The sequence below is a fragment of the Pseudomonas sp. TE6288 genome, from assembly GCF_054062095.1.
Window position 1 is genome coordinate 1 of sequence record NZ_JBSSEW010000031.1, and the last position, 48,034, is coordinate 48,034.

The 48,034-nt window shown below is 63.7% G+C and carries 46 protein-coding genes and 1 pseudogene; 26 read left to right on the forward strand and 21 right to left on the reverse strand.

The annotated features are described in order from the left end of the window. Positions 1-204 (forward strand): hypothetical protein (locus tag ACVWY1_RS24310; protein WP_457378854.1); only part of this gene is annotated, 204 nt, incomplete at its 5' end. A 56-nt stretch (positions 205-260) separates the two neighbouring features. On the opposite strand, the gene ACVWY1_RS24315 is transcribed toward ACVWY1_RS24310, so the two are convergent. Further along, the gene (locus ACVWY1_RS24315; protein WP_457378855.1) at positions 261-1,481 is read right to left on the reverse strand and encodes a CaiB/BaiF CoA transferase family protein; all 1,221 of its coding nucleotides are present in this window, start codon (positions 1,479-1,481) and stop codon (positions 261-263) included. 15 nt (positions 1,482-1,496) lie between these two features. Then, positions 1,497-2,678, reverse strand: a complete 1,182-nt coding sequence (locus ACVWY1_RS24320) for an acyl-CoA dehydrogenase (RefSeq protein ID WP_023630017.1) — start codon at positions 2,676-2,678, stop codon at positions 1,497-1,499. 163 nt (positions 2,679-2,841) lie between these two features. Between ACVWY1_RS24320 and ACVWY1_RS24325 the strand changes: the two genes are divergently transcribed. From ACVWY1_RS24325 to ACVWY1_RS24345, 5 genes are all read left to right on the forward strand, one after another. Continuing rightward, a complete protein-coding gene (locus tag ACVWY1_RS24325; protein WP_457378856.1) occupies positions 2,842-3,741 on the forward strand; it encodes a LysR family transcriptional regulator in 900 nt (299 codons plus the stop codon). A gap of 438 nt (positions 3,742-4,179) precedes the next feature. Then, a complete protein-coding gene (locus ACVWY1_RS24330; RefSeq protein WP_277502443.1) occupies positions 4,180-5,301 on the forward strand; it encodes a Re/Si-specific NAD(P)(+) transhydrogenase subunit alpha in 1,122 nt (373 codons plus the stop codon). An 11-nt stretch (positions 5,302-5,312) separates the two neighbouring features. Continuing rightward, positions 5,313-5,627: an NAD(P) transhydrogenase subunit alpha gene (locus ACVWY1_RS24335; RefSeq protein WP_139674901.1), complete on the forward strand. Its 315-nt coding sequence runs from the start codon at positions 5,313-5,315 to the stop codon at positions 5,625-5,627. A gap of 2 nt (positions 5,628-5,629) precedes the next feature. Continuing rightward, positions 5,630-7,066 carry an NAD(P)(+) transhydrogenase (Re/Si-specific) subunit beta gene (locus ACVWY1_RS24340; RefSeq protein WP_023631271.1) on the forward strand — a complete coding sequence of 479 codons (1,437 nt, stop codon included), beginning with the start codon at positions 5,630-5,632 and terminating at the stop codon, positions 7,064-7,066. A 190-nt stretch (positions 7,067-7,256) separates the two neighbouring features. After that, entirely contained in the window at positions 7,257-8,750 is a 1,494-nt protein-coding gene (locus tag ACVWY1_RS24345) for an acetyl-CoA hydrolase/transferase family protein (protein WP_110696747.1), read from the forward strand. A gap of 101 nt (positions 8,751-8,851) precedes the next feature. Here the strand turns inward: ACVWY1_RS24345 and ACVWY1_RS24350 are convergent, their stop codons facing one another. Beyond that, positions 8,852-10,519, reverse strand: a complete 1,668-nt coding sequence (locus ACVWY1_RS24350) for a putative bifunctional diguanylate cyclase/phosphodiesterase (RefSeq protein WP_457378857.1) — start codon at positions 10,517-10,519, stop codon at positions 8,852-8,854. Between the two features lie 256 nt (positions 10,520-10,775). Here ACVWY1_RS24350 and rep point away from each other — a divergent pair, with 256 nt between their 5' ends. Together rep and xpt are read left to right on the forward strand one after the other, a co-directional pair. Then, entirely contained in the window at positions 10,776-12,785 is a 2,010-nt protein-coding gene (gene rep / locus ACVWY1_RS24355) for a DNA helicase Rep (protein ID WP_277502441.1), read from the forward strand. A gap of 65 nt (positions 12,786-12,850) precedes the next feature. Then, positions 12,851-13,423 (forward strand): xanthine phosphoribosyltransferase, encoded by a 573-nt coding sequence (xpt, locus tag ACVWY1_RS24360; protein ID WP_028689919.1) that lies wholly within the window; start codon positions 12,851-12,853, stop codon positions 13,421-13,423. A 125-nt stretch (positions 13,424-13,548) separates the two neighbouring features. Here the strand turns inward: xpt and ACVWY1_RS24365 are convergent, their stop codons facing one another. The 5 genes from ACVWY1_RS24365 to dadA form a co-directional block, all read right to left on the reverse strand. Continuing rightward, entirely contained in the window at positions 13,549-15,405 is a 1,857-nt protein-coding gene (locus tag ACVWY1_RS24365; RefSeq protein WP_457378858.1) for an acetyl-CoA hydrolase/transferase C-terminal domain-containing protein, read from the reverse strand. A gap of 145 nt (positions 15,406-15,550) precedes the next feature. Then, positions 15,551-15,955 carry a c-type cytochrome gene (locus ACVWY1_RS24370; protein ID WP_038707641.1) on the reverse strand — a complete coding sequence of 135 codons (405 nt, stop codon included), beginning with the start codon at positions 15,953-15,955 and terminating at the stop codon, positions 15,551-15,553. A gap of 154 nt (positions 15,956-16,109) precedes the next feature. Further along, a complete protein-coding gene (locus ACVWY1_RS24375; RefSeq protein ID WP_023629132.1) occupies positions 16,110-16,658 on the reverse strand; it encodes a cupin domain-containing protein in 549 nt (182 codons plus the stop codon). A gap of 108 nt (positions 16,659-16,766) precedes the next feature. Further along, positions 16,767-17,840 carry an alanine racemase gene (gene alr / locus ACVWY1_RS24380; protein ID WP_110696753.1) on the reverse strand — a complete coding sequence of 358 codons (1,074 nt, stop codon included), beginning with the start codon at positions 17,838-17,840 and terminating at the stop codon, positions 16,767-16,769. Positions 17,841-18,045: 205 nt separating this feature from the next. Next, complete coding sequence (dadA, locus tag ACVWY1_RS24385) at positions 18,046-19,347, reverse strand: D-amino acid dehydrogenase (RefSeq protein ID WP_139674893.1); 1,302 nt, start codon at positions 19,345-19,347, stop codon at positions 18,046-18,048. A gap of 156 nt (positions 19,348-19,503) precedes the next feature. On the opposite strand from dadA, the gene dadR reads away from it, so the two are divergent. Continuing rightward, entirely contained in the window at positions 19,504-19,992 is a 489-nt protein-coding gene (gene dadR / locus ACVWY1_RS24390) for a transcriptional regulator DadR (protein WP_003258963.1), read from the forward strand. Between the two features lie 4 nt (positions 19,993-19,996). On the opposite strand, the gene ACVWY1_RS24395 is transcribed toward dadR, so the two are convergent. After that, positions 19,997-20,350, reverse strand: coding sequence for a YkgJ family cysteine cluster protein (locus ACVWY1_RS24395; RefSeq protein ID WP_102684793.1), 354 nt, complete (start codon positions 20,348-20,350; stop codon positions 19,997-19,999). Positions 20,351-20,494: 144 nt separating this feature from the next. Here ACVWY1_RS24395 and ACVWY1_RS24400 point away from each other — a divergent pair, with 144 nt between their 5' ends. Beyond that, positions 20,495-21,787, forward strand: a complete 1,293-nt coding sequence (locus tag ACVWY1_RS24400) for an NAD(P)/FAD-dependent oxidoreductase (protein WP_277502438.1) — start codon at positions 20,495-20,497, stop codon at positions 21,785-21,787. Here ACVWY1_RS24400 and ACVWY1_RS24405 read toward each other — a convergent pair. Next, the gene (locus ACVWY1_RS24405) at positions 21,784-22,014 is read right to left on the reverse strand and encodes a DUF1127 domain-containing protein (RefSeq protein WP_046857575.1); all 231 of its coding nucleotides are present in this window, start codon (positions 22,012-22,014) and stop codon (positions 21,784-21,786) included. The genes ACVWY1_RS24400 and ACVWY1_RS24405 overlap by 4 nt on opposite strands. A 176-nt stretch (positions 22,015-22,190) precedes the next feature. Between ACVWY1_RS24405 and ACVWY1_RS24410 the strand changes: the two genes are divergently transcribed. Together ACVWY1_RS24410 and ACVWY1_RS24415 are read left to right on the forward strand one after the other, a co-directional pair. After that, a complete protein-coding gene (locus ACVWY1_RS24410; protein WP_457378859.1) occupies positions 22,191-23,621 on the forward strand; it encodes an aminotransferase-like domain-containing protein in 1,431 nt (476 codons plus the stop codon). Positions 23,622-23,681: 60 nt separating this feature from the next. Next, the gene (locus ACVWY1_RS24415; RefSeq protein WP_457378860.1) at positions 23,682-25,226 is read left to right on the forward strand and encodes a phospholipase D family protein; all 1,545 of its coding nucleotides are present in this window, start codon (positions 23,682-23,684) and stop codon (positions 25,224-25,226) included. 34 nt (positions 25,227-25,260) lie between these two features. Here the strand turns inward: ACVWY1_RS24415 and ACVWY1_RS24420 are convergent, their stop codons facing one another. Then, entirely contained in the window at positions 25,261-26,400 is a 1,140-nt protein-coding gene (locus ACVWY1_RS24420; protein WP_102684797.1) for an MFS transporter, read from the reverse strand. Between the two features lie 133 nt (positions 26,401-26,533). Next, positions 26,534-28,027 carry an aldehyde dehydrogenase gene (locus ACVWY1_RS24425; protein ID WP_110696765.1) on the reverse strand — a complete coding sequence of 498 codons (1,494 nt, stop codon included), beginning with the start codon at positions 28,025-28,027 and terminating at the stop codon, positions 26,534-26,536. A 195-nt stretch (positions 28,028-28,222) separates the two neighbouring features. Between ACVWY1_RS24425 and ACVWY1_RS24430 the strand changes: the two genes are divergently transcribed. Further along, positions 28,223-28,582, forward strand: coding sequence for a cupin domain-containing protein (locus ACVWY1_RS24430; RefSeq protein WP_046857580.1), 360 nt, complete (start codon positions 28,223-28,225; stop codon positions 28,580-28,582). A gap of 105 nt (positions 28,583-28,687) precedes the next feature. Here ACVWY1_RS24430 and rpmG read toward each other — a convergent pair whose 3' ends face one another. Beyond that, positions 28,688-28,843 (reverse strand): 50S ribosomal protein L33, encoded by a 156-nt coding sequence (gene rpmG, locus ACVWY1_RS24435; RefSeq protein WP_003253507.1) that lies wholly within the window; start codon positions 28,841-28,843, stop codon positions 28,688-28,690. Positions 28,844-28,854: 11 nt separating this feature from the next. Then, entirely contained in the window at positions 28,855-29,091 is a 237-nt protein-coding gene (rpmB, locus tag ACVWY1_RS24440) for a 50S ribosomal protein L28 (RefSeq protein ID WP_023629974.1), read from the reverse strand. Positions 29,092-29,463: 372 nt separating this feature from the next. Here rpmB and ACVWY1_RS24445 point away from each other — a divergent pair, with 372 nt between their 5' ends. Further along, complete coding sequence (locus tag ACVWY1_RS24445) at positions 29,464-31,053, forward strand: ABC transporter substrate-binding protein (RefSeq protein ID WP_102684799.1); 1,590 nt, start codon at positions 29,464-29,466, stop codon at positions 31,051-31,053. Positions 31,054-31,108: 55 nt separating this feature from the next. Here ACVWY1_RS24445 and radC read toward each other — a convergent pair whose 3' ends face one another. Then, positions 31,109-31,789: a RadC family protein gene (gene radC, locus ACVWY1_RS24450; RefSeq protein WP_102684800.1), complete on the reverse strand. Its 681-nt coding sequence runs from the start codon at positions 31,787-31,789 to the stop codon at positions 31,109-31,111. A 127-nt stretch (positions 31,790-31,916) separates the two neighbouring features. Between radC and coaBC the strand changes: the two genes are divergently transcribed. From coaBC to ACVWY1_RS24490, 8 genes and pseudogenes are all read left to right on the forward strand, one after another. Next, the gene (gene coaBC, locus ACVWY1_RS24455; RefSeq protein ID WP_102684801.1) at positions 31,917-33,128 is read left to right on the forward strand and encodes a bifunctional phosphopantothenoylcysteine decarboxylase/phosphopantothenate--cysteine ligase CoaBC; all 1,212 of its coding nucleotides are present in this window, start codon (positions 31,917-31,919) and stop codon (positions 33,126-33,128) included. Positions 33,129-33,133: 5 nt separating this feature from the next. Beyond that, positions 33,134-33,589 carry a dUTP diphosphatase gene (gene dut / locus ACVWY1_RS24460; protein ID WP_102684802.1) on the forward strand — a complete coding sequence of 152 codons (456 nt, stop codon included), beginning with the start codon at positions 33,134-33,136 and terminating at the stop codon, positions 33,587-33,589. Between the two features lie 135 nt (positions 33,590-33,724). Next, positions 33,725-35,098 (forward strand): annotated as a pseudogene (locus tag ACVWY1_RS24465) (phosphomannomutase/phosphoglucomutase); the annotation flags it as partial. 30 nt (positions 35,099-35,128) lie between these two features. Then, complete coding sequence (gene argB / locus ACVWY1_RS24470; protein ID WP_023629901.1) at positions 35,129-36,034, forward strand: acetylglutamate kinase; 906 nt, start codon at positions 35,129-35,131, stop codon at positions 36,032-36,034. Positions 36,035-36,240: 206 nt separating this feature from the next. Next, complete coding sequence (locus ACVWY1_RS24475; RefSeq protein WP_102684804.1) at positions 36,241-36,921, forward strand: CsgG/HfaB family protein; 681 nt, start codon at positions 36,241-36,243, stop codon at positions 36,919-36,921. Positions 36,922-36,951: 30 nt separating this feature from the next. Continuing rightward, positions 36,952-37,320 (forward strand): DUF4810 domain-containing protein, encoded by a 369-nt coding sequence (locus ACVWY1_RS24480; protein WP_277502434.1) that lies wholly within the window; start codon positions 36,952-36,954, stop codon positions 37,318-37,320. Next, positions 37,317-37,976 carry a DUF799 domain-containing protein gene (locus ACVWY1_RS24485; protein ID WP_028689941.1) on the forward strand — a complete coding sequence of 220 codons (660 nt, stop codon included), beginning with the start codon at positions 37,317-37,319 and terminating at the stop codon, positions 37,974-37,976. Before ACVWY1_RS24480 ends, ACVWY1_RS24485 begins: the two co-directional genes overlap by 4 nt. Before the next feature lie 137 nt (positions 37,977-38,113). Next, the gene (locus ACVWY1_RS24490; RefSeq protein ID WP_139674874.1) at positions 38,114-38,320 is read left to right on the forward strand and encodes a hypothetical protein; all 207 of its coding nucleotides are present in this window, start codon (positions 38,114-38,116) and stop codon (positions 38,318-38,320) included. A gap of 57 nt (positions 38,321-38,377) precedes the next feature. Here the strand turns inward: ACVWY1_RS24490 and pyrE are convergent, their stop codons facing one another. Further along, a complete protein-coding gene (gene pyrE / locus ACVWY1_RS24495; protein WP_102684575.1) occupies positions 38,378-39,019 on the reverse strand; it encodes an orotate phosphoribosyltransferase in 642 nt (213 codons plus the stop codon). An 80-nt stretch (positions 39,020-39,099) separates the two neighbouring features. Between pyrE and ACVWY1_RS24500 the strand changes: the two genes are divergently transcribed. Then, entirely contained in the window at positions 39,100-39,879 is a 780-nt protein-coding gene (locus ACVWY1_RS24500; protein ID WP_023629898.1) for an exodeoxyribonuclease III, read from the forward strand. 47 nt (positions 39,880-39,926) lie between these two features. On the opposite strand, the gene ACVWY1_RS24505 is transcribed toward ACVWY1_RS24500, so the two are convergent. Both ACVWY1_RS24505 and rph read right to left on the reverse strand, forming a co-directional pair. Then, complete coding sequence (locus tag ACVWY1_RS24505; protein ID WP_139674867.1) at positions 39,927-40,295, reverse strand: DUF4870 domain-containing protein; 369 nt, start codon at positions 40,293-40,295, stop codon at positions 39,927-39,929. 24 nt (positions 40,296-40,319) lie between these two features. Beyond that, positions 40,320-41,042 (reverse strand): ribonuclease PH, encoded by a 723-nt coding sequence (gene rph, locus ACVWY1_RS24510; protein ID WP_046857587.1) that lies wholly within the window; start codon positions 41,040-41,042, stop codon positions 40,320-40,322. A gap of 225 nt (positions 41,043-41,267) precedes the next feature. Between rph and ACVWY1_RS24515 the strand changes: the two genes are divergently transcribed. Further along, on the forward strand, positions 41,268-42,131 hold the full coding sequence (locus ACVWY1_RS24515) for a YicC/YloC family endoribonuclease (protein ID WP_102684577.1): 864 nt from the start codon (positions 41,268-41,270) through the stop codon (positions 42,129-42,131). A gap of 13 nt (positions 42,132-42,144) precedes the next feature. Beyond that, positions 42,145-42,801 (forward strand): guanylate kinase, encoded by a 657-nt coding sequence (gene gmk, locus ACVWY1_RS24520; RefSeq protein ID WP_139674862.1) that lies wholly within the window; start codon positions 42,145-42,147, stop codon positions 42,799-42,801. Positions 42,802-42,932: 131 nt separating this feature from the next. On the opposite strand, the gene ACVWY1_RS24525 is transcribed toward gmk, so the two are convergent. From ACVWY1_RS24525 to ACVWY1_RS24535, 3 genes are all read right to left on the reverse strand, one after another. Beyond that, on the reverse strand, positions 42,933-44,474 hold the full coding sequence (locus ACVWY1_RS24525; protein WP_023631275.1) for an APC family permease: 1,542 nt from the start codon (positions 44,472-44,474) through the stop codon (positions 42,933-42,935). Between the two features lie 112 nt (positions 44,475-44,586). Beyond that, positions 44,587-45,360, reverse strand: a complete 774-nt coding sequence (locus ACVWY1_RS24530) for a gamma-glutamyl-gamma-aminobutyrate hydrolase family protein (protein WP_102684580.1) — start codon at positions 45,358-45,360, stop codon at positions 44,587-44,589. A 4-nt stretch (positions 45,361-45,364) separates the two neighbouring features. Then, positions 45,365-46,747, reverse strand: coding sequence for a glutamine synthetase family protein (locus tag ACVWY1_RS24535; protein WP_102684581.1), 1,383 nt, complete (start codon positions 46,745-46,747; stop codon positions 45,365-45,367). Positions 46,748-46,954: 207 nt separating this feature from the next. Here ACVWY1_RS24535 and ACVWY1_RS24540 point away from each other — a divergent pair, with 207 nt between their 5' ends. Further along, positions 46,955-47,830 carry a LysR family transcriptional regulator gene (locus tag ACVWY1_RS24540; RefSeq protein WP_102684582.1) on the forward strand — a complete coding sequence of 292 codons (876 nt, stop codon included), beginning with the start codon at positions 46,955-46,957 and terminating at the stop codon, positions 47,828-47,830. The last annotated feature ends 204 nt before the right edge of the window (positions 47,831-48,034 follow it).

The window sequence follows — 48,034 nt, forward strand, 5'->3', positions numbered from 1 at the left end:
ATCATACAGCGTTACAACCTGCTGTCAACTGCCTTTTTCACCGCTGCCGATCAGATGACCGAAGCACTTCCGGAACCTTTCCAAACAATCAACTCATTGATATTCAAGGAGTTTTTCGTTCCGATGTCGCTGGAAGTGGGGCGCATTATAAGGGGATCTGAAACCCCGTCAACCGTTTATTTCATAAAACCTTCAGATTGTTGAAAAGCAAAGCGGGGCGGCCTGCCGGCCGCCCCGCTTCTTTCTATCTATAGCGCGTGTTACAGCACACCTGCGCCCCGAAGCCCCTGCACCGCTTCCCCACTCAGCCCCAGCACATCCATCAGCACCGCCTCGGTGTGCTCCCCCAGCAATGGAGGCGCATGGCGATACTCCACCGGCGTCTCCGACAACCGGATCGGGCTGGCCACCTGCGGCACGCTGCCCGCCAGCGGATGTGGAACATTCACCGCCAGCCCACGCGCCAATACCTGTGGGTCCTGGAACATCTGCGCCAGGTCATTGATCGGCCCGCATGGCACACCCGCCTTCTCCAGCTCTGTGACCCATTCAGCCGTGGTCTTGAACACCGTCGCCTGACGAATCAACGGAATCAGCTCGGCCCGGTTGGCTACCCGTTGCTTGTTGGTGGCAAAGCGCGGGTCATCCGCCCAATGAGCCTGCCCCGCTACTTCAGCGAACTTGCGGAACTGACCATCGTTACCCACTGTAAGGATGAAATTGCCATCCGCCGTCGGGAAGTCCTGGTAGGGCACGATATTGGGGTGCGCATTGCCCAACCGCCGTGGCGGGTTGCCAGTGGTGAGGTAGTTCATCGCCTGATTGGCCAGGCAGGCCACCTGCACATCCAGCAACGCCATATCGATATGCTGGCCTGTCCCCGCCTGATCACGATGCGCCAAGGCCGCAAGAATCGCCACGGTGGAATACAGCCCGGTCAGGATGTCAGTGAGTGCCACCCCCACCTTCATCGGCCCCGCGCCCTCCTCTCCCTCCGGGCGCCCGGTCAGGCTCATCAGGCCGCCCAGCCCCTGGATCATGAAGTCATAGCCAGCACGCTTGGCATATGGCCCGGTCTGGCCGAAGCCGGTGATCGAGCAATAGATAAGCTTCGGGTTGATGGCCTTCAGACTTTGGTAATCCAACCCGTAGGCTGCCAGCCCGCCCACCTTGAAGTTCTCGATGACGATATCCGACTTCGCCGCCAGCTCGCGCACCAGGCGCTGGCCTTCGGGCTGAGTGAAGTCGATGGTCACCGAGCGCTTGTTACGGTTGGCCGATAAGTAGTAGGCCGCCTCGCTGGTATTCTCGCCCTGGGCATCGCGCAGGAAAGGCGGCCCCCAGGAGCGGGTGTCGTCACCTGCGCCGGGGCGCTCCACCTTGATTACATCCGCCCCAAGGTCGGCAAGGATCTGGCCGGACCAGGGGCCGGCCAATACCCGGGAAAGATCCAGCACCCGCAGATGGGAAAGCGCGCCCATGGCCTGGCTCCTCTATTAATAGAACGCCTGGATGCCAGTCTGTGCGCGCCCAAGGATCAGCGCATGCACGTCGTGAGTGCCTTCATAGGTGTTGACCACCTCGAGGTTGACCAGGTGGCGGGCGACGCCGAACTCGTCGGAAATGCCATTGCCACCCAACATGTCCCGCGCCAGGCGAGCAATGTCCAGGGCCTTGCCGCAAGAGTTGCGCTTCATGATTGAGGTGATCTCGACCGCCGCGGTCCCTTCGTCCTTCATCCGGCCCAGGCGCAGACAGCCTTGCAGAGCCAGGGTAATCTCGGTTTGCATGTCAGCCAGCTTCTTCTGGATCAACTGGTTGGCAGCCAGCGGGCGGCCAAACTGCTGACGATCCAGGGTGTATTGGCGAGCGGTGTGCCAGCAGGCCTCGGCGGCACCCAGCGCACCCCAGGAGATGCCGTAGCGGGCCGAGTTCAGGCAGGTGAACGGGCCTTTGAGGCCGCGCACATCGGGGAAGATGTTCTCTTCCGGCACAAACACGTTGTCCATGACGATCTCGCCGGTGATCGAAGCACGCAGGCCGACTTTGCCATGGATTGCCGGAGCACTGAGGCCGTCCCAGCCTTTCTCCAGCACGAAGCCACGGATATCGCCGGCATCGTCCTTGGCCCAGACCACGAACACATCGGCGATCGGGCTGTTGGTGATCCACATCTTGCTGCCGCTCAGACGATAACCACCGTCGACCTTGCGGGCGCGGGTGATCATCGAGCCCGGGTCGGAACCATGGTTGGGCTCGGTCAGGCCGAAGCAGCCGATCCATTCGCCACTGGCCAGCTTCGGCAGGTACTTCTGCTTCTGTGCCTCGGTACCGAACTCATTGATCGGCACCATGACCAGCGACGACTGCACGCTCATCATCGAGCGGTAGCCGGAGTCGATACGCTCCACCTCGCGGGCGATCAGGCCGTAGCAGACGTAGTTCAGGCCACTGCCGCCGTACTGCTCGGGAATGGTCGCGCCAAGCAGGCCGACTTCACCCATCTCACGGAAAATCGCCGGATCCGTCTGTTCATGACGGAACGCCTCCAGCACACGGGGCGCCAGCTTGTCCTGGGCGAACTGATAGGCGCTGTCACGGACCATGCGCTCTTCTTCAGTGAGCTGCTGATCCAGCAGCAGCGGGTCGATCCAGTTGAAGCTTGCCTTGCCAGCCATGTGCGGATTCCTCGAAAGATGGGAACGAATTGTTGTGCTGGATTGATCCTAGGCCTGTTTGGCGTGAGGGACAAACGAGGATTGCGCACCGTTTAGTGATATTTTCTCACTTCGTAATCATCCAAATGCCCTGCTCAACGCCTGACATGTGAGGTTCACGTACATGCGCCGAAAGATTCCCAGCACCACCGCCCTGGTCTGCTTCGAGGCGGCCGCACGTCACGAGAGCTTCACCAAGGCCGCCCAGGAACTGGCCCTGACCCAGGGCGCCGTCTGTCGGCAGATCGGCAGCCTGGAGGCCTTCCTCAATGTCGAGCTGTTCCGTCGCTCGCGCCGGGGCGTGAAACTGACCGAAGCCGGGCTCTCCTACAGTCGCCAGGTAACCGCACAGCTGGATGCGGTGGAGCGCGACACGCTTTCGGTGATGCGCCAGCAAGGCGCCAATGTGATCGAACTGGCGGTAGTGCCGACCTTCGGCACCCAGTGGCTGCTGCCGCGGCTGAAAGACTTCCAGCAGCGTCACCCGGAGGTCACGGTCAACCTGACCAACCGCACCCGCCCCTTCCTGTTCGCCGACACGCCCTTCGATGCCGCCATCTACTTCGGCGACGCCGACTGGTCGGGCACCCAATCCCACCGACTGATGGGCGAGAACCCCGTGCCGGTGTGCAGCCCTTCCCTGCTGGAAGAGCAAGCCAGCCTCGACGCCCAGCGCATTGCCGACTTGCCACTGCTGCAGCAGACCACCCGCCCTTATGCCTGGCGACAATGGTTCGACGGCTTGGGGATGAGCGTCGAACGCGACATGACCGGCCCGCGCTACGAGCTGTTTTCGATGCTCGCCCAGGCCGCCATGCATGACATGGGCATTGCGCTGATTCCACCGTTCCTGATCCAGCGCGAGCTGCAGGAGGGCCGACTGGTGGTCGCTAACAGGCATGCCCTGACCAGTGACAAGGCCTACCATCTGATGATCCCCGAGCGGAAGGTCGAGTCCGCCTCGCTACGAGCGTTCCGCGACTGGCTGGTGGCGCAGGCGCAACGATACACCGCCACGGAATAGGGTGAAGCGGGCAAAGCTGACCCCGTAGTCAATTATTTTTAACACCTACAGATATATGGATTTGTCGCAAATTCGTAATCTGTTCCGTTCACCCTGAAAAACATAGCAACCCTAGTTACTGCGCGGGTTTGCAGCTGATTTTGCGACATTCAGCAAACTGAGAACGAAAATAGCGGATTTTTTTTCAAATTTTCTCCTAAGCTCCGCATAGCGCGTGCTTGACGGGTTTAGGGCAAATCGTTGCGACATACGGTCACAGGGTGACTTGTAGTTTTGACTTCGTTTCGCTTCAGAACCGGTTGAAGGCCCTCGGGTTCGTCTGCAAAATGCCTCCCCCGCCCCGGATCCGGCGGGGTCGTGCTCTACGACCACCCAGCCGCACCACCCGAAGTGCGCTGGTTCCTATAAAGACAAAAGGTCACCGCAGGAGACAAAGTCGTGCACATTGGTGTTCCTCTCGAGACGCAGACGGGTGAGACAAGGGTCGCCGCGACCCCGGAAACCATCAAGAAACTGGTTGGCCAGGGCCATCAGGTCACCGTGCAACGGGGGGCAGGACTAAAGGCCAGCATTCCGGACAGTGCCTATGAGGCCGTTGGCGCCAACTTGGGCGAAGCCGCCGACGCCTTCGGCGCGCAACTGGTGCTCAAGGTGGTCGCGCCCAGTGACCAGGAGTTGGCGCTGATCAACAGCGGCAGCCTGCTGGCAGGCATGCTCAACCCGTTCAACAACGAACTGATCGCCAAGATGGCCGAGCGCGGCATCACCGCCTTCGCCCTGGAAGCCGCACCGCGCACCTCACGCGCGCAGAGCCTCGACGTGCTGTCGTCCCAGGCCAACATCGCCGGCTACAAGGCCGTGCTGCTGGCCGCCCACCACTACCCACGCTTCATGCCCATGCTGATGACCGCCGCCGGCACCGTAAAGGCCGCCCGCGTGCTGATCCTCGGTGCCGGCGTGGCCGGCCTGCAGGCCATCGCCACGGCCAAGCGCCTGGGCGCGGTGATCGAGGCGTCCGACGTGCGTCCGGCGGTAAAGGAGCAGATCGAGTCACTTGGCGCCAAGTTCATCGACGTGCCCTACGAGACCGACGAGGAACGCGAGTGCGCCGAAGGCGTGGGCGGCTACGCCCGGCCAATGCCGGCCAGCTGGATGCAGCGCCAGGCCCAGGCCGTGCACGAGCGAGCCAAGCAGGCGGACATCGTCATCACCACCGCGCTGATTCCCGGACGCAAAGCGCCGACCCTGCTCAGCGCCGAGACCGTGGCGCAGATGAAACCCGGTTCGGTGGTCATCGACCTGGCCGCAGCCCAAGGCGGCAACTGTCCGCTGACCGTGGCCGACCAGGTGGTGATGGAGAACGGCGTGACCCTCGTCGGCCCGACCAACCTGCCGGCCCAGGTCGGTGCCGACGCCTCGGCGCTGTACGCGCGCAACCTGCTCGACTTCATGAAGCTGCTGTTCGACAAGGACGGCAACCTGGTCATCAACCTCGAAGACGACATCGTCGCCGCGTGCCTGATGTGCCGCGACGGCCAGGTCGTGCGCAAGAACGGCTGAGGAGCACGACAATGGAAGACATGCTGATTTCCCACGGCATCTACAACCTGATCATCTTCGTGCTGGCCATCTACGTGGGCTACCACGTGGTGTGGAACGTCACCCCGGCCCTGCACACACCGCTGATGGCAGTCACCAACGCCATTTCCGCGATCGTCATCGTCGGCGCCATGCTGGCCGCAGCGCTGACCGTGACCCCGGCCGGCAAGATCATGGGCACCCTGGCCGTGGCGCTGGCCGCGGTCAACGTGTTCGGTGGCTTCCTGGTCACCCGCCGCATGCTGGAAATGTTCAAGAAGAAAACCAAGAACGAGGCGCAGAAGTAAGCATGAGCATGAATCTGGTAACGCTTCTGTACCTGGTCGCCTCGGTCTGCTTCATCCAGGCGCTCAAGGGCCTCTCGCACCCGACCACTTCGCGGCGCGGCAACCTGTTCGGCATGATCGGCATGGGCATCGCGATCCTCACCACGGTGGGCCTCATCTATAAGCTTGGGGCTGAGCTTGCGACAGCGGGTATCGGCTACGTGATCGTCGGCCTGCTGGTCGGTGGTACCGCGGGTTCGATCATGGCCAAGCGCGTGGAGATGACCAAGATGCCCGAGCTGGTCGCGTTCATGCACAGCATGATCGGCCTGGCCGCGGTATTCATTGCCATCGCCGCCGTGCTCGAACCACAGTCGCTGGGCATCGTCGCCGCCATCAGCGACCCGATCCCCACCGGCAACCGCCTCGAGCTGTTCCTTGGCGCGGCCATCGGCGCCGTCACCTTCTCAGGTTCCGTGATCGCCTTCGGCAAGCTGTCGGGCAAGTACAAGTTCCGCTTGTTCCAGGGCGCACCGGTACAGTTCGCCGGCCAGCACAAGTTGAACCTGATCCTGGGCCTGGCGACCATCGCCCTGGGGCTGCTGTTCACCTTCACCGGCCACTACAGCGCCTTCACCCTGATGCTGGCCCTGGCCTTCGTCATGGGCGTGCTGATCATCATCCCGATCGGCGGCGCCGACATGCCGGTGGTAGTGTCGATGCTCAACAGCTATTCGGGCTGGGCAGCAGCCGGTATCGGCTTCTCGCTGAACAACTCGATGCTGATCATCGCCGGCTCCCTGGTCGGTTCCAGCGGCGCGATCCTCTCGTACATCATGTGCAAGGCGATGAACCGTTCGTTCTTCAATGTGATCCTCGGTGGCTTCGGTGCCGACGTCGATGCCGGTGCCGCGACGGGTTCGAAAGAGCAACGCCCGGTGAAATCCGGTTCGGCCGACGACGCCACGTTCCTGCTGAGCAACGCCGACAGCGTGATCATCGTCCCGGGCTATGGCCTGGCGGTGGCCCGCGCCCAGCACGCGCTCAAGGAGCTGACCGAGAAGCTGACCCACAACGGCGTGACCGTGAAGTACGCGATCCACCCGGTGGCGGGACGCATGCCCGGGCACATGAACGTGCTGCTGGCCGAGGCCGAGGTCCCGTACGACCAGGTTTTCGAGATGGAAGACATCAACGCCGAGTTCGGCCAGGCCGACGTGGTGCTGGTGCTGGGCGCCAACGATGTGGTCAACCCGGCGGCGAAGAATGATCCGAAGTCGCCGATCGCCGGCATGCCGATCCTCGAGGCCTTCAAGGCCAAGACCATCATCGTCAACAAGCGCTCCATGGCCAGCGGCTATGCCGGCCTGGACAACGAATTGTTCTACCTGGACAAGACCATGATGGTGTTCGGTGACGCGAAGAAGGTCATCGAGGACATGGTCAAGGCTGTGGAGTAGGTCCAACGAGCATCGCGACCGCTTGTACAAGACAAACCCCGGGAAGCCATTTCCGGGTTTGTCGCATTTGCCTGATCCAGATCAACGGCTCTATTTCCGGGCCGCTCATACGACCATGGTCGCGGGACGGCACCGGGCGAAATCTCTAGACTGCGCTTCCAGTAGCTTCAGTAGCCTGAGATAACAATCCATGTACCGTGATCGTATCCGCTTGTCCTCCCTGCACAGCAAGGTAATGAGTGCGGCTGACGCCGCTGGCCTGATCGAGGACGGCATGACCGTCGGCATGAGCGGCTTCACCCGCGCCGGCGAAGCCAAGGCCGTGCCCCACGCACTGGCCGAGCGCGCCAAGCAGTCGCCGCTGAAGATCAGCCTGATGACCGGCGCCAGCCTGGGCAACGACCTGGACAAGCAACTGACCGAAGCCGGCGTACTCGCCCGGCGGATGCCGTTCCAGGTCGACAGCACCCTGCGCAAGGCCATCAACGACGGCAAGGTGATGTTCATCGATCAGCACCTGTCGGAAACCGTCGAGCAGTTGCGCAACAAGCAACTGACCCTGCCGGACATCGCGGTCATCGAAGCGGTGGCGATCACCGAGCAAGGCCATATCGTGCCGACCACCTCGGTGGGCAACTCGGCCAGCTTCGCGATCTTCGCCAAGCAGGTCATCGTCGAGATCAACCTGTCGCACAACGCCAACCTTGAAGGCCTGCACGACATCTACATCCCGACCTACCGTCCGACCCGCACGCCGATCCCGCTGGTGAAGGTAGACGACCGCATCGGCAGCACCGCGATCCCGATCGACCCGGCGAAGATCGTCGGCATCGTCATCAGTGACCAGCCGGACTCGCCGTCCACCGTGCTGCCGCCCGATCATGAGACCCAAGGCATCGCCGACCACCTGATCGCCTTCCTCAAGGGCGAGGTGGATGCCGGCCGCATGAGCAACAACCTCGGGCCGCTGCAGGCCGGTATCGGCAGCATCGCCAACGCGGTGATGTGCGGCCTGATCGAGTCGCCGTTCGAAAACCTGACCATGTACTCCGAAGTGCTGCAGGATTCGACCTTCGACCTGATCGACGCCGGCAAGCTGAGCTTTGCCTCGGGCAGCTCGATCACCCTGTCGAGCCGCCGCAATGCCGATGTGTTCGGCAATCTGGAGCGCTACAAGGACAAGCTGGTGCTGCGTCCGCAGGAGATCTCCAACCACCCTGAAGTGGTGCGTCGCTTAGGGATCATCGGCATCAACACGGCGCTCGAGTTCGACATCTACGGCAACGTCAACTCGACCCACGTCTGCGGCACCAGGATGATGAACGGCATCGGCGGCTCGGGCGACTTCGCCCGCAACGCCCACCTGGCGATCTTCGTCACCAAGTCGATTGCCAAGGGTGGTGCGATTTCCAGCGTGGTGCCAATGGTCAGCCACGTCGATCACACCGAGCATGACGTGGACATCCTGGTGACCGAGGTGGGCCTGGCCGACCTGCGCGGCCTGGCGCCGCGCGAGCGCGCCCGGGTGATCATCGACAACTGCGTGCACCCGGACTACCGCGCCGCGCTCAACGACTACTTCGAGCGCGCTTGCCAGCGTGGCGGGCATACCCCGCATATCCTGCGCGAGGCGCTGAGCTGGCACGAGAACCTGGAAGAAACCGGGCGCATGCTGGCGGGTTGATCCAAAGGCAACAGGGCGCCGCTGACGCGGCGCATCGCCGGCAAGCCGGCTCCACAAGAACGGCGCAACACCTGTGGGAGCCGGCTTGCCGGCGACTGGGCCTAAAGGGTCTGCACCAAACCCGGGGTGGGCACCTGCAACAGGTACTCGATCAACGCCTCCACCGGCAACGGCCGACTGACCAGGAAGCCCTGCACCTGGTCGCAACCGAACGCCCGCAGCAGCGCCAGTTGCTCCTCGCTCTCCACCCCTTCTGCCACCACCTCCAGGTTGAGGTTGTGCGCCAGGTTGATCATCGCGTGTACCAGCTTGGCATTCTCTTCGCGTTGCTCCATGCCGCCGACGAAGCTGCGATCGACCTTCAACAAGGTGATCGGCAAGCTGTTCAGGTGCACGAACGATGAAAAGCCGGTGCCGAAGTCATCCAGCGAGAAGCGCACACCCAGCCGCCCGAGGGCATCCATGGTCTGGCGGACCAACTCGTTGCGGCGCATGACCGCCGTTTCGGTCAGCTCGAACTCCAGCCAGCGCGCATCGACCCCGTGCTCGACGATCAGCCGGCTCAGGGTTGCCAGCAACTGACTGTCCTGGAACTGGCGAAAGCTCAGGTTCACCGCCATGTGCAGCGGCGCCAGACCGCGTTCGCGCAGGGCCTGCATGTCACTCAGGGCCCGCGAGATCACCCAGTAACCCAGTGGCACGATCAACCCGCTCTGCTCGGCCAACGGCACGAACTCGCTGGGCGCCAGCAGGCCGCGCTCGGGATGGTTCCAGCGCACCAGCGCCTCGAGCCCGACGATACGCCCGTCGACAAGGTTCAGCCGCGGCTGGTAGTGCAGTTCCAGCTCGTCGCGGCGCAGGGCGCGGCGCAACTCGCTTTCCAGGTCGGCGAGGCTGCGGGCGTTGCGATTGATACGCTCATTGAATACGTGGAAGGTGCAGCCCTGGCTGCCCTTGGCCTGGCGCATGGCGATATGGGCGTGCCACATCAGCGGGTCGGCGCCCGCCTGGGCGCGGGCATGGGCGATCCCCAGGCTGCAGCCGAGCAGCAGGCTCTCGCCGTCGACCCAGTAGGGCTCGGTGAGCGCCTCGGTGATGCGCTCGGCCATCCACTCGGCGCGGTTGGGGTCACGCCGGGTGTCGATCAACAACGCGAACTCGTCGCTGCCCAGGCGCGCCAGTTGGTCGCTCGCCTCCAGCTGGTGCTTCAAGCGGGCGACCACCTGCAGGATCAGACGATCGCCGCCCTGGTGACCGAGGGCGTCGTTGACATGGCGGAAGTTGTCCAGGTCGAGATGACCAAGGGCCAGGCCGCGGCCTTCGTTCTCGGCCAGCCGCGCGGTCAGCAGGGCCTGGAAGCCCTGGCGGTTGGCGATGCCGGTCAGCGGGTCTTGTTCGGCCAGGCGCTGCAGGGTGGCCACCAGTACGCCGCGCTCACGCACGTGACGCAGGGAGCGACGCAGCGTGTCGGTAGTCAGTTGCGCCAGCACCAGCCAGTCGCTGGCGCCCAGCGGCGCGCTGGCCGGTTCCTGCTCGAGCAGCAGGATCGTCGGCAGCTCGCAACGCCCCGGCGCGGGCTGCAGCTCGGGCGTGGCCAGCACCACGGCCTGACGGTCGTTGGCGAACAGGCTGTCCACCGCCGCCCAGTTCGGCGCGGTCAGCAGCACGACGCTGCCACCCATAGGTTGCAAGCAGTCGCGCAGGTGCACGGCCCACTCCGGCTCATCAGCCAACAGCAGCAAACGCAGGGGTTCGACAGGCGTGGACAAGCGGGCTCCTTAGATGTGGGCGGTGGAACGGCGAGCGCGAGCAATCCTACCCGATTAATTGGAAATGATTTTCACTTTTAGTCATTGCCCGTCCCTGGCCACCATCCCGACGCAATCTGACGTGCATCCTGCGCGAAAGTAGCAGATGCGGCAAATCCGATTCGCGCCCTGCATCACAACGTCAGACGGTCGCGCATTAACCACCCCATGCCTGCTAGAATGCGCGGCTATTTTCTGGTTACCCCCGGTTTCTAGCATGTCCCGACTCAATCCCCGGCAACAGGAAGCCCGCGACTACGTCGGCGGCCCTCTTTTGGTGCTCGCCGGTGCAGGCTCCGGCAAGACCAGCGTGATCACGCGCAAGATTGCCCACCTCATCCAGAACTGCGGCATCCGCGCCCAGTACATCGTCGCCATGACCTTCACCAACAAGGCCGCGCGCGAGATGAAGGAGCGAGTCGCCACCCTGCTGCGTCCGGGGGAAGGCCGGGGCCTGACCGTGTGTACCTTCCACAACCTGGGCCTGAACATCATCCGCAAGGAGCATGACCGCCTGGGCTACAAGCCGGGGTTCTCGATCTTCGACGAGTCCGACATCAAGGCGCTGCTGTCGGACATCATGCAGAAGGAATACTCCGGCGACGACGGCATCGACGAGATCAAGAACATGATCGGTGCCTGGAAGAATGACCTGATCCTGCCGCCCGAGGCCCTGGAAAAGGCGCGCAACCCGCGCGAGCAGACCGCGGCCATCGTCTACACCCACTACCAGCGCACGCTCAAGGCGTTCAACGCGGTGGACTTCGACGACCTGATCCTGCAGCCGGTCAAGCTGTTCCAGGAACACCCCGACGTGCTCGAACGCTGGCAGAACCGCGTGCGCTACCTGCTGGTGGACGAGTACCAGGACACCAACGCCAGCCAGTACCTGCTGGTGAAGATGCTGATCGGCATGCGCAACCAGTTCACCGTGGTCGGCGACGACGACCAGTCGATCTACGCCTGGCGTGGCGCGCGCCCGGAAAACCTGATGCTGCTCAAGGAGGACTACCCCTCCCTGAAGATCGTCATGCTCGAGCAGAACTACCGCTCCACCAGCCGCATCCTGCGCTGTGCCAACGTGCTGATCGCCAACAACCCGCATGCCTTCGAAAAGCAGCTGTGGAGCGAGATGGGCGTGGGCGATGAGATCCGCGTGATCCGCTGCAAGAACGAGGAGGCCGAGGCCGAGCGCGTGGCCATGGAAATCCTCACCCTGCACCTGCGCACCAACCGCCCGTACAGCGACTTCGCCATCCTCTACCGCGGCAACTACCAGGCCAAACTCATCGAATTGAAGCTGCAGCACCACCAGGTGCCGTACCGCCTGTCCGGCGGCAACAGCTTCTTCGGCCGCCAGGAGGTCAAGGACCTGATGGCCTACCTGCGCCTGCTGGTGAACCCCGACGACGACAATGCCTACCTGCGCGTCATCAACGTGCCGCGCCGCGAGATCGGCTCGACCACGCTGGAAAAGCTCGGCAACTATTCCACCGAGCGCGGCATCTCGATGTACGCCGCCAGCGAGGAGATGGGCCTGGGCGAGCACCTCGACGCTCGCTACACCGAGCGCCTGCAGCGCTTCAAGCACTGGCTCGACGGGGTACGCCACAAAGTCGCCCTGGACGACCCGATCGCCGCGCTGCACGAGATGATTCGCGACATCGACTACGAGAACTGGATCCGCCAGCAGACCGCCAGCGACAAGGCCGCCGAGTTCCGCATCAGCAACGTCTGGTTCCTGGTCGAAGCGCTGAAGAACACCCTCGAAAAGGACGAAGAGGGTGAGATGACCATCGAGGATGCCATCGGCAAGCTGGTGCTGCGCGACATGCTCGAGCGCCAGCAGGAAGAGGAAGAGAACGCCGAAGGTGTGCAGATGATGACCCTGCACGCCTCCAAGGGCCTGGAATTCCCTTACGTGTTCATCATGGGCATGGAGGAGGAGATCCTCCCCCACCGCTCGAGCATCGAGGCCGACACCATCGAGGAAGAACGCCGCCTGGCCTACGTGGGCATCACCCGCGCGCGCCAGACCCTGGCCTTCACCTTCGCCGCCAAGCGCAAGCAGTACGGCGAAATCATCGACTGCACACCGAGCCGGTTCCTGGATGAACTGCCGCCGGACGACCTGGCCTGGGAAGGTCTGGACGATGCTCCCGTGGAAGTGAAGGCCGCGCGCGGCAACAACGCCCTGGCCGATATCCGGGCAATGCTCAAACGCTGATCAACCATTATTCTTAAACTTTGCCGCTATTTGCGGCCACCTTTGCTACATCGAGGAAAAAAAAAGTGGAAGCACTGCATCAGAAGATTCGCGAAGAAGGCATCGTGCTTTCCGACCAGGTACTCAAAGTCGATGCGTTTCTCAACCACCAGATCGACCCGGCGCTGATGCAGCTGATCGGTGACGAGTTCGCTCGCCTGTTCGCCGACTCCGGCGTGACCAAGATCGTCACCATCGAAGCGTCGGGCATTGCCCCAGCGGTGATGACCGGCCTGAAGCTCGGCGTGCCGGTGATCTTCGCCCGCAAGCACCAGTCGCTGACCCTGACCGAGAACCTGCTGACTGCCTCGGTGTACTCCTTCACGAAGCAGACCGAGAACACCGTGGCCATCTCGCCGCGCCACCTCAACAGCAGCGACCGCGTGCTGGTAATCGACGACTTCCTGGCCAACGGCAAGGCGTCCCAAGCGCTGATCTCGATCATCAAGCAAGCCGGCGCCACCGTGGCCGGCCTGGGCATCGTCATCGAGAAGTCGTTCCAGGGCGGCCGCGCCGAGCTGGACAGCCAGGGCTACCGCGTCGAGTCGCTGGCCCGGGTGAAGTCGCTGGAAGGTGGCGTGGTCACCTTCATCGAGTAAGCCTGTACCGACCTCATCGCCGGCAAGCCGGCTCCCACAGGTACCGCACAAGGTCAAAGCCCTGCGGTACTCCTGTGGGAGCTGGCTTGCCGGCGATTGGGCTGCAAAGCAGCCCCGGCAATCTTTCAGGTCGCCGCCAAGCCCGCCAGCAGCAGCCGCTGGTACAACTCCTCCTTCAGCCCCTGTGGCTCCCCCAGCCCCATGCGCGCCAACTGCGCTGCATAGGCCTCGGGCGCCGGCGCATCCAGCGCCGCCTTGCCCAGTTCCAGCACCTCGCTCAGCTTGAACTTGCTCTTGAGCCAATTCAGCGCCCGCAACAAGTCACGCTCCTCGGCTGTGAAATCGCTGCCCAGCGGATACTCCGGGAACAATCGCGCATGCCGCGCGCGGGTTGCCTCCAGGCGCTCGGGAGTGTTGTCGGCATAGCGCGCATCCAGCACGAAATCCTTCGCCAGCTTGCCCGCCGCCTTGGCTCGCTCCATCAGCTCGCGCTGAAAACGTGAGTCGCTGATCGCCAGCAACCGCGCGATCACCTCGCTGTCGGTCTGCCCGCGCAGGTCGGCGATGCCGTATTCGGTGATCACGATGTCTCGCAAGTGCCGAGGTATGGTGCAGTGACCGTAGGTCCAGTAAAGGTTGGAGGTCACCTCGCCACCGGCCTCGCGCCAGCTACGCAGCAACAGGATCGAACGACCGCCCTCCAGCGCATGGCCCTGGGCCACGAAGTTGTACTGCCCGCCCACGCCGCTGAGCACCCGACCATCTTCGAGCTGGTCGGCGACACCGGCACCCAGCAAGGTCATGCCGAATACCGTATTGATGAAGCGCGCATCCCGGCGCTGACGGCGCTTGCGCTCTTCCTGGCCGTACAGCTCGTTGATGTAGCTGATGGCGGTCATGGCGAAGCGTGCGCGCTGCTCCAGCGGCATCTCGCGCAGGCGCTGGTAGAACGCCCGTGGGCCAAGGAAGAAGCCGCCATGAATCAGCACGCCGTGCTCATCGGCCGGGCGGCGCACCACCCCGGCTTCAGCCAGGGCAAGCAACCCGTTGACGAACATTTCGCTGCAGCCATACAGCCCTTGGGCGAAAGTATCCAGCCCTCCTTCCCGCTCGATCAGTGCCTGCCATGGGCCGATATCCAGCTCATCGAGCAGCGCACGATAGCCTTCGTTGTCGCCCTGGCGCGCCAACAGCGCCGCCGCCACCGCATCGCCCATGGCACCGATGCCGATCTGCAGGGTGCCGCCGTCGCGCACCAGAGTGCTGGCATGCAGGCCGATGCAATGGTCCTGGGTGTTCACCGGCATGTTTGGCGTGGAGAACAACCGGCGTCGCTCGGGCTGATCGATCAGCAGGTCGAACTGTTCCAGGCCCAGCTCGGAGTCCCCGGGCATGTATGGCAGTTGGTCATGGACCTGACCAAGCAGCAGGATGGTCTCGCCCTCAGCGCGGCGTCGGGCGATCATCGGCAGCAGGTCGAGGGTGATGTCGGGGTTGCAGGCCAGGCTCAGGTGATCGGGCCGCTCGGGCGTGCAAGCCACCAGTTGTGCGATCAGGTTCAAACCCTTGGCGTTGATGTCGCGGGCGGCGTGGCTGTAGTTGCTGCTGACGTACGCCTGCTGGGCCGTGTCGCTGTGCAGCAGGCTGCCGGGCTGCATGAAGAACTGCTCGACGCGGATGTTCGGCGGGAGCCGGTCGGCACGCAGGTCGGCCAGATAGGTGAGCTCTTCGTAGTCGGCGAACACACGCTCGACGAAGGGCTCGAGGAAACGACGCTGCAGACCGTCGCCCAGCGCGGGCCGGCCCAGGGACAGGGCGGTGTAGATCGTCAGCCGGCGCTCGGGAAGATCGCGAACCCGCGCGTACAGCGCGTTGACGAAGGCGTTGGGTTTGCCCAGGCCAAGCGGCAGGCCCATGTGGATATGGCTGGGCAGTCGGGCCAGGGCCTGTTCGACAGCCTGGTCGATGGAGCAGCGATACATCTGGGCCTCCTGAGTCATCCGTGGGTTCAGGGATTGGACACAAGTCGCAGCGGGTTGGTTGCCTGCACCGCCCCCGCAATAGGGCTACCGGCCCAAAAACAAAAGCCCGCCATCAGAGGCGGGCTTTATACAAGTCAGGTCCGGCTCACAGCCCGGACATCTTCTTGATCGCACCCTTCAGGTCATCATCCGAGCAATCGGCGCAGGTGCCCTTCGGTGGCATGGCGTTGATCCCGGTGATGGCCTTGGCCAGGATGCCATCAAGGCCGCCCTGGTGGTCGGCACGCTCTTTCCACGCGGCGGTGTCACCAATCTTCGGCGCATTCAGCAGGCCGGTGCCATGGCAGGCATTGCAATGCTTGGCGATGATCTCGTCCGGCGTCTTGGCACCGCCGCCACCGGCACTGGCGGCCACTTCCATGCCCTTGCATTCCTGGCCCTGGACGCACACCTGGCCGACCGGCTCGAGACGCTTGGCGATGTCGTCGTTGGTTGCAGCGGTTGCGCTCATTGCCCAAAGGGCGAATACGGCTGCTGGTACGGCCAGCATCTTCTTGATTTGGTTCACGCGAACACCCTCATGGTGGCTAATCACGCCCGCGGCCACGGAATTGCGAGCGTTGAAAAGTATAGCGGGAACCTGGAAGGCGTGAAACGACCACACTCAGGGAAAGGGTATTGACCCTTCAATGCACTGCGCTGGATCAAAAGTTCGACGGGGTGGCCGCGCTGATCAGCCGGGCCGGCTCCTCGAACGGGTTGCGGAAGCGGTGCGGGCGGGTGCTTTCGAAGTAGTAGCTGTCACCGGCCTCGAGGATGAAGATCTCGGTGCCGACCACCAGTTCCAGGCGACCTTCGAGAAGAATGCCGGTCTCTTCGCCATCATGGGTGAGCATTTCCGCCCCCGTGTCGGCGCCCGGCGGGTAGACCTCGGTCAGAAACGCGATGGCGCGATTGGGGTGCGATTTGCCGACCAATTTCATGGTCACCGCGCCATCGGAGATGTCGATCAGCTCGTGCGCCTTGTAGACGATCTGGGTTGGGCTTTCGGGCGCGAGTTCCACTGAGAAGAACTCGACCATGGACATGGGGATACCGCTGAGCACTTTGCGCAGGGAGCTGATCGACGGGCTCACGCTGTTCTTCTCGATCATCGAGATGGTGCTGTTGGTCACCCCCGCGCGCTTGGCGAGTTCGCGCTGGGACAGGCCCTTGAGCTTGCGGATGGCTTGCAGTCGTTCACCGACGTCCAAAGCTTGCGCCTCCAGAAACGGTCGAGGTTGGGGGAGTGTGAACGATATGATGGCAATGCCGTTCAGTATTTACAACACACAGCCCCGCAGCCTGTCCGCTTCAGCGCCTTATTCGCCGATATAGTCCAGCGGCACGCGCTTGAGATTGCAGAAGATCTGGTACGGAATGGTCCCGGCCTGCATGGCCACGTCGCTGGCCAGCACTTGCTTGCCCCACAACTCGACCGGGCTGCCGATAGTGGCCTCGGGCACGTCTGTGAGGTCGACGCAGAGCATGTCCATCGACACGCGGCCAATCAGCTGGGTGCGCTTGCCGGCCACCACCACTGGCGTGCCAGTAGGTGCCTGGCGCGGGTAGCCGTCGGCATAACCCATGGCGACCACGCCGACCCGCGTCGGCCGAGGGCTGACGAACTTGGCGCCATAGCCCACAGGCTCGCCGGCGGGCAGCTCGCGCACGCTGATGATGCGTGATTGCAGGGTCATCACTGGCTGCAGACGAGCAGCCTCGGCCTGCTCCACTTCGAACGGCGTGGCGCCGTAGAGCATGATGCCCGGACGCACCCAGTCGCTCTTGATGCTCGGCCAGCCCAGCACGGCCGGCGAGTTGCGCAGGCTGCACTCGGCGGCCAGCCCCTGGCGGGCGGCCTCGAACACGGCGACCTGCTGTGCGGTAGCGGCGGCGTCGAGCTCGTCGGCGCGGGCGAAGTGGCTCATCAGTACGATGCGCGAGACCTTGCCGCTGGCCAGCAGGCGCTGGTAGGCGTCGGCGTAGTCCTTGGGGTGCACGCCGACACGGTGCATGCCGGTGTCCATCTTCAACCAGACGGTCAGCGGCTTGTGCACCGAGGTCTTCTCGATCGCTTCCAACTGCCATGGCGAATGCACCACGCACCACAGATCATGTTCGGCGATCAGCGCCAGCTCGCTGGCCTCGAAGAAACCTTCGAGCAATAGTACCGGTGCCTTGATGCCCGCCGCGCGCAGCTCCAGGGCCTCCTCGATGCAGGCTACGGCAAAACCGTCGGCCTCGGTTTCGAGCGCCAGTGCGCAACGCACCGCGCCATGGCCATAGGCATCGGCCTTGACCACGGCCAGGGCCTTGGCGCCGGTCAGCTCACGGGCCAGGCGGTAGTTGTGTCGAAGGGCTTGGAGGTCGATCAGGGCACGGGCGGGACGCATGGCGGCAGCCTTCTGGCAGTTCTGGTTATCGATAAAGCCCCGGCGCGGCAAGTGGGGGTAGGTACCCACCGCGCCGGGGTGAGGGAACAGGTCAATCGTTTTCACTTCACATCGCGAGGCAAGCTCGCTCCCACCGCAACGCTACAGTGTTCGTGGGAGCGACGGTGCGCCGATGCGACTTGCCTCGCGATGAAGCGGGCAGCCCTTACTGGTGCGCAGGTGCCGGCTGGCCGTGCTTGGCGATCTCGCGGCTGTTGCCATAACGCGAGATGTCCAGGCCTTCGGCACTGATCTGCGGCTTCTTGCGCGCAATCAGGTCGGCCAGCAGGCGACCGGAACCGCAGGCCATGGTCCAGCCCAGGGTGCCGTGACCGGTGTTGAGGAACAGGTTACGGAACTTGGTCGCCCCGACGATCGGGGTGCCATCCGGAGTGGCCGGGCGCAGGCCGGTCCAGAAGCTCGCCTGGCTCAGGTCGCCGCCGCGAGGATAAAGGTCGTTGACGATCATCTCCAGCGTTTCGCGTCGACGCGGGTTCAGCGAAAGGTCAAAACCGGCGATCTCGGCCATGCCGCCGACACGGATGCGGTTGTCGAAACGGGTGATGGCGACCTTGTAGGTCTCGTCCAGGATGGTCGAAGTCGGCGCCATGTCACCATTGGTGATCGGCACGGTCAGCGAGTAGCCCTTGAGCGGGTAGACCGGTGCCTTGATGCCCAGCGGCTTGAGCAGCTGCGGCGAGTAGCTGCCCAGCGCCAGCACGTAGCGGTCGGCGGTTTCCAGCTTGCCGTCGATCCAGACGCCGTTGATGCGGTCACCGGCGAAGTCCAGGCGCTGGATGTCCTGGCCGAAGCGGAACTCGACACCCAGCTTGATGGCCATCTCGGCGAGCTTGGTGGTGAACATCTGGCAGTCGCCAGTCTGGTCGTTGGGCAGGCGCAGGGCGCCAGCGAGGATACCCTTCACGCTCTCCAGGGCCGGTTCGACCCGGGCAATGCCGTCACGGTCGAGCAGCTCGTACGGTACACCGGACTGCTCCAGCACTGCGATGTCCTTGGCCGCGGCGTCCAGCTGCGCCTGGGTGCGGAACAGCTGGGTGGTTCCCAGGCTGCGGCTTTCGTAGGCGATGCCGGTTTCGGCGCGCAGCTCGTCGAGGCAATCGCGGCTGTACTCGGACAGGCGCACCATGCGCTCCTTGTTCACCGCATAACGGCTGGCGGTGCAGTTGCGCAGCATCTGCGCCATCCACAGGTACTGGTCGACGTCGCCGGTCAGCTTGATGGCCAGGGGCGCGTGGCGTTCCAGCAGCCACTTGATGGCTTTCAGCGGCACGCCCGGTGCGGCCCAGGGCGAGGCATAGCCGGGCGAGATCTGGCCTGCGTTGGCGAAGCTGGTTTCCATGGCCACCGCCGGCTGGCGATCGACCACCGTCACCTCGAAACCTTGCCGGGCCAGATAGTAGGCACTGGCGGTACCGATCACACCGCTACCAAGTACCAGAACTCGCATTGTTGTATCCCTCGCACGCGGCTTGCCGCAGTCTTTTGTTGAAATGGCATGGATGCGCGCAGTATAAGAATCTCCGACCAGTGCTATTCACTATATAAGCAGCTATATTTGGCGAGAATTCTCGGCAAAATGGCCTTTCACGGAGGGGCATCCCCTATGAGAACCCAGCACCAGAGCAAGCGTGAACTGGACAAGATCGACCGCAACATCCTGCGGATTCTGCAGAATGACGGGCGTATCTCCTTCACCGAACTGGGCGAGAAGGTCGGGCTGTCCACCACCCCCTGCACCGAACGGGTGCGGCGCCTGGAACGCGAGGGGATCATCATGGGCTACAACGCCCGGCTCAACCCGCAGCACCTGAAGGGCAGCTTGCTGGTGTTCGTCGAGATCAGCCTGGACTACAAGTCCGGCGACACCTTCGAGGAGTTCCGCCGCGCCGTGCTCAAGCTGCCCCATGTACTGGAATGCCACCTGGTATCCGGGGATTTCGACTACCTGGTGAAGGCGCGGATCTCGGAGATGGCGTCGTATCGCAAGCTGCTCGGCGACATCCTGCTCAAGCTGCCCCATGTGCGCGAGTCGAAGAGCTACATCGTGATGGAAGAAGTGAAAGAGAGCCTGTGCCTGCCGATTCCGGACTGAAGCCTTACACCAGCACCTGGCGGGTACTGGCGATATAGGTGTGAACCAGCTGCTCGGCCGCCGGGTCGATCGGCTGCTCCGGGCCCCGCCCCCTGGGGCAGGCCAGCCGCGGCGTGGTGCCGAACAGGCGGCAGATCATCGGGCGCTCTTCATATACGGTGCAGCCGTTCGGGCCCAGGTGCACACAGTCCAGGCGCTCCAGCGCGGCTTCCTGCTCGGTCTGGGTCTTGCGCGGCAGGCGGGCCATTTCCTCGGCCGAGGTGGTGACCGGGCCACAGCAGTCATGGCAGCCGGGCTCGCACTCGAACGAGGGGATGAGCTCGCGCAGGAAATGGATCTTGTGGCGGTTGCAGGACATAAACGGCGCATCTGGGACATGTGTGCTGGATTATAAGGCAATCGCAGGAATCATCGTGGGAGCGGCGGTGCGCCGATGCGACTTGCCCCGCGATTGGCCGGTTGCCTATCCTCGCCTTTTCGCCTTGCACCCAGGAAACGACACATGGTCCACAGCGCGCAACACGCCGCCTCCTACTACGCCGCCAGCAGCGCGCCACACCCCGACTACCCGTTCCTGCAAGGCGAGCACAGTGCCGACGTGTGCATTGTCGGCGGTGGCTACTCGGGCCTGAACACCGCCATCGAACTGGTCGAACGCGGCCTGTCGGTGATCCTCCTGGAAGCACGCAAGCTCGGCTGGGGCGCCAGCGGCCGCAACGGTGGCCAGCTCATCCGGGGCGTCGGCCACGGCCTGGAACAGTTTCTCCCGGTGATCGGTGAGGAAGGCGTGCGCAGCATGAAGCTGATGGGCCTGGAAGCGGTGGAAATCGTCCGCGAGCGCGTCGAGCGCCATGGCATCGACTGCGACCTGACCTGGGGCTACTGCGACCTGGCCAACAAGCCCGCCGAACTAGAAGGCTTCGCCGAGGACGCCGAGGAACTGCGCAGCCTGGGTTATCGTCACGAACTGCATCTGGTGCAGCCCGGCGAGATGCACTCAGTAGTAGGTTCTGATCGCTATGTTGGCGGCCTGATCGACATGGGTTCGGGTCACCTGCATCCACTCAACCTGGCGCTGGGCGAAGCCGCCGTGGCCAGGCGCCTGGGTGTCGGCTTGTACGAGCAGTCGGAAGTGACCCGCATCGAGTACGGCCCGGAAGTGAAGGTGCATACCGCCCAAGGCCGGGTGCGCGCCAAGACGCTGGTGCTGTGCTGCAACGCCTACCACAACGACCTCAACCACGAACTGGGCGGCAAGGTGCTGCCCGCCGGCAGCTACATCATCGCCACCGAACCCTTGGGTGAGGAATGCGCCCGCCAGTTGCTGCCGCAGAACATGGCGGTATGCGACCAGCGCGTGGCGCTGGATTACTATCGCCTCTCTGCCGACAAACGCCTGCTGTTCGGCGGCGCCTGCCACTATTCCGGGCGCGACCCGCAGGACATCGCCGCCTACATGCGCCCGAAAATGCTCAAGGTGTTCCCGCAACTGGCCGATGTGCGCATTGATTACCAATGGGGCGGCATGATCGGCATCGGTGCCAACCGCCTGCCGCAGATCGGCCGCTTGGCCAGCCAGCCCAACGTCTACTACGCCCAGGCTTATTCGGGCCACGGGCTCAACGCCACTCACCTCGCCGGACGCCTGCTCGGCGAGGCCATCAGTGGCCAGCAGAGCGGGCGCTTCGATCTATTCGCCAAGGTCCCGCATACCACCTTCCCCGGCGGCAAACTGCTGCGTTCGCCGCTGCTGGCACTGGGGATGCTCTGGTATCGACTCAAAGAGCTCGCTTAGTCACGCCAGAAGGGCTTGCTCGCCTCATGCCGAGCCTGCTCCCAGCTGATGCCGATATCGCGCAGTTGGTAATCCTCCAACTGCAACAGGGCCCTGCGGGTGCGCCAGCGATGCAGCATCAGGCTCCAACGACCCATGCCTTGGGGCGCGCTGAAGACCCGGGGACGCTGCTCCGACTCCAGTTCACTGGCCAACAGTTGCAAGCGCACATCGCTCATGCCACCCATCACCACGTCCTCCGTTCAGTACCTGACGTGGAGACAGCATGCGGGTACACCTCCTACCAATACAGAGCCAAAATCGACTTATTATTCCCATACAGAATTGGCGCAAATAGGGCTGCATGCAGTATTTTTCGCCTATCTGTACCGGTCCTTGGTCATCAGCTGAGCAGGAGTATGCAGTGACCCTCTATTTCAACCTCGCCGAACTGCTCGGCTCACGCATCGAGCAGGGCCTGTATCGCCCCGGCCAGCGCCTGCCGTCAGTGCGCGCCCTGAGCGTGGAGCATGGCGTCAGCCTGAGCACCGTTCAGCAGGCTTACCGCCTTTTGGAGGACAACGGCCTGGTCTCGCCGCGCCCCAAGTCCGGCTACTTCGTCGCCGAGGACCGCCAGCTACCAGCCCTGCCAGCCATCAGCCGCCCAGCCCAGCGTCCTGTGGATATCTCCCAGTGGGAACAAGTGCTGGAGCTGGTGCGCGCCACCCCGCGCCCGGAAGTGATTCAGCTCGGCCGCGGCATGCCCGACGTCGACAGTCCCACGCTCAAGCCACTGCTGCGCAGTTTGGCGCAGATTAGCCGGCGCATGGACATGCCCGGCCTGTACTATGACAACATCCACGGCAACGCCCTGCTGCGCGAGCAGATCGCCCGGCTGATGCTCGACTCCGGCTGCCGCCTGGGCCCGACCGACCTGGTGGTGACCACCGGCTGCCACGAGGCGCTGTCGTGCAGTATTCGCGCTGTATGCGAACCCGGTGACATCGTCGCGGTCGATTCACCCAGCTTCCACGGCGCCATGCAGACGCTGAAGGGCCTGGGCATGAAGGCCCTGGAAATCCCCACCGACCCCATCACCGGCATCAGCCTGGAAGCCCTCGAACTGGCCCTCGAGCAATGGCCGATCAAGCTCATCCAGATCACCCCCAACTGCAACAACCCCATGGGTTACATCATGCCCGAGGCGCGCAAGAAGGCGCTGCTGACACTCGCCCAACGCTACGATGTGGCAATCCTCGAAGACGATGTGTATGGCGACCTGGCCTACACCTACCCGCGCCCGCGCACCATCAAGTCGTTCGACGACGATGGCCGCGTACTGCTCTGCAGCTCGTTCTCCAAGACCCTGGCGCCAGGCCTGCGGGTTGGCTGGGTTGCTCCGGGGCGCTACCTGGAACGGGTGCTGCACATGAAGTACATCAGCACCGGCAGTACCGCTTGCCAGCCGCAACTGGCGATCGCCGACTTCATCGCCGAAGGTCACTACCAGCCGCACCTGCGGCGCATGCGCAGCCAGTACCAGCGCGGCCGCGACCAGATGTGCGACTGGGTGACCCGCTTCTTCCCGACAGGCACCCGGGCCAGCCGCCCGCAAGGTGGCTTCATGCTGTGGGTTGAGCTGCCGGAAAGTTTCGATACGCTGCGCCTGAACCGCGCTTTACTGGAGCAAGGCGTGCAGATCGCCGTGGGCAGCATCTTCTCGGCCTCGGGCAAGTACCGTAACTGCCTGCGCATGAACTTCGCCGCCCGGCCCACGGCGCAGATCGAAGCCGCCGTGCGCAAGGTCGGTGAAACCGCCCTTCGTCTACTGGATGCCGAACATCCTGGCGGGTAACTTTGCGCCGCCTGCCACGGTCCAACCTCATAAGCCCTTGCCGCACAGGACGATCCACCCTTGAGACTCCAGCATGCCCTGCTGCTGGTGCTGCTGCTCGGCCTGTCGGGCTGCGCCAGTGTCGGTACACCACGTGAAGTCAGCCAGGCGCTGCCGGCGGCCGACTCGGCGTTCGGCCGCTCGGTGCAGCGCCAGGCCGCGCCCTACGAGGGACGCTCGGGCTTTCGCCTGCTGCCTAACAGCAACGAGGCATTCCGCGCCCGCGCGGAGCTGATCCGCAACGCCCAGGCAAGCATCGACCTGCAGTACTACATCGTCCACGATGGTCTCAGCACCCGCGCCCTGGTCCATGAACTGCTGCGCGCCGCCGACCGCGGCGTACGTGTGCGCATCCTGCTCGACGACACCACCAGCGATGGTCTCGACAGCCTCATGGGCACCCTCGCCGCCCATCCGAACATTCACATCCGAGTGTTCAACCCGCTGCACCTGGGACGCAGTACCGGTGCCACCCGGGCCGTCGGCCGGCTGTTCAACCTGTCACGCCAGCATCGGCGCATGCACAACAAGCTGTTCCTGGTGGACAACAGCATGGCCATAGTCGGCGGCCGCAACCTGGGCGACGAGTACTTCGACGCCGAACCCAACCTCAACTTCACCGACATCGACCTGCTGGGCGTGGGGCCTGTGGCCGAACAACTCGGACACAGCTTCGACCAGTACTGGAACAGCGCCTTGAGCCTTCCGATCGGCGACTTCCTCTGGCGCCAGCCCGACGCCGACGACCTGTTCAGCAGCCGTCAGCGCCTGGAGGTGTCCCTGGCCGAAGCACGGACCAAGCGCAAGGCCCTGTACGACCGCTTGATGGCCTATCAGTCGCAGCCGCGCCTGGATGTGTGGCGCAATGAGCTGATCTGGGCCCACAGCCAGGCTTTGTGGGACGCGCCGAGCAAAGTCCTGGCAGATGGCGAACCGGATCCGCAACTGCTGATGACCCAGCAACTGGCCCCCGACCTCAACCGCGTGCACAAGGAATTGATCCTGGTGTCCGCCTACTTCGTACCCGGCGAGCCTGGCCTGCTGTACCTGACCAGTCGCGCCGACGCCGGCACCTCGGTCAAGCTCCTGACCAACTCGCTGGAAGCGACCGACGTACCAGCGGTCCATGGCGGCTATGCGCCTTATCGCCGGGCCTTGCTGGAGCATGGTGTGCAGCTGTACGAGTTGCGCCGCCAGCCCGGCGATCCACGACCACGGCTGGGTTTCCACGGCAGCTCCGATTCGAGCCTGCACAGCAAGGCGATGGTGTTCGACCGAAGCAAGACCTTCATCGGCTCGTTCAACTTCGACCCGCGTTCCGTGCTGTGGAACACCGAAGTAGGCGTGATGGTGGACAGCCCTGAGCTGGCCGAGTACACCCGCGAACTGGCGCTACAAGGCATGGCTCCAGCGCTGAGTTACCAGGTGAAGCTGGTGGACGGAAGGATGGTCTGGGCGACCGAGGACAACGGCCAGCGGCACATGTTGGTGACCGAGCCCGGGGGGATATGGCGACGCTTCAATGCCTGGATCAGCAAGGCGGTCGGGTTGGAGAAGATGTTGTAGAACGCAGCGCGGGCAAGCCCGCGATTGCAATCGGTCAGGCAGACGCCGGCTCAAAGGCATCTCGCCGCCGCGTCAGCAGCACCAACCCCGCCGCGCCCACTGCCATCAGCAACGGCAGCGCATGCCCGCTGATCCACTGGCTTCCCGCCCCGGCCAGCAAAGGTCCGAGCAGGCAACCGATACCCCACAGCTGCGCCACATGGGCATTGGCCCGCACCAGTTCGTCATCCCGGTAGCGCTCGCCGATCAGCACCAGCGACAAGGTGAACAACCCACCCGCACTGGCACCGAACAGCACCCACAGCGGCCAGATCACCGGTGTGTGCAACAGCAGGGGAATCGCCAGGCTGGACACCATCAAGGTCAGTGCACAACCGCTGAACAACGTGCGCCGCGACATGCGGTCGGCCAAGGCGCCAATCGGCAATTGCAACACCGCATCACCCACCACCACGGTGCTGACCATGAACAACGCCACCTCCGTGGTGAACCCTTGCTGCAGGCAGTACACCGGCAGCAACGTCAGGATCATCGCCTCGAATGCCGCGAACAGCGCGATGGCCCAGGCGATCACCGGCAGACGCCGACAGAAGCCGAACAGGTCGGCGAAGGTGACGCTGCACGCCTCGGTGGTCGGTGCACCGCCGCGCCCCAGCAGGATCAGCGGCGCGACCAGCAATAACCCGGTCGCGGCCCAGAAACCGAAATCGTCGTCCGAACCCAGAAAACCCAGCACCAGCGGCCCGGCCAACTGGCTCAGCGCATAGCTGCTGCCATACAGCGCCACCAATCGGCCACGCCACTGTTCGACCACCAACTGGTTGATCCAGCTCTCACCAAGGATGAACACCACCGTCAGCGACATACCGATCATCAAACGCAGCACCAGCCACAGGGCATAGCTGGGCAGCACCGCCACCAGGCCGATCGACAGCGCCCCACCCCACAGGCACAGGCGCATGGCCATGGGCACGCCGACCCAGCCGGCAAGGCGGCTGGCCAGGCTGGCACCGACCAATACTCCGAGGGCCGGCATCGCCGCCATCACACCGATGGCGAACCCACCGTAGCCCCAGCCCTCCAGGCGCAGGGAGACCAGCGGCATGCTCACGCCGAGCGCAAGCCCGACACTGAGCACCGACGCCAGGACGGCAAAGTAGGTTCCCCAACGCATCACAGCCCCCTTTCAGCGCAAATCGTGTATGACAGAGACGACAAAGCCGGGACGGCGTGAACCGGCCCGGCTGTCTGCGGCTCATCGCGGGGCAAGCCCGCTCCCACGAGTACCGCGATGAGACGTTACTGAATCACAGCTTGATCCAGGTCGCCTTCAGCTCGGTGTACTTCTCCAGCGCGTGCAGCGACTTGTCACGGCCGTTGCCCGACTGCTTGAAGCCACCGAACGGCGCGGTCATGTCGCCACCGTCGTACTGGTTGACCCAGACACTACCGGCGCGCACGGCGCGAGCAGTCTTGTGTGCCTTGGAGATGTCCGAGGTCCAGATGCCTGCCGCCAGGCCATATGGCGTGTCGTTGGCGATGGCCACGGCCTCTTCGGCGGTATCGAAGGTGATCACCGACAGTACCGGGCCGAAGATCTCTTCCTTGGCGATCTTCATGGCGTTGGTCACGCCGTCGAAGATGGTCGGCTCGACGTAGGTGCCGCCGCTCTCCTCGAGGGTACGCTTGCCACCGGCCAGCAGCTTGGCGCCATCCTGATGGCCGGCCTCGATGTAGGACAGCACGGTGTTCATCTGCTGGGTGTCGACCAGCGCGCCGACGGTGGTCGCCGGGTCCAGCGGGTTGCCCGGTTTCCAGGCCTTGAGGGCCTCGACCACCATGGGCAGGAACTTGTCCTTGATCGAGCGCTCGACCAACAGGCGGGAACCTGCGGTGCAGACTTCGCCCTGGTTGAAGGCAATGGCGCTGGCGGCAGCCTCGGCGGCGGCCTGCAGGTCAGGGGCGTCGGCGAAGACGATGTTCGGGCTCTTGCCACCGGCTTCCAGCCAGACACGCTTCATGTTCGACTCACCGGCATAGACCATCAGCTGCTTGGCGATCTTGGTCGAACCGGTGAACACCAGGGTGTCGACGTCCATGTGCAGGGCCAGGGCCTTGCCCACGGTGTGGCCGTAGCCTGGCAGCACATTCAGCACGCCAGCCGGAATACCGGCCTCGATGGCCAGCTGGGCGATGCGGATCGCGGTCAGCGGCGACTTTTCGGACGGTTTGAGCACGATGGAGTTACCGGTGGCCAAGGCAGGGCCCAGCTTCCAGCATGCCATCAGCAAAGGGAAGTTCCACGGTACGATGGCACCGACCACACCCACTGGCTCGCGGGTCACCAGGCCGAGCTGGTCGTGCGGGGTCGGCGCGACTTCGTCGTAGACTTTGTCGATGGCTTCGGCAGTCCAGTGGATGGCCTGCGCCGCGCCCGGAATGTCGATGGTGGAGGAGTCACCGATCGGCTTGCCCATGTCGAGGGTTTCGAGCAGGGCCAGTTCCTCGACGTTCTTGCGCAGCAAGTCGGCGAAGCGGATCAGCTTGGCCTTGCGCTTGGCCGGGGCCAGGCGCGACCAGGCGCCGGATTCGAACACGGCGCGGGCGTTGTCGACAGCGCGGTTGGCGTCGGCCAGGTCGCAGCTGGCGACCTTGGCCAGGAAGCGTCCGTCCACCGGGCTCAGGCAGTCGAAGGTTTCACCGGATGCGGCATCGGTGTATTCGCCGTTGATGAAGGCGCGACCTTCGATCTTCAGTTGCTGGGCACGCTGTTCCCAGTCCGCACGAGTCAGGGTGGTCATAGGAAACTCCTCTCTTGTTAAGGTGCAACGCCGCACTGAGGACTCACGGGCGCTGTCAGAAATTCTGGCCGGGTGATGACGCACACGGGCACCTGCCACCCTAAACCAGGGCGGGGAAACTATCAATATATTTGACACCAACGGCTCAAATGCCTACTGATGTTCATTTTATTAAACAACAACAGGGTAACCACCATGAGTATCACCAGCATCGTCGACTTTGCCCAGGTTCTGACCGAAGCCGAACGCTACCGCCCGGCGGCGGAGAAAATCCTCAAGGGCGAGCCTGACCAGGCTGTCTATAACCACTACGCCAGCCCGTGCGGGCAATTCGCCGCGGGCGTCTGGGAGGGCGAGGTGGGCCAGTGGACGGTGAACTACACCGAGCACGAGTACTGCGAGATCGTCCAGGGTGTGTCGGTGCTGCGCGACCAGGACGGTGGCGCCAAGACCTTGCGTGCCGGCGATCGCTTTGTGATCCCCGCAGGCTTCAAGGGCACCTGGGAAGTGCTGGAGCCGTGCCGCAAGATCTATGTGATGTTCGAGCAGAAATGAACCGATCGCGGGACCCGGCTTTGTGCAGGCCCCGCGATGACTTTGCTGGAGACATAAAAAAACCCGCCACCTTGCGGTTGCGGGTTTTTTCAGGTTGCCGATCAATTACTTGATCTTGGCTTCCTTGTACACCACGTGCTTGCGGACGACCGGATCGTACTTCTTGATCTCGATCTTGTCCGGAGTGGTGCGCTTGTTCTTGTCGGTGGTGTAGAAGTGGCCGGTACCGGCACTCGAAACCAGACGGATCAATTCACGCATGATGTTCTCCTTTAAACCTTGGCGCCAGCGCGACGGATGTCGACCAGAACGGCATCGATGCCGCGCTTGTCGATGATACGCATGCCTTTGGCGGAAACGCGCAGACGCACGAAGCGCTTCTCGGATTCAACCCAGAAACGGTGGTGCTGCAGGTTCGGCAGGAAACGACGACGGGTTTTGTTGTTTGCGTGGGAAATATTGTTCCCAGTTACCGGACCCTTACCGGTAACTTGACAGACTCTCGACATGCCTCAGCCCTCTAAAACCACATGCCCAACCCGGCATGGGTTGGCCGCTTAATCTCTCAGTCAATGGCGCCAAGGCGCCGTGTTCCTGGGGGTCTTATCGGCCGGGTGCGCTTACGCGACAGACCGAGCCCCTAGAAAAGAGCGCTGCTTTATACCAGAAAGACTCCGCCACAACAACAGAATATGAGAGTTCCGGTCGGGCCGAGCGCGCCTGGGCAGCATAACGACTGGGGCGGCAAGCTGTCGACCGCCCGTCGCCGAATTAATGCGAAAGGGTGTGGTCATTTGCCCATGCCCGCACTAGGGTAGGACATTTCCTCAATTTTCCAGACTGCACCGGCAGATGGGCCACCGACCAGCCAAGGAGTCACCATGCGTGCCGCCGCCCTTTCCCTCCTGTTCACCACCCTGTGCGCCGCGGGCTTTGCCCAGGCCGCAGCGCTGTCGGTGTGCACCGAAGCCAGCCCCGAAGGCTTCGACGTGGTGCAGTACAACTCGCTGACCACCACCAACGCCTCGGCCGACGTGCTGATGAACCGCCTGGTCGAGTTCGACGCCGCCGAGGGCAAGGTGGTGCCGAGCCTGGCGCAAAGCTGGACGGTGTCGCCTGACGGCCTGGTCTACGACTTCAAGCTGCGCCCGGACGTGAAGTTTCACACCACCGCTTACTTCAAGCCGACCCGCGAACTGGACGCCGACGACGTGCTGTTCAGCTTCCAACGCATGCTCTACCCGGCCCACGCCTGGCACAAGACCGCCCCGGGCGGCTACCCGCATGCCCAATCTCTGCAACTGGGCAGCCTGATCAAGGCCATCGACGCACCCGAGCCGCACACCGTGCGCTTCACCCTGACCCACGCCGACGCCACTTTCCTGGCCACCCTGAGCATGGGCTTTGCCTCGATCTACTCCGCCGAATATGCCGACAAGCTGCTCAAGGCCGGCACTCCCGAGAAACTCAACAACCAGCCAGTGGGCACCGGCCCGTTCGTCTTCCAGCGTTTCCAGAAAGACGCCGTGGTGCGCTACCGCGCCAACCCTGACTATTTCGCCGGCAAGCCGTCGATCGACCCGCTGATCTACGCCATCACCCCGGACGCCAACGTCCGCCTGCAAAAGATCAGGCGCGGCGAATGCCAGGTGGCCCTGTCGCCCAAGCCGCTGGACATCGCCGAGGCCGGCAAGGACGGCAACCTCAAGGTCGCCACCACCCCGGCATTCATGACCGCCTTCGTCGCCATCAACAGCCAGCACCCGCCACTGGACAAGCCTGAAGTGCGCCAGGCCATCAACCTGGCCTTCGACAAGCCGGCCTACCTCAAGGCCGTGTTCGAAGATACCGCCACTGCCGCCAACGGTCCCTATCCGCCGAATACCTGGAGCTATGCCAAGGACTTGTCCGGCTACACGCTCGATCACAAGAAAGCCAAGGCACTGCTGGCCAAGGCCGGCCTGGCCAAGGGTTTCGAGACCACTATCTGGACCCGCCCGTCGGGCAGTCTGCTCAACCCCAACCCCAGCCTGGGCGCACAGATGCTGCAGGCCGACCTTGCGAAAATCGGCATCAAGGCCGAGATCCGCACCATCGAGTGGGGCGAGCTGATCCGCCGCGCCAAGGCCGGCGAGCACGACCTGCTGTTCATGGGCTGGGCGGGTGACAACGGCGATCCGGACAACTTCCTCAGCCCGCAGTTTGCCTGCGCCGCGGTCAAGTCCGGGACCAACTTCGCCCGGTTCTGCGACAACCGCCTGGACCAGCTGATCAACGCCGGACGCACCACCAACGACCAGAGCGTGCGCAGCCGCCTGTACCAGCAGGCTCAGACGCTGATTCAGCAGCAGGCGCTGTGGCTGCCGCTGGCGCATCCGACTGCGGCCGCGCTGCTGCGCCAGGACGTACAGGGTTACCAGGTGAGCCCGTTCGGGCGGCAGGATTTCAGCAAGGTCTCAGTCAACCGCTGACGCCCAATCGAGGCAAGCCCACAGTCATTGTGAACGCGAGCTTGCCCCGCGCTGCCTAACCGGCCAGCCATCCATGCTCGACCATCGACAACGGCTCGCCATCACCCACGATGACGTGGTCCAGCACCCTCACATCGATCAATGCCAGCGATCGTTTCAAAACAAGCGTCAGGTGCACATCATCCTGACTTGGCTCGCAATTGCCCGACGGATGGTTGTGACAGAGGATCAAGGCCGCAGCGTTGTGCAGCAAAGCCCGTCGCACCACTTCGCGCGGATAGATGCTCGCCCGGTCGATCGTGCCGCGGAACAGGATCTCGAACGCCAGCGGCCTGTGCTTGGTGTCCAGGAACAGACAACCGAACACCTCGCTGGCCTCATGCCGCAGCATCGCCTTCAGGTAACGCCGCACAGCCAGCGGGCTGTCCATGACCGACTCGCGCTCGATGGACGTCGCCAGGTTCCTGCGCCCGATTTCAAGCAAGGCCTGCAACTGGCTGTACCTCACTGGCCCCAGCCCCAGTTCGCCAAGAAACGCCTGTCGATCAGCCTCGAGCACCTGACGCAAGCCGCCGAATTTCAGCAAGAGCCCGCGCGCCAGCTCCAGCACGTTGCGCCCTTTCACGCCGGAGCCGAGAAATACTGCCAGCAGTTCTGCATCGGAAAGGCTGCCAGACCCGCGCTGCAACAACTTCTCCCTCGGCCGTTCTTCAGCCGGCCACTCCCTGATGTTCATTTCCCCTCCTCGCCTGCCACTACGGCCCCTTTGGACGCTGTGTTAATCTAGTTCGCTTCGAAAATGCGACGATCTGCCGCAGGCAGCCGTCGTCGCCACCCGCTTTCACTGGAATAAGGCAAGGCCTATGCAGCGGTTGTATCGCAAGCGCATCGTTCTCGGCGTGGGTGGCGGCATCGCCGCCTACAAGAGCGCCGAGCTGATTCGCCGACTCTTGGAACACGGCGCGCAGGTGCGCGTGGTCATGACCCGTGGTGGCGCCGAGTTCATCACCCCGCTCACGCTGCAGGCGCTGTCCGGCCACCCGGTCCATCTGGACCTGCTCGACCCTGCGGCCGAAGCGGCCATGGGCCATATCGAGCTCGCCAAATGGGCCGACCTGGTGCTGATCGCCCCGGCCACCGCCGACCTGATGGCACGCATGGCCCAGGGCATGGCCGACGACCTGCTGACCACCCTGGTACTGGCTACCGACGCCACCGTCGCCGTCGCCCCGGCGATGAACCAGGCCATGTGGCGCGACCCGGCGACCCAGGCCAACCTCGAGCTGCTGAAAAGCCGCGGCATCCAGGTATTCGGCCCGGCCTCCGGCAGCCAGGCCTGTGGCGACGTGGGCCTGGGCCGCATGCTCGAAGCCACCGACCTGGCCTGGTGCGCCGCCGAAAGCTTCAAGCGCCAGGCCCTGACCGGCAAGCACGTGCTGATCACCGCCGGCCCTACGCAAGAGAACATCGACCCGGTGCGTTACATCACCAACCATAGTTCAGGGAAGATGGGCTTCGCCCTGGCCGAGGCTGCCGCCGAAGCCGGGGCCCGGGTGACCCTCGTCACCGGACCTGTGCACCTGCAGACCCCCGACCGGGTCAGCCGTATCGACGTGGTGAGCGCGCGGGACATGCTCGCGGCCTGCGAAGCTGCCATGCCTTGCGACCTGTTCATCGCCTCGGCTGCGGTCGCGGACTACCGCCCTGAGGTCGTCGCCTCACAGAAGCTTAAGAAAGATCCCACTACCGGCGACGGCATGCTGCTGCAGATGGTGCGCAATCCCGATATCCTTGCGACCATTGCCGGCCGCGCCGATCGCCCGTTCAGCGTCGGTTTCGCCGCCGAGACCGAGCACCTGCTCGACTACGCCACGCGCAAGCTCAAGGACAAGAACCTCGACCTGATCGTCGCCAATGATGTGGCCAACCCCAGCATCGGCTTCAACAGCGAGGAAAACGCCCTGACCGTGATAGACCGGCAGCAGCATCAAACCCTCTTCGCGCAGACCAGCAAAGGCAAGATTGCCCGTCAGCTGGTCGCCTTCATCGCCGAACGGCTCAACCAGGTTCAATAAGTTACATGCACGCTCTTCAAGCCAAGATCCTCGACCCTCGCCTGGGCACCGAATTCCCCCTGCCGCAGTACGCCACTCCAGGCTCGGCAGGCCTCGACCTGCGCGCCCTGCTCAAAGAAGACACCGTCCTCGAGCCAGGCCAGACCCTGCTGATCCCCACCGGCCTGTCGGTGTACATCGGCGACCCGGGCCTGGCGGCCATGATCCTGCCGCGCTCAGGCCTGGGCCATAAGCACGGCATCGTACTGGGCAACCTGGTCGGCCTGATCGACTCCGACTACCAGGGCGAGCTGATGGTGTCCTGCTGGAACCGCGGCAGCACGCCGTTCACCATCACCGTCGGCGAGCGCATCGCGCAGCTGATCCTGGTGCCGGTGGTGCAGGCGCACTTCGATATCGTCGAGCAGTTCGACGAAACCCAGCGTGGCGCCGGCGGCTTCGGCCATTCGGGCACCCGCTGAGCCGACGACAGACCGTTCGGGCCATGGATGGCGAACTCTGCGGCGAAACCACCGTCCAAGCGTTCAGTTTGTGCCTGCCCAGAAGCCTTTGAATACTTGGAGTCCCCAGAGATGAACGACATGGCCCAGCTGGTCCCCGCACTGCCCGACAGTATCTTCCGCGCCTATGACATCCGTGGCGTGGTCGGCAAGACCCTGCATGCCGAGACCGCTTACTGGATCGGCCGCGCCATTGGCGCCCAGACCCTCGCCCAGGGCGAACCGCAGATCTCGGTCGGCCGCGACGGTCGCCTGTCCGGCCCGATGCTGGTCGAGCAACTGATCAAGGGCCTGGTCGAGGCCGGTTGCCAGGTCAGCGACGTCGGCCTGGTGCCGACCCCGGCGCTGTACTACGCCGCCAATGTGCTGGCCGGCAAGTCGGGCGTGATGCTCACCGGCAGCCACAACCCGTCGGACTACAACGGTTTCAAGATCGTCATCGCCGGCGACACCCTGGCCAATGAACAGATCCAGGCCCTGCTGACCCGCCTGAAGACCAATGACCTGACCCGTGGCGATGGCCGCGTGGAAAAGGTCGAGATCCTTGAGCGCTACTTCCAGCAGATCGTCGCCGATGTGAAACTGGCCAAGCGCCTGAAGGTGGTTGTCGACTGCGGCAACGGCGCGGCCGGCGTGGTCGCTCCGCAACTGATCGAAGCGTTGAACTGTGAGGTGATCCCACTGTTCTGCGAAGTCGACGGCAACTTCCCCAACCACCACCCGGATCCGGGCAAGCCCGAGAACCTGGAGGACCTGATCGCCAAGGTGAAAGAGACCGGCGCCGATATCGGCCTGGCCTTCGATGGCGACGGTGACCGCGTGGGTGTGGTGACCAACACCGGCAGCATCGTCTACCCCGACCGCCTGCTGATGCTGTTCGCCCAGGACGTGCTGTCGCGCAACCCGGGCGCCGAGATCATCTTCGACGTCAAATGCACGCGCCGCCTGACCCCGCTGATCGAACAGCACGGTGGCCGCGCGCTGATGTGGAAGACCGGCCACTCGCTGATCAAGAAGAAGATGAAACAGACCGGCTCGCTGCTGGCCGGCGAGATGAGCGGGCACATCTTCATCAAGGAGCGCTGGTACGGTTTCGACGACGGCATCTACAGCGCCGCGCGCCTGCTGGAGATCCTCAGCAAGGCCGGGCAGGACGCCGAAAGCCTGTTCGCCGCGTTCCCCAATGATATTTCCACGCCGGAAATCAACATTGATGTGACCGACGAGGGTAAATTCAGCATCATTGATGCACTGCAACGCGACGCCGATTGGGGCGAAGCCAGCCTGACCACCATCGACGGTGTGCGGGTCGACTATCCCAACGGCTGGGGCCTGGTTCGCGCCTCCAACACCACACCGGTGCTGGTGCTGCGCTTCGAGGCCGACAGCGCCGCAGAACTCGACCGAATCAAGGCTGTATTCCGCACGCAGCTGCTGCGGGTCCAACCAGGCCTGCAACTGCCGTTCTGACGACTATCCGTTCCTTACCTGGAGCCCTGCATGACCCTCGATCGCGATGCCGCTTCCCATGTAGCCGAGGTTTTGTCCGAAGCACTGCCTTACATCCGCCGCTTCGTCGGCAAGACCCTGGTGATCAAGTACGGCGGCAACGCGATGGAGAGCGAGGAGCTCAAGACCGGCTTCGCCCGTGACATCGTGCTGATGAAGGCCGTTGGCATCAACCCGGTGGTGGTGCACGGTGGCGGCCCGCAGATCGGCGACCTGCTCAAGCGCCTGTCGATAGACAGCCACTTCATCGATGGCATGCGCGTGACCGACGCGGCGACCATGGACGTGGTGGAAATGGTCCTGGGCGGCCAGGTGAACAAGGACATCGTCAACCTGATCAACCGCCACGGCGGCAGCGCCATCGGCCTGACCGGCAAGGATGCTGAGCTGATCCGCGCCAAGAAGCTCACCGTCACCCGCCAGACGCCGGAGATGACCACCCCGGAAATCATCGACATCGGCCATGTCGGCGAGGTCGTCAGCGTCAACACCGACTTGCTGAACATGTTGGTCAAGGGTGACTTCATCCCGGTGATCGCGCCGATCGGCGTGGGCGCCAACGGCGAGTCGTACAACATCAACGCCGACCTCGTGGCCGGCAAGGTGGCCGAGGCGTTGAAGGCCGAGAAGCTGATGCTGCTGACCAACATCGCCGGCCTGATGGACAAGCAGGGCGAGGTCCTCACGGGGCTGAGCACCGAGCAGGTCAACGAACTGATCGCCGATGGCACCATCTACGGCGGCATGCTGCCGAAGATCAAGTGCGCACTGGATGCCGTCCAGGGTGGCGTGAACAGCTCGCACATCATCGACGGTCGCGTGCCGAATGCCGTGCTGCTGGAGATCTTCACCGACAGCGGCGTGGGCACGCTGATCAGCAACCGCAAACCACGCTGATCCAGCTGTAATCCTATCGCGGGGCAGGCCCGCTCCCAGCTGGGAGCAGGCCTGCCCCGCGATGCATCCATCCCCGCCCACTCAAAAAGATGGCTTATAGCCATTACCCTTGATGTTTGACTATCAAGAATCCCGGTAGACTGCCGAAACAACGTGACAGCATGCTTGCTCGTTACGAATAGTTTCTATTTACCTGGAGAACACGCGTGAAATACGCATCACAAGGACTCGTGCTGGCAGCCGCCCTGGCTGTCGGGTCCATCGCCGGCTGTGCCACCGAAACCTCCACCGCTGTTGCCGTGCAACAGGTCGAAAGCGTCAGTCGTCCCTACAGCGGCGTGCGCACGCCGATCGCCGTGGGCAAGTTCGACAACCGCTCCAGCTACATGCGCGGCATCTTCTCCGACGGCGTCGACCGCCTCGGCGGCCAGGCCAAGACCATCCTGATCACCCACCTGCAGCAGACCAACCGCTTCAACGTGCTGGACCGCGACAACATGGGCGAGATCCAGCAGGAAGCGGCCATCAAGGGCCAGGCCCAGCGCCTGAAGGGCGCCGACTTCGTGGTGACCGGCGACGTCACCGAGTTCGGCCGCAAGGAAGTCGGCGATCACCAGCTGTTCGGCATCCTCGGCCGCGGCAAGACCCAGATCGCCTACGCCAAGGTCGCCCTGAACATCGTCAACATCAGCACATCCGAAGTGGTCTATTCGAGCCAGGGCGCCGGTGAATACGCCCTGTCCAACCGTGAAGTCATCGGCTTCGGCGGCACCGCCAGCTACGACTCGACCCTCAACGGCAAAGTGCTCGACCTGGCCATGCGCGAAGCTGTCAACAAGCTGGTGGGCGCAGTCGAAAGCGGCCAGTGGAAACCACAGGCGCAATAACAAGCACAACACGACAAGGAAGACCGTTCGATGAGCATCACCTACCCGGCCTGGCGCACTGTCGCCGGGCTGCTGCTGGGCAGCGTCCTGCTGACCGGCTGCAATTCGCCCAAGACCCTGTACCAGTGGGAAAGCTACCAGCCCCAGGTATACGGCTACCTCAAAGGTGACGCCAAGGAAGAACAGGTCACCGCCCTGGAGCGCGACCTGGAGAAGATCAAGGCCAAGAACGGCGCAGTGCCACCGGGCTACCACGCGCAGCTGGGCCTGCTGTACTCCAGCCTGGGCAAGGATGACCAGATGATCCAGCAGTTCCGTACCGAAAAAGCGCTGTTCCCTGAGTCGGCGGCCTACATGGACTTCCTGATGAGCAACGCCAGCAAGGGAGCCCAGCAATGATCAAGCGCCTGACCCAACTGATCGTCGGCGCCTGCGTGCTGGCCCTGTTCGCCGGCTGCGCCGAGCGCAAGAGCATCGACTATTCGGCCTACAAGCAGAGCCGACCGAAGTCGATCCTGATCCTGCCGCCGCTGAACGAGTCGCCCGACGTCAAGGCCACCTACAGCATGCTGTCCCAGGTCACCTATCCGCTGGCCGAGGCCGGCTACTACGTGATGCCGGTGGCGCTGGTGGACGAGACGTTCCGCCAGAACGGCCTGACCACGCCGGCCGATATCCACCAGTTGCCCACAGCCAAGCTGAACGAGATCTTCGGCGCCGACGCCGGCCTGTACGTGACCGTCAGCGACTACGGCACCCGCTACATGGTGCTGAGCAGCGCGACCATCGTCACCGCCAGCGCCAAACTGGTCGACCTGAAGACCGGTGCCACCTTGTGGACCGGCAGTGCCACGGCCTCCAGCGAGGAAGGCAAGCAGAACCAGGGTGGCCTGATCGGCATGCTGGTGGCGGCGGCCATCAACCAGATCATCAGCAGCGTGCAGGATGATGCCGGCTACCCGATCGCCGGGATGACCAGCGCACGCCTGCTGACGCCCTACCCGAATGGCGGGATCCTCTACGGACCACGTTCGCCGAAGTACGGCACAGACTGACACGACGCGCAGGCGGCCCAAGGGCCGCCTTTCTTTTCCAGTTCGGAAAAATCCTACCGCCAGCACGGACAGGCACTACAACACGCATCTCTGCCAGCCGACTAGCATTCCAACTCCACCCCATCGGAGATACAGCGATGCAGAAAGAACTGGTCAAATATGGCAGCGATGTTTCCGCAGGCAGCTACGAATGCGCCGACTGCGGACGCAAGTACTCCAACCAGGGCAAGACCTCGATGCCTCCCTGCCCTGACTTCACCCCCGGCACCCACCCCAAGCGTGGCTGGAAGATCCTCACCGGCGTCGGTGATGCCGTGCAGGACCCTTACCCGAACCGCAGCTGAACCTGCAGGCACGAAAAAGGCGACCCGAAGGTCGCCTTTTTCGTGCCTGCGGGCCGGTCAGATACCGTACTGCGCGCGGTAGGCCTCGACCGCCGGCAGGTGCTGCTTGAGCTGCGGATCGTCGGCCAGGAACTCCAGCACCTGGGTCAGCGAGACGATGCTGACCACCGGGATACCGAAGTCGCGTTCGACTTCCTGGATCGCCGACAGCGCGCCATTGCCGCGCTCTTCGCGGTTCAGTGCGATCAGCACACCGGCGGCCTTGGCCTGCTGGGCGTTGATGATCTGCATGACCTCGCGGATCGCGGTGCCGGCGGTGATCACGTCGTCGATGATCAGCACGTCACCGGCCAGCGGGGCGCCGACCAGGCTGCCGCCCTCGCCGTGGTCCTTGGCCTCTTTGCGGTTGAAGCACCACGGCACGTCGAGCTGGTGCTGCTCGGCCAGGGCCACGGCAGTGGCCGCCGCCAGGGGAATGCCCTTGTAGGCCGGGCCGAACAGCACGTCGAAGGGGATCTTGCTGTCGACGATGGCCGCCGCGTAGCAACGCCCCAGCTGCGCCAGGGCGGACCCGGTATTGAACAGGCCGGCATTGAAGAAGTACGGGCTGGTACGCCCCGATTTCAGGGTGAACTCACCGAAGCGCAGAACGCCGCGATCGATGGCAAAACGGATGAAGTCGCGCTGATACGGCTGCATGAAAGGTCCCGGACACCACGGATTTAGCTAAATGTGTTGAGCTCGGGTATCATACACGCACGAGATTTTTGGGGCCATTTATGCGGATCATCAGTGTGAACGTAAATGGCATTCAGGCTGCGGCCGAGCGTGGATTGCTCAGCTGGTTGCAAGCCCAGAATGCCGACGTCATCTGCCTTCAGGATACCCGCGCCTCGGCCTTTGAACTCGACGACCCAGCTTTCCAGCTCGATGGCTATTTCCTTTACGCCTGCGACGCGGAGGTGCCCACCCAAGGTGGCGTGGCACTTTACTCGCGCATGCAGCCCAAGGCAGTCATCACCGGCCTGGGCTTCGAGACAGCCGACCGCTACGGGCGTTATCTGCAAGCAGATTTCGACAAAGTCAGTATTGCCAGCCTGTTGCTGCCTTCGGGCATGAACGGGGACGAAGACTTGAACCAGAAGTTCAAGTTGATGGACGACTTCGCCAAGTACCTGGACAAGCAACGCCGCAAGCGTCGCGAGTACATCTACTGCGGCTCGTTCTACGTGGCGCAGCAGAAGCTCGACATCAAGAACTGGCGTGACAGCCAACAGTCGCCGGGCTTCCTGCCACCCGAACGCGCCTGGATGGACGCCATCGTCGGCGACATGGGTTATGTCGATGCCCTGCGCGAAGTCAGCCGTGAAGGCGACCAGTACAGCTGGTGGCCGGACAACGAGCAGGCCGAGATGCTCAACCTGGGTTACCGGTTCGACTACCAGATCCTCACCCCAGGCCTGCGCCGTTTCGTGCGCAACGCCCGCCTGCCGCGCCAGCCGCGCTTCTCCCAGCACGCGCCGCTGATCGTGGACTACGACTGGACGCTGACCATCTGAGAATGGCACGCACAAAAAAGCCGACCATCAGGTCGGCTTTTTTGTGTCTATCTGATCGGCCGCCAGATGAAGGGATAGCGATACGGCTGCCCTTCATTGGCCTTGACCGCTGCCAGGATGATCAGGATCAGCACCGTCACCATCAGCACGGCGAACAGCAGGATGCCGATGAACACGAACATCAGCAGGAAGCAGACGAAGCCGGCGATGGTCACGCTGATCTGGAAGTTCAGCGCCTCCTTGCCCTGGGCATCAATAAAAGGATCCTGCTCGCGCTTGAGGTGCCACAGCACCAGCGGGCCCAGCAAATGCCCCAGAGGCAGCACCAGCCCCAACAATGCCGAGAGGTGGCAGAACATTGCCCATTGCCTGATATCGGCGCTGGGCGGGGTGATCGGTAGATCCGAATCGTTCATGTCCCGCACCTCCCTGGCGTCTGCTCAGTCGGCCAGCGCCGCTTTCTGCAGTTCGAAGATCTCGTCCATGCCCTTCTGCGCCAGCGCCAGCATGGCGTTGAAGTCGGCAGGCTGGAACGGCGCGCCCTCGGCGGTGCCCTGCACCTCGATGAAACCACCGGCGCTGGTCATGACCACGTTCAGGTCGGTCTCGGCGGCAGAGTCCTCGAGGTAGTCGAGGTCGAGCACGGCCTCGCCCTGGTACATGCCCACCGATACCGCGGCAATCATGTGCTTGAGCGGGTTGCCACCCTTGAGGCCGCCACGTTTCTTGATCACCGCCAGGGCGTCGCACAGGGCAACCATGGCGCCGGTGATCGAGGCAGTGCGGGTGCCGCCGTCGGCCTGGATCACGTCGCAGTCGACGTACAGGGTGATGTCGCCGAGCTTGCTCATGTCCAGCGCAGCGCGCAGGGAGCGGCCGATAAGGCGCTGGATCTCTAGGGTGCGGCCGCCTTGCTTGCCACGGCTGGCCTCGCGCTGGTTACGCTCGCCGGTGGAGCGCGGCAGCATGCCGTACTCGGCGGTCAGCCAACCTTGGCCCTGGCCTTTGAGGAAGCGGGGAACACCGTTCTCGACGCTGACCGTGCAGATGACCTTGGTGTCACCGAACTCGACCAGAACCGATCCTTCGGCGTGCTTGGTGTAGTTGCGGGTAATGCGGATCGAGCGGAGCTGATCGGCGGCGCGACCACTTGGACGTTTCATCTGGAATACCTGTACGGGGACATTTGAATCTGCCGAGCATTATAGAGCCCGACGCCCGGCGAAGGCACGCCTGTCGTCGCGCTTGCGCAGCCTGTCGTGTTTTCCGACAGGTTTCGGGGCGACCGTTAGCATGGCTGGATTGGGCGCCCACGCCGCACTGCGCTACAATCCTGCGCCTTGCAGCCGACAGGCTCTCCGTCCACCTGAATACGCGAGGTACTCCCCATGGTGCATAGCATGACCGCTTTTGCTCGTGTCGAGCGCGCTGGCAGCCAAGGCACCCTGGTCTGGGAGCTGCGCTCGGTCAACCACCGCTATCTCGAACCCCACCTGCGCCTGCCCGAGGCCCTGCGCGACCTCGAAGGCGCCGTACGCGAAGGCCTGCGCCAAGGCCTCTCGCGCGGCAAGGTCGAGTGCACCCTGCGTCTGAGCGAGGACAGCACCGGCAAGCCACTGCAGGTCGATCGCGAACGTGCCGCGCAACTGGTCGCCGCCGCCGAAACCGTCGCCAGCCTGATCAAGCAACCGGCACCGCTCAACCCGCTGGAAGTACTGGCCTGGCCGGGCGTGCTGGTGGCCGACGCCACCGACCCGCAAGCGCTCAATGCCGAAGCCATCGCACTGTTCGACGAAGCCCTGACCGAACTCAAGGCCGGCCGCCAACGCGAAGGCGCCGAACTGGCCCGGCTGATCAACGAGCGCCTGGACAGCATGGCCGGAGAAGTCGCCACCCTGCGCGCCCTGGTGCCGCAGATGCTCGCCGCACAGCGGCAGAAGGTCCTCGACCGCTTCAGCGACATGCAGGCCGAGCTCGACCCACAACGCCTGGAACAGGAGATGGTCCTGCTGGCGCAGAAAAGCGACGTCGCCGAAGAGCTGGACCGCCTCAGCACTCACGTCACCGAAGTACGTCGGGTACTCAAGTCGGGCGGCGCCGCCGGCCGGCGCCTGGACTTCCTGATGCAGGAGCTCAACCGCGAAGCCAACACTCTTGGCTCCAAGGCATTCGACCCACGCAGCACGCAGGCGGCAGTCAACCTGAAGGTGCTGATCGAACAGATGCGTGAACAAGTACAGAACATCGAGTAAGGCCACCCCTACCATGAACCACAGCAGCGGCACCCTCTACATCGTCTCGGCCCCGTCCGGCGCCGGCAAGACCAGCCTGGTCACTGAGCTGATCAGGCAAGACCCGCGTGTGAGCGTCTCGGTATCGCATACCACGCGCAAGATGCGCCCAGGCGAAAAGCATGGAACGAACTATCACTTCGTCAGCCATGACGAGTTCAAGACACTCATCGCCAAGAATGACTTCCTTGAGCATGCCGAGGTGTTCGGCAACTTCTACGGTACTTCCCGCAGCGCGATGCAGCAGACGCTGAACAAGGGAAAAGACCTGATACTGGAAATCGACTGGCAAGGAGCCCGTCAGGTACGCAAGCTAATGCCAAAAGCGCGCTCGATCTTCATCCTGCCACCGAGCCAGCAGGCCCTGCGCCAACGCTTGGACGGTCGCGGCCAGGACAGCGAAGAAATCATCGCCGGACGCATGAAGGAAGCGGTCAGCGAGATGGAGCATTACAACGAGTACGAGTACGTCATCATCAACGACAAGTTTGATGATGCACTCGAAGACCTCAAGGCGGTGTTCCGCTCGAACCGCGAAGATGGTGCGGATGCCGTGCAGCATGCCGAAAAGCTGAAGCTGGATAACCAGCAGCGAGTACACCGAGCACTACTCAAAGAGCTGATCGGCTGAAGATAGCCTGGGTCTCTATGAGGCCCATTCGCCGCGGTTCGTCGCCACGACAAGCCGGCTCCCACAAGGGTATGCAATCTCCTGTGGGAGCCGGCTTGCCGGCGATGGGCTGCAAAGCAGCCCCTTTTTCCTTACTCCTGCAGCTGCAACGTCGCCTGCTGACGCAGGGTAGCCCCCAGGAAGTATGCCGGCGCACGCAGCCGCGACAGCAGCATCAGCACGATGCCCAGCGCCGAGATGATCGCCGCGATCACGAATACCAGCCCCAGCCCCCCAACATGCGAGCCACTGCCGAAGTCCGGCGAGGCGCTGTCGATCGCCGTGCGCAGGAAGATCACCGACAGGATCAGGCCACCCACCAGCGGGCACACGCCGCGCATGAAGAAGTGGCGCACGCTGTCGAACAGGCTGCGGCGGAAGTACCACACGCAGGCGAAGGCGGTCAGCGAATAGTAGAAGCAGATCATCATGCCCAGGGCGGTGATGGTGTCGGCCAGCACGTTCTCGCTGAGGGTACGCATGGTCACGTAGAACAGACCTGCGGCAATACCGGCACAGATGGTCGCGTAGCGCGGCGTCTGCGAACGCGGGCAAACAGTGGCGAAGCGTTGCGGCACCGCGCCGTAGTAACCCATGGCAAGCAGGGTGCGCGCCGGCGAGACGAAAGTCGATTGCAGCGAGGCGGCGGTGCTGGCCAGCACCGCGATCGACATCAGGATCGCCAGCGGTCCCATCACCGGCCCGGCCAGGTGGGCGAACACGTTCTCCTGGATGCGCGGATTGTTCAGGCCCAGGCCGTGCTCACTGATCCCGGCAAACTGCAGGGTGGCGATGGCGGTGAGCAGGTACAGGCCGAGAATCAGCAGCACGGTCCAGGTTGCCGCCTTGCCCGGTACTTCATCGCTGCCGATCGACTCTTCGCTGACGGTCAGGCACACGTCCCAGCCCCAGAAAATGAAAATCGACAACGACAGGCCGGCGGCAAAGGCTGAGAACGACTCGACACCGAACGGGTTGAACCAGGCCAGGTCGAACGCCAGCGGCGGCGGCGCAGTGGTCTCGCCGAACGCTGCGAAGGCGAAGCCGATCAGCACCAGCAACTGCAAGGCCACCAAGCCGTACTGCACCGTCATGGTGGTGGCCATGCCGCGACAGCAGATCCACACCGCCAGGGCGATGAACACGCAACAGGTGGTGACGTTGATCAACAGGTTGTCCGCCAACGCGGCCAGCTCCTGGTTGCCGGTGATCTGGGCCAAGAACAGGTAGAAGAAGTCCACCGCCACGCCTGCCAGATTGGACAGCACGATGGTGGTGGCGACCACCAGCCCCCAGCCGCCGATCCAGCCGATCATCGGGCCGAAGGCCCGGGCCGACCAGGTGAAGGACGTGCCGCTGTCGGGCTCCGCCGAGTTCAGCTCGCGGTAGCCCAGGGCGACCAGCAGCATCGGCAGGAAGCCGACGATGAACACCGCCGGCAGGTGGGCGCCGACTTCACGCACGGTCGGGCCGAGCGCGCCAGTCAGGGTGTAGACCGGCGCAATGGTGGAAATGCCCAGCACGACGCTGGCCAGCAGACCGAGGCGGCCCTTGGCCAGGCCCTTGCTGCGCTGGGTGTTGCCCGAGTCGGCCGCCACGTCAGGGGGGCGGCCGGCTTCTGTGTAATCGCTCATGAGTATTTGCCGTAACTATTGGAATTGTTTTCACAGGCCCGTCGTAGCGGGCCCGCTTCCACTCATTGAAAGCTCACTGCCGGGGTGGGTCATCCGAGACTACCGGGTGACGTCAGAGGATCTTCTGGCGCACACCCTCCCGTGCAGCATGGGCAATGCAGGCCTCGCGGAACGCCTCGAACAGGCGCAGCGAAACCGGGTTTTCGGCGAAACGCCATTCAGGGTGCCACTGCACGCCGAGTACAAAGCCCGGCGCATCAGGCATCGACACCGCTTCGATCAGGCCATCCGGGGCCCGTGCCTCGACGCGCAGGCCCGGGGCCAGGCGGTCGATGCCCTGGCTGTGCAGCGAGTTGACCTCGAACCGCGCAGCCAGGCCCAGGCGCTCGAGCACCCCACCCGGCTGTATGCCGACGGGGTGACGAGGGCCGTATTGCACCTCCAGGGGTGCGTCCTCAGGTTCGCGGTGGTCCAGGTAGCCGGGCAATTCCTGCACCCGTTGGTGCAGGCTGCCACCGAGGGCCACGTTCAGTTCCTGGAAGCCACGGCAGATGCAGAACACCGGCACACCCGCGGCAATGGCCGCCTGCAGCAGCGGCAAGGTCAGGCGGTCACGTGCAAGATCGTGCCGGGTGCCTTCCGCGCTGGGCGCGCCATTGTAATGATGCGGCTCGACATTTGAAGGCGAACCGGTAAAAAGAATGCCATCGAGCCTGGCCAGCAGCGTCTGCGTGTCGCTGCCGCCGTCACGGGCCGGCAGGATCAGCGGCAGCCCGGCAAAGCCCGCGGCCTCGACATACTTGTCGCCCACCGTGTGCGACGAGTTCTTCCCCACCTGCTGGCGGCAGGCGCTGACACCGATCAAGGGGACCGCAATTGCGCTCATGGGCTTACACCGTGTGCAGGTACCAGTTGTACTCGAGGTCGGAGATCGACACTTCGAACTCGGCCAGCTCGCTTTCCTTGCAGGCCACGAAGATGTCGATGTAGTCCGGGCTGATGTATTGGTTGAGGACTTCGCTGTCATCCAGCGCGCGCAGGGCATCACGCAGGTTGTTCGGCAGGCTCTGCTCCAGCTGCTCGTACGAGTTGCCCTCGATCGGCGCGTCCGGCTCGACCTTGTTGGTCAGGCCGTGGTGGATGCCGGCGAGGATCGCCGCGAGCATCAGGTACGGGTTGGCATCGGCGCCGGCCACGCGGTGCTCGATGCGCACGTTCTCGCTGCTGTCGGTCGGCACGCGGACAGCCACCGTGCGGTTGTCCAGGCCCCAGCTCGGCGCGTTGGGCACATAGAACTGTGCACCGAAGCGACGGTACGAGTTGATGTTCGGGCAGAGGAATGCCATCGATGCCGGCATGGTTTCCAGCACGCCACCAATGGCGTGGCGCAGGGCGTCGCTTTGCAGCGGGTCGGCATTGGCGAAGATGTTCTTGCCGGTTTTCTTGTCCAGCAACGAAATGTGTACGTGCAGGCCATTGCCCGCCTGGCCCGGATAGGGCTTGGCCATGAAGGTGGAGTCCATCTCATGGTCGTAGGCGACGTTCTTGATCAGGCGCTTGAGCAGGATCGCGTAGTCACAGGCCTTCAGCGGGTCGGCGACGTGGTGCAGGTTCACCTCGAACTGCGCCGGGGCGCTTTCCTTGACGATGGCGTCAGCCGGCAAGCCCTGCTCCTTGGCAGCTTCGAGCATGTCCTGCAGGCAGTCGGCGTATTCGTCGAGATCGTCGATCAGGTACACCTGGGTCGACTGCGGGCGCTTGCCTGAAATCGGCGAGCGCGGCGGCTGCGGGCGACCGTTGAGGTTGTCCTGGTCGATCAGGTAGAACTCCAGCTCGAACGCGGCGCAGATATCCAGGCCCAGGTCGTCGAACTTGCTCACCACCTGGCGCAGCACTTCCCGCGGGTCGGCGAAAAACGGCGCGCCGTCCAGCTCATGCATGGTCATCAGCAACTGGGCGGTCGGGCGTTTCTGCCAGGGTTCGTCGCACAGCGTGCCGGCAATCGGGAAACAGATGCGGTCGGCGTCACCGATGTCCAGGCCCAGCCCGGTGCTTTCGACGGTCGAGCCGTTGATATCCAGGGCAAACAGCGACGCCGGCAGGTTGATGCCCTTCTCGTACACCTTGTGCAGGCTGGCGCGCTCGATGCGCTTCCCGCGCACCACGCCGTTCATGTCGGAGATCAGCAGGTCGACGTACTGGGTATCCGGATGGGCATCCAGGAATTCATTCATCTCGCGGGAAGAACTGGCGCACGGGGAGACCGACGTCATGGCTGTACATCCTTTGATTCGGAGCGGCGATGTGGGAACTGCGGATGACGCCTTGTAGGGCGACGATGGTGCTGCTGTTGTTCTTTTCACTGGCCCATCGTTGGGGGCTGGTTGCCGACCGGCTGCATTGATTCCCGGGGGCCGTTCCACTATAAAATGGCCAAAACGCAACAGACATTGGCATTTAGGCAAGCAGAGCGTGCACCGATGCAATATCAGATCAACCATGCGGACCTTTCCCTGGTCCTGGCACTGGAGCGCGGCCGCTCGCTGGCCAAGGCAGCCGAACTGCTCAAGGTCGACGTTTCGACGGTGTTCCGCTCGATCCGCCGGCTGGAGTCGGCGCTGGGCACCGCCTTGTTCGTCAAGAGCCGTAAAGGCTACCTGCCCACCGACACCGCCCAGGCCCTGGCCGAGCAGGCCGAGCGCGCCGAACAGGCACTGGATGCGGCGCGCATCGCCCTCACCAGCGGCGAACAGGTGGTCAGCGGCACCGTGCGCCTGACCTGCACCGAGGCCGTGCTGCACAGCCTGCTGCTGCCGGCGCTGGCCGAGTTCATGCCCAACTATCCGGCGTTGTCGCTGGAGATGGGCACCTCCAACACCTTCGCCAACCTCAGCCGTCGCGATGCCGACATCGCCCTGCGCCTGACCAATACGCCGCCGGAGCATCTTGTCGGGCGCTGCCTGGGCTCGACCTCCTACGTGGTCTGCGGCCAGCCGGCGCTGCGCGAGCGGCTGCAGGAGGCGCCCCTGAGTGTGCCCTGGATCGCCCCCGACGATTCCATGCAGGACCACGCCACCGTGGTCTGGCGCAACCAGCAGCATCCCGGCCTGATCCCGCGCTACCAGTGCAGCGGCATGTCGACCATCGCCCAACTGGTGACCACCGGCCTGGGCGTGGCGGCGCTGCCCGACTACATGGTCCACGACCTGCCCGGCGTCGAGGCGCTGAGCGGCCCGCTGCCCGGCTGCGACACCCAGTTGTGGCTGCTGACGCGGCCCGATTGCCGTGCCCTGCGTTCGGTGCAGACGCTGTTCGAGGAGCTGACCCCGCGCCTGCGCGACGCAATGTTGCGTTAACGCGCCAAGGACGGTTGTGCCGGCGATGGACAGCACGCTATTGTCGGGCATCGGCGGTTGGCTGCAGTTGCCTGGATCGGCCCTATCGCGGGGGGCGCCCCCCCCCCCCCTGCCCCCGGGGGGGACACAAAACGGGGGGCGGGCGGGGCCCCCCCCACCCGCGCCCCCCGGGAACCCCCCCAAAAACAACAAAAACAAAAGGGG

What these genes read in the sequence shown, in the direction of transcription:
- ACVWY1_RS24315 (WP_457378855.1), bottom strand. Translation starts at nt 1,481, where the DNA reads ATGGGCGCGCTTTCCCATCTGCGGGTGCTGGATCTTTCCCGGGTATTG.
- ACVWY1_RS24320 (WP_023630017.1), bottom strand. Translation starts at nt 2,678, where the DNA reads ATGGCTGGCAAGGCAAGCTTCAACTGGATCGACCCGCTGCTGCTGGAT.
- ACVWY1_RS24325 (WP_457378856.1), top strand. Translation starts at nt 2,842, where the DNA reads ATGCGCCGAAAGATTCCCAGCACCACCGCCCTGGTCTGCTTCGAGGCG.
- ACVWY1_RS24335 (WP_139674901.1), top strand. Translation starts at nt 5,313, where the DNA reads ATGGAAGACATGCTGATTTCCCACGGCATCTACAACCTGATCATCTTC.
- ACVWY1_RS24340 (WP_023631271.1), top strand. Translation starts at nt 5,630, where the DNA reads ATGAGCATGAATCTGGTAACGCTTCTGTACCTGGTCGCCTCGGTCTGC.
- ACVWY1_RS24345 (WP_110696747.1), top strand. Translation starts at nt 7,257, where the DNA reads ATGTACCGTGATCGTATCCGCTTGTCCTCCCTGCACAGCAAGGTAATG.
- rep (WP_277502441.1), top strand. Translation starts at nt 10,776, where the DNA reads ATGTCCCGACTCAATCCCCGGCAACAGGAAGCCCGCGACTACGTCGGC.
- ACVWY1_RS24365 (WP_457378858.1), bottom strand. Translation starts at nt 15,405, where the DNA reads ATGTATCGCTGCTCCATCGACCAGGCTGTCGAACAGGCCCTGGCCCGA.
- ACVWY1_RS24370 (WP_038707641.1), bottom strand. Translation starts at nt 15,955, where the DNA reads ATGCTGGCCGTACCAGCAGCCGTATTCGCCCTTTGGGCAATGAGCGCA.
- alr (WP_110696753.1), bottom strand. Translation starts at nt 17,840, where the DNA reads ATGCGTCCCGCCCGTGCCCTGATCGACCTCCAAGCCCTTCGACACAAC.
- dadA (WP_139674893.1), bottom strand. Translation starts at nt 19,347, where the DNA reads ATGCGAGTTCTGGTACTTGGTAGCGGTGTGATCGGTACCGCCAGTGCC.
- dadR (WP_003258963.1), top strand. Translation starts at nt 19,504, where the DNA reads ATGAGAACCCAGCACCAGAGCAAGCGTGAACTGGACAAGATCGACCGC.
- ACVWY1_RS24395 (WP_102684793.1), bottom strand. Translation starts at nt 20,350, where the DNA reads ATGTCCTGCAACCGCCACAAGATCCATTTCCTGCGCGAGCTCATCCCC.
- ACVWY1_RS24400 (WP_277502438.1), top strand. Translation starts at nt 20,495, where the DNA reads ATGGTCCACAGCGCGCAACACGCCGCCTCCTACTACGCCGCCAGCAGC.
- ACVWY1_RS24405 (WP_046857575.1), bottom strand. Translation starts at nt 22,014, where the DNA reads ATGGGTGGCATGAGCGATGTGCGCTTGCAACTGTTGGCCAGTGAACTG.
- ACVWY1_RS24420 (WP_102684797.1), bottom strand. Translation starts at nt 26,400, where the DNA reads ATGCGTTGGGGAACCTACTTTGCCGTCCTGGCGTCGGTGCTCAGTGTC.
- ACVWY1_RS24425 (WP_110696765.1), bottom strand. Translation starts at nt 28,027, where the DNA reads ATGACCACCCTGACTCGTGCGGACTGGGAACAGCGTGCCCAGCAACTG.
- ACVWY1_RS24430 (WP_046857580.1), top strand. Translation starts at nt 28,223, where the DNA reads ATGAGTATCACCAGCATCGTCGACTTTGCCCAGGTTCTGACCGAAGCC.
- rpmG (WP_003253507.1), bottom strand. Translation starts at nt 28,843, where the DNA reads ATGCGTGAATTGATCCGTCTGGTTTCGAGTGCCGGTACCGGCCACTTC.
- rpmB (WP_023629974.1), bottom strand. Translation starts at nt 29,091, where the DNA reads ATGTCGAGAGTCTGTCAAGTTACCGGTAAGGGTCCGGTAACTGGGAAC.
- ACVWY1_RS24445 (WP_102684799.1), top strand. Translation starts at nt 29,464, where the DNA reads ATGCGTGCCGCCGCCCTTTCCCTCCTGTTCACCACCCTGTGCGCCGCG.
- radC (WP_102684800.1), bottom strand. Translation starts at nt 31,789, where the DNA reads ATGAACATCAGGGAGTGGCCGGCTGAAGAACGGCCGAGGGAGAAGTTG.
- coaBC (WP_102684801.1), top strand. Translation starts at nt 31,917, where the DNA reads ATGCAGCGGTTGTATCGCAAGCGCATCGTTCTCGGCGTGGGTGGCGGC.
- dut (WP_102684802.1), top strand. Translation starts at nt 33,134, where the DNA reads ATGCACGCTCTTCAAGCCAAGATCCTCGACCCTCGCCTGGGCACCGAA.
- argB (WP_023629901.1), top strand. Translation starts at nt 35,129, where the DNA reads ATGACCCTCGATCGCGATGCCGCTTCCCATGTAGCCGAGGTTTTGTCC.
- ACVWY1_RS24480 (WP_277502434.1), top strand. Translation starts at nt 36,952, where the DNA reads ATGAGCATCACCTACCCGGCCTGGCGCACTGTCGCCGGGCTGCTGCTG.
- ACVWY1_RS24485 (WP_028689941.1), top strand. Translation starts at nt 37,317, where the DNA reads ATGATCAAGCGCCTGACCCAACTGATCGTCGGCGCCTGCGTGCTGGCC.
- ACVWY1_RS24490 (WP_139674874.1), top strand. Translation starts at nt 38,114, where the DNA reads ATGCAGAAAGAACTGGTCAAATATGGCAGCGATGTTTCCGCAGGCAGC.
- pyrE (WP_102684575.1), bottom strand. Translation starts at nt 39,019, where the DNA reads ATGCAGCCGTATCAGCGCGACTTCATCCGTTTTGCCATCGATCGCGGC.
- ACVWY1_RS24500 (WP_023629898.1), top strand. Translation starts at nt 39,100, where the DNA reads ATGCGGATCATCAGTGTGAACGTAAATGGCATTCAGGCTGCGGCCGAG.
- ACVWY1_RS24505 (WP_139674867.1), bottom strand. Translation starts at nt 40,295, where the DNA reads ATGAACGATTCGGATCTACCGATCACCCCGCCCAGCGCCGATATCAGG.
- rph (WP_046857587.1), bottom strand. Translation starts at nt 41,042, where the DNA reads ATGAAACGTCCAAGTGGTCGCGCCGCCGATCAGCTCCGCTCGATCCGC.
- ACVWY1_RS24515 (WP_102684577.1), top strand. Translation starts at nt 41,268, where the DNA reads ATGGTGCATAGCATGACCGCTTTTGCTCGTGTCGAGCGCGCTGGCAGC.
- gmk (WP_139674862.1), top strand. Translation starts at nt 42,145, where the DNA reads ATGAACCACAGCAGCGGCACCCTCTACATCGTCTCGGCCCCGTCCGGC.
- ACVWY1_RS24525 (WP_023631275.1), bottom strand. Translation starts at nt 44,474, where the DNA reads ATGAGCGATTACACAGAAGCCGGCCGCCCCCCTGACGTGGCGGCCGAC.
- ACVWY1_RS24530 (WP_102684580.1), bottom strand. Translation starts at nt 45,360, where the DNA reads ATGAGCGCAATTGCGGTCCCCTTGATCGGTGTCAGCGCCTGCCGCCAG.
- ACVWY1_RS24535 (WP_102684581.1), bottom strand. Translation starts at nt 46,747, where the DNA reads ATGACGTCGGTCTCCCCGTGCGCCAGTTCTTCCCGCGAGATGAATGAA.
- ACVWY1_RS24540 (WP_102684582.1), top strand. Translation starts at nt 46,955, where the DNA reads ATGCAATATCAGATCAACCATGCGGACCTTTCCCTGGTCCTGGCACTG.